The organism is Paenactinomyces guangxiensis (genome assembly GCF_016055185.1).
Classification (GTDB): Bacteria; Bacillota; Bacilli; order Thermoactinomycetales; family Thermoactinomycetaceae; genus Paenactinomyces; species Paenactinomyces guangxiensis.
The window spans coordinates 57,672-115,342 of record NZ_JAECVR010000008.1; the positions used below are offsets into that span (position 1 = coordinate 57,672).

At 46.6% G+C, this 57,671-nt stretch carries 46 protein-coding genes (1 of these 46 only partly in view); 9 read left to right on the forward strand and 37 right to left on the reverse strand.

Annotation, left to right across the window (positions count from 1 at the left end; all coding sequences use genetic code 11):
- Positions 1 to 124, reverse strand: partial view of an MFS transporter gene (locus I8U27_RS09435; RefSeq protein WP_309506127.1) — the beginning only. Its footprint begins 1,103 nt before the window's first position; only the first 124 of its 1,227 coding nucleotides appear in the window; the start codon lies at positions 122 to 124; the stop codon falls past the left edge of the window.
- Positions 125 to 374: 250 nt separating this feature from the next.
- On the opposite strand from I8U27_RS09435, the gene I8U27_RS09440 reads away from it, so the two are divergent.
- Entirely contained in the window at positions 375 to 608 is a 234-nt protein-coding gene (locus tag I8U27_RS09440) for a hypothetical protein (protein ID WP_181751830.1), read from the forward strand.
- Positions 609 to 648: 40 nt separating this feature from the next.
- Here I8U27_RS09440 and eat read toward each other — a convergent pair whose 3' ends face one another.
- The 19 genes from eat to I8U27_RS09535 form a co-directional block, all read right to left on the reverse strand.
- Positions 649 to 2,013, reverse strand: a complete 1,365-nt coding sequence (gene eat, locus I8U27_RS09445; protein WP_181751829.1) for an ethanolamine permease — start codon at positions 2,011 to 2,013, stop codon at positions 649 to 651.
- 57 nt (positions 2,014 to 2,070) lie between these two features.
- Positions 2,071 to 2,838: an SDR family NAD(P)-dependent oxidoreductase gene (locus tag I8U27_RS09450; RefSeq protein WP_181751828.1), complete on the reverse strand. Its 768-nt coding sequence runs from the start codon at positions 2,836 to 2,838 to the stop codon at positions 2,071 to 2,073.
- 18 nt (positions 2,839 to 2,856) lie between these two features.
- Entirely contained in the window at positions 2,857 to 4,245 is a 1,389-nt protein-coding gene (locus I8U27_RS09455; RefSeq protein WP_181751827.1) for a glutamine synthetase family protein, read from the reverse strand.
- A gap of 27 nt (positions 4,246 to 4,272) precedes the next feature.
- Complete coding sequence (locus I8U27_RS09460) at positions 4,273 to 5,727, reverse strand: NAD-dependent succinate-semialdehyde dehydrogenase (RefSeq protein WP_181751826.1); 1,455 nt, start codon at positions 5,725 to 5,727, stop codon at positions 4,273 to 4,275.
- Positions 5,724 to 6,488, reverse strand: a complete 765-nt coding sequence (locus I8U27_RS09465) for a gamma-glutamyl-gamma-aminobutyrate hydrolase family protein (protein WP_181751825.1) — start codon at positions 6,486 to 6,488, stop codon at positions 5,724 to 5,726. Before I8U27_RS09465 ends, I8U27_RS09460 begins: the two co-directional genes overlap by 4 nt.
- Before the next feature lie 106 nt (positions 6,489 to 6,594).
- Positions 6,595 to 7,173 (reverse strand): ANTAR domain-containing response regulator, encoded by a 579-nt coding sequence (locus tag I8U27_RS09470; RefSeq protein ID WP_181751824.1) that lies wholly within the window; start codon positions 7,171 to 7,173, stop codon positions 6,595 to 6,597.
- Positions 7,174 to 8,592, reverse strand: coding sequence for a sensor histidine kinase (locus tag I8U27_RS09475; RefSeq protein WP_220185935.1), 1,419 nt, complete (start codon positions 8,590 to 8,592; stop codon positions 7,174 to 7,176). It abuts the gene before it with no gap.
- Between the two features lie 196 nt (positions 8,593 to 8,788).
- A complete protein-coding gene (locus I8U27_RS09480; RefSeq protein WP_181751823.1) occupies positions 8,789 to 10,282 on the reverse strand; it encodes a UxaA family hydrolase in 1,494 nt (497 codons plus the stop codon).
- A gap of 185 nt (positions 10,283 to 10,467) precedes the next feature.
- Positions 10,468 to 11,961 carry a tagaturonate reductase gene (locus I8U27_RS09485; RefSeq protein ID WP_181751822.1) on the reverse strand — a complete coding sequence of 498 codons (1,494 nt, stop codon included), beginning with the start codon at positions 11,959 to 11,961 and terminating at the stop codon, positions 10,468 to 10,470.
- A 24-nt stretch (positions 11,962 to 11,985) separates the two neighbouring features.
- Positions 11,986 to 12,729, reverse strand: a complete 744-nt coding sequence (locus I8U27_RS09490) for a response regulator transcription factor (RefSeq protein WP_181751821.1) — start codon at positions 12,727 to 12,729, stop codon at positions 11,986 to 11,988.
- Entirely contained in the window at positions 12,704 to 14,563 is a 1,860-nt protein-coding gene (locus tag I8U27_RS09495) for a sensor histidine kinase (protein WP_181751820.1), read from the reverse strand. The genes I8U27_RS09490 and I8U27_RS09495 overlap by 26 nt, the downstream gene beginning before the upstream one ends.
- A gap of 134 nt (positions 14,564 to 14,697) precedes the next feature.
- Positions 14,698 to 15,720: a TRAP transporter substrate-binding protein gene (locus I8U27_RS09500; protein WP_181751819.1), complete on the reverse strand. Its 1,023-nt coding sequence runs from the start codon at positions 15,718 to 15,720 to the stop codon at positions 14,698 to 14,700.
- A gap of 42 nt (positions 15,721 to 15,762) precedes the next feature.
- Complete coding sequence (locus I8U27_RS09505; RefSeq protein WP_181751818.1) at positions 15,763 to 17,058, reverse strand: TRAP transporter large permease; 1,296 nt, start codon at positions 17,056 to 17,058, stop codon at positions 15,763 to 15,765.
- Position 17,059: 1 nt separating this feature from the next.
- Positions 17,060 to 17,557: a TRAP transporter small permease gene (locus tag I8U27_RS09510; RefSeq protein WP_181751817.1), complete on the reverse strand. Its 498-nt coding sequence runs from the start codon at positions 17,555 to 17,557 to the stop codon at positions 17,060 to 17,062.
- Between the two features lie 268 nt (positions 17,558 to 17,825).
- Positions 17,826 to 21,170 carry a phosphodiester glycosidase family protein gene (locus I8U27_RS09515; RefSeq protein WP_181751816.1) on the reverse strand — a complete coding sequence of 1,115 codons (3,345 nt, stop codon included), beginning with the start codon at positions 21,168 to 21,170 and terminating at the stop codon, positions 17,826 to 17,828.
- A 149-nt stretch (positions 21,171 to 21,319) separates the two neighbouring features.
- Complete coding sequence (locus I8U27_RS09520; protein ID WP_181751815.1) at positions 21,320 to 22,417, reverse strand: CaiB/BaiF CoA transferase family protein; 1,098 nt, start codon at positions 22,415 to 22,417, stop codon at positions 21,320 to 21,322.
- A gap of 20 nt (positions 22,418 to 22,437) precedes the next feature.
- The gene (locus I8U27_RS09525) at positions 22,438 to 23,586 is read right to left on the reverse strand and encodes a thiolase family protein (RefSeq protein WP_181751814.1); all 1,149 of its coding nucleotides are present in this window, start codon (positions 23,584 to 23,586) and stop codon (positions 22,438 to 22,440) included.
- A gap of 172 nt (positions 23,587 to 23,758) precedes the next feature.
- Complete coding sequence (locus I8U27_RS09530) at positions 23,759 to 24,904, reverse strand: acyl-CoA dehydrogenase family protein (protein WP_181751813.1); 1,146 nt, start codon at positions 24,902 to 24,904, stop codon at positions 23,759 to 23,761.
- Positions 24,905 to 25,113: 209 nt separating this feature from the next.
- Positions 25,114 to 26,064 carry an aromatic acid exporter family protein gene (locus I8U27_RS09535; RefSeq protein ID WP_181751812.1) on the reverse strand — a complete coding sequence of 317 codons (951 nt, stop codon included), beginning with the start codon at positions 26,062 to 26,064 and terminating at the stop codon, positions 25,114 to 25,116.
- A 259-nt stretch (positions 26,065 to 26,323) separates the two neighbouring features.
- On the opposite strand from I8U27_RS09535, the gene I8U27_RS09540 reads away from it, so the two are divergent.
- The gene (locus I8U27_RS09540; protein ID WP_181751811.1) at positions 26,324 to 26,905 is read left to right on the forward strand and encodes a class I SAM-dependent methyltransferase; all 582 of its coding nucleotides are present in this window, start codon (positions 26,324 to 26,326) and stop codon (positions 26,903 to 26,905) included.
- Between the two features lie 434 nt (positions 26,906 to 27,339).
- On the opposite strand, the gene I8U27_RS09545 is transcribed toward I8U27_RS09540, so the two are convergent.
- On the reverse strand, positions 27,340 to 27,783 hold the full coding sequence (locus I8U27_RS09545; protein WP_258567770.1) for a histidine phosphatase family protein: 444 nt from the start codon (positions 27,781 to 27,783) through the stop codon (positions 27,340 to 27,342).
- 229 nt (positions 27,784 to 28,012) lie between these two features.
- Between I8U27_RS09545 and I8U27_RS09550 the strand changes: the two genes are divergently transcribed.
- Positions 28,013 to 29,206 carry a MalY/PatB family protein gene (locus tag I8U27_RS09550; protein WP_181751809.1) on the forward strand — a complete coding sequence of 398 codons (1,194 nt, stop codon included), beginning with the start codon at positions 28,013 to 28,015 and terminating at the stop codon, positions 29,204 to 29,206.
- Between the two features lie 49 nt (positions 29,207 to 29,255).
- Here I8U27_RS09550 and I8U27_RS09555 read toward each other — a convergent pair whose 3' ends face one another.
- The gene (locus I8U27_RS09555; protein ID WP_181751808.1) at positions 29,256 to 30,173 is read right to left on the reverse strand and encodes an ROK family protein; all 918 of its coding nucleotides are present in this window, start codon (positions 30,171 to 30,173) and stop codon (positions 29,256 to 29,258) included.
- Between the two features lie 157 nt (positions 30,174 to 30,330).
- Between I8U27_RS09555 and I8U27_RS09560 the strand changes: the two genes are divergently transcribed.
- Complete coding sequence (locus I8U27_RS09560; protein WP_181751807.1) at positions 30,331 to 31,488, forward strand: glycerate kinase; 1,158 nt, start codon at positions 30,331 to 30,333, stop codon at positions 31,486 to 31,488.
- Between the two features lie 220 nt (positions 31,489 to 31,708).
- On the opposite strand, the gene argH is transcribed toward I8U27_RS09560, so the two are convergent.
- The 4 genes from argH to I8U27_RS09580 are packed head-to-tail and all read right to left on the reverse strand — an operon-like array spanning position 31,709 to position 37,149.
- On the reverse strand, positions 31,709 to 33,223 hold the full coding sequence (gene argH / locus I8U27_RS09565) for an argininosuccinate lyase (protein WP_181751806.1): 1,515 nt from the start codon (positions 33,221 to 33,223) through the stop codon (positions 31,709 to 31,711).
- 24 nt (positions 33,224 to 33,247) lie between these two features.
- Complete coding sequence (locus tag I8U27_RS09570; RefSeq protein WP_232345344.1) at positions 33,248 to 34,954, reverse strand: ABC transporter permease; 1,707 nt, start codon at positions 34,952 to 34,954, stop codon at positions 33,248 to 33,250.
- A complete protein-coding gene (locus tag I8U27_RS09575; protein ID WP_181751805.1) occupies positions 34,954 to 36,051 on the reverse strand; it encodes an ABC transporter ATP-binding protein in 1,098 nt (365 codons plus the stop codon). Before I8U27_RS09575 ends, I8U27_RS09570 begins: the two co-directional genes overlap by 1 nt.
- A gap of 24 nt (positions 36,052 to 36,075) precedes the next feature.
- Entirely contained in the window at positions 36,076 to 37,149 is a 1,074-nt protein-coding gene (locus I8U27_RS09580; protein WP_181751804.1) for an extracellular solute-binding protein, read from the reverse strand.
- Between the two features lie 210 nt (positions 37,150 to 37,359).
- Between I8U27_RS09580 and I8U27_RS09585 the strand changes: the two genes are divergently transcribed.
- The 3 genes from I8U27_RS09585 to I8U27_RS09595 all read left to right on the forward strand — a co-directional run bounded on the left by I8U27_RS09585 (position 37,360) and on the right by I8U27_RS09595 (position 42,045).
- Positions 37,360 to 39,882 (forward strand): PIG-L family deacetylase, encoded by a 2,523-nt coding sequence (locus tag I8U27_RS09585; protein ID WP_181751803.1) that lies wholly within the window; start codon positions 37,360 to 37,362, stop codon positions 39,880 to 39,882.
- 134 nt (positions 39,883 to 40,016) lie between these two features.
- On the forward strand, positions 40,017 to 40,211 hold the full coding sequence (locus I8U27_RS09590; RefSeq protein WP_181751802.1) for a hypothetical protein: 195 nt from the start codon (positions 40,017 to 40,019) through the stop codon (positions 40,209 to 40,211).
- 709 nt (positions 40,212 to 40,920) lie between these two features.
- A complete protein-coding gene (locus I8U27_RS09595; RefSeq protein ID WP_374057923.1) occupies positions 40,921 to 42,045 on the forward strand; it encodes a S8 family peptidase in 1,125 nt (374 codons plus the stop codon).
- Positions 42,046 to 42,382: 337 nt separating this feature from the next.
- On the opposite strand, the gene I8U27_RS21335 is transcribed toward I8U27_RS09595, so the two are convergent.
- Both I8U27_RS21335 and I8U27_RS09605 read right to left on the reverse strand, forming a co-directional pair.
- Positions 42,383 to 42,556, reverse strand: coding sequence for a zinc ribbon domain-containing protein (locus tag I8U27_RS21335; protein ID WP_181751800.1), 174 nt, complete (start codon positions 42,554 to 42,556; stop codon positions 42,383 to 42,385).
- 250 nt (positions 42,557 to 42,806) lie between these two features.
- The gene (locus I8U27_RS09605) at positions 42,807 to 45,167 is read right to left on the reverse strand and encodes an endonuclease MutS2 (RefSeq protein ID WP_181751799.1); all 2,361 of its coding nucleotides are present in this window, start codon (positions 45,165 to 45,167) and stop codon (positions 42,807 to 42,809) included.
- 130 nt (positions 45,168 to 45,297) lie between these two features.
- On the opposite strand from I8U27_RS09605, the gene I8U27_RS09610 reads away from it, so the two are divergent.
- Positions 45,298 to 45,633, forward strand: a complete 336-nt coding sequence (locus tag I8U27_RS09610; RefSeq protein ID WP_181751798.1) for a phage holin family protein — start codon at positions 45,298 to 45,300, stop codon at positions 45,631 to 45,633.
- A gap of 48 nt (positions 45,634 to 45,681) precedes the next feature.
- On the opposite strand, the gene sleB is transcribed toward I8U27_RS09610, so the two are convergent.
- From sleB to I8U27_RS09625, 3 genes are all read right to left on the reverse strand, one after another.
- On the reverse strand, positions 45,682 to 46,680 hold the full coding sequence (sleB, locus tag I8U27_RS21340) for a spore cortex-lytic enzyme (protein ID WP_198065863.1): 999 nt from the start codon (positions 46,678 to 46,680) through the stop codon (positions 45,682 to 45,684).
- A gap of 86 nt (positions 46,681 to 46,766) precedes the next feature.
- A complete protein-coding gene (polX, locus tag I8U27_RS09620) occupies positions 46,767 to 48,494 on the reverse strand; it encodes a DNA polymerase/3'-5' exonuclease PolX (protein ID WP_181751797.1) in 1,728 nt (575 codons plus the stop codon).
- Positions 48,495 to 48,593: 99 nt separating this feature from the next.
- Entirely contained in the window at positions 48,594 to 48,827 is a 234-nt protein-coding gene (locus I8U27_RS09625; protein WP_181751796.1) for a hypothetical protein, read from the reverse strand.
- A gap of 463 nt (positions 48,828 to 49,290) precedes the next feature.
- On the opposite strand from I8U27_RS09625, the gene I8U27_RS20990 reads away from it, so the two are divergent.
- Positions 49,291 to 49,416 carry a hypothetical protein gene (locus tag I8U27_RS20990; RefSeq protein WP_258567769.1) on the forward strand — a complete coding sequence of 42 codons (126 nt, stop codon included), beginning with the start codon at positions 49,291 to 49,293 and terminating at the stop codon, positions 49,414 to 49,416.
- A gap of 155 nt (positions 49,417 to 49,571) precedes the next feature.
- On the opposite strand, the gene I8U27_RS09630 is transcribed toward I8U27_RS20990, so the two are convergent.
- From I8U27_RS09630 to I8U27_RS09655, 6 genes are all read right to left on the reverse strand, one after another.
- Positions 49,572 to 51,719, reverse strand: a complete 2,148-nt coding sequence (locus I8U27_RS09630; protein WP_181751795.1) for a glycoside hydrolase family 52 protein — start codon at positions 51,717 to 51,719, stop codon at positions 49,572 to 49,574.
- 84 nt (positions 51,720 to 51,803) lie between these two features.
- A complete protein-coding gene (locus I8U27_RS09635) occupies positions 51,804 to 52,703 on the reverse strand; it encodes a carbohydrate ABC transporter permease (RefSeq protein WP_181751794.1) in 900 nt (299 codons plus the stop codon).
- A gap of 14 nt (positions 52,704 to 52,717) precedes the next feature.
- Positions 52,718 to 53,596, reverse strand: coding sequence for a carbohydrate ABC transporter permease (locus tag I8U27_RS09640; protein WP_181751793.1), 879 nt, complete (start codon positions 53,594 to 53,596; stop codon positions 52,718 to 52,720).
- 93 nt (positions 53,597 to 53,689) lie between these two features.
- Positions 53,690 to 54,997 carry an extracellular solute-binding protein gene (locus tag I8U27_RS09645; RefSeq protein ID WP_181751792.1) on the reverse strand — a complete coding sequence of 436 codons (1,308 nt, stop codon included), beginning with the start codon at positions 54,995 to 54,997 and terminating at the stop codon, positions 53,690 to 53,692.
- A 96-nt stretch (positions 54,998 to 55,093) separates the two neighbouring features.
- Positions 55,094 to 55,885 carry a response regulator transcription factor gene (locus tag I8U27_RS09650; protein WP_181751880.1) on the reverse strand — a complete coding sequence of 264 codons (792 nt, stop codon included), beginning with the start codon at positions 55,883 to 55,885 and terminating at the stop codon, positions 55,094 to 55,096.
- Between the two features lie 2 nt (positions 55,886 to 55,887).
- Positions 55,888 to 57,510 carry a sensor histidine kinase gene (locus I8U27_RS09655; protein WP_232345345.1) on the reverse strand — a complete coding sequence of 541 codons (1,623 nt, stop codon included), beginning with the start codon at positions 57,508 to 57,510 and terminating at the stop codon, positions 55,888 to 55,890.
- Between the last annotated feature and the right edge of the window lie 161 nt (positions 57,511 to 57,671).

Genomic DNA, 57,671 nt, shown 5'->3' on the forward strand with positions numbered 1-57,671 from the left:
CCATAAACAGCGGCAATGAAGATAATAAAATAAAAAAGCTGGCAAACAAAAAAAAGTTTGCCAATGAGAGCATGATAAAATCTTTTGTCCAAATCTTTGTCGACATCCGCCATCCCTCTTCTATCTAAAACTACTTTTCTATTATATTTCGACTCGCGAAAGAGTTTCAATACAAATTGATATGTAATGATCTTCACAAAAAACAGACTCACCCGAAGCGTTTCAGGGCTAGTCTGTGAGTTTGTTTATCTCTCATTCTTTATATTTATTCTAAACACTCACTCAAACTGTTTTTTCGCTATTGGCAAGCAAAAAACATAGAACAGGCTATTCTGTTCATATACTTTTACTAACTTAAGCAAAGGGGGGATCCCATGAGCAATCATTCGGATGATAAAAAGCCAGCCTGGCCGAAATATTTACCCTATACACCGATTGCCATGGGGATGATTCAGCCGGAATGGATGTATATGAGCCACTTTTTTGAAGAGGATGACGAAGAAGAAGGGGACCCGGCAATAGCCTCCGTTCCACAAGTACGGCCGGCATCTGCCAGGGTCCAGCATGAAATTCAGATTAATTTTCGCCCCAGAAGTTCACCAAAATAATAAAAAATCCGATCTTTTGCTCAATAGATTGTTTCTTCATTTAGTCCAACATTCTCATCGCTGAAAACTCTTCCTCAATCGGGCGGATTTTCTTGCTTCCCCGCACAAAATAATAAAGAACCGCCAGTCCGTAGATACCGAGGATCACAGCAATTAAAGGAATTTTCCACCCCAACAGCGGCAAGGAGGCTGTCAGTACACTGTATTTTACAACACTGAACAACGAGAGCAGGCCGAGCAAAAAAGCAATTCCCGGTACCACAGGATAATATACTTTAAACGGCCGTTCCAGATCGGGCTCTTTCTTGCGCAACAGAAAAAGTGAGACCATGCTGAGACAATACATGAGCACCGCCCCGAAGACGGAGAGGATGATTAAGGCACTGGCAAACTCGGCAGAAGCGGCACAGACAACCCCAATGCTTCCCGGAACGATCAAGCCCCAGTGAGGAATTTTGCGGCGATTGAGGCGGGATAGAAACTGCGGCAGATAACCGGCCCGCGATAAAGCAAATGTCTGGCGGGAATATCCGATAATAATTCCGTGCAAACTGGCAATTAACCCAGCCAGACCAATAACCGCAACGATTGAGGGGATCAGAGCCCCTTCCCCATACACATTTTCCAGGGCTTGAGGGAGAGGGTAATCAGCCGGTTTTCCGGTTCCGCCGCCTAAACCGGCCGTGATGAAAAGGGTCCCAACTGTACAGAGAGCCAGTGTTAAAATCCCGGAAATAAATCCTTTGGGAATATCTCTTTTCGGATTTTCAACTTCTTCGGCAGCCATCGCTCCCCCCTCTACAGCCAGGTAAAACCAGATGGCAAAAGGAATTGCTGCAAAAACTCCCGACCAGCCGCTTACAAAGGATTGTTGCTGCACAATATTTTCCCATTCCACATGGGGAGCCCCCGCCCCCACATAGATCGCCAAACCGATCAAGGCCAATAGGGTGGCGATCATTTCAACCAGGGCTGCTCCTTTAATACCGATCAAATTCACAAATATAAACAGAATGAAGACCGTCACAGTCGCATAAATAGCAGGAACTGCGGGAATCAGAAAATGAATATATGCACCTGTGGCCACTGCAATGGCCGGGGGCGCAAAAACAAATTCAAACAGGACGGCAATCCCCGTCAGATATCCCATGAACGGTCCCATCGCCCGCCTCGCATACGCAGATGGTCCCCCTGCATGGGGGATGGAGGTGGAGAGTTCCGAGTAACTGAAAATAAATGTGGTGTAAAACACAGTGATGAGCAAAGCGGCAATGGCTAACCCGATCGTTCCTCCCTGTTCAAAACCGTAGTTCCAGCCAAAATACTGACCTGATATCACCATTCCCACTGTAATCGCCCAAAGGTGAATCGGCTTTAATGCTTTTTTCAGATCTTTGTCAGTCACAGGTTTTCACCTCTTGATGAAATGGTTGCGACACAGCCTCTTCAGTTTGAAATCATTTTAAAAATAATTGCAGGTAATCCCTCCGTCCACATGAATAATAGAACCATTTGTCCAGTCAGACTCATCAGAAGCCAGATAGATGGCACAATGGACGATATCTTCCGGTTTTCCAAACCGGCCGCTGGGTTGCCGGCTGAGCCGAACATGACGGGCTTCTTCATCTTTGACCAGCCATTCCGTCAGTAATGGAGTTTCAATAGGTCCGGGGCAAATCGCGTTGCTGCGGATTCCCCTGGGGCGAAACTGTATCGCCAGAGACTTTGTCAGAGAGACAACTGCTCCTTTGGACGCGGTATAAGCATCTTGAGGAACACTGCATCCCATGAAAGCAACAAAAGAAGCAATATTGATAATAGAACCTTTCTGGCGTTTCATCATCTCAGGAATCACATATTTACACATCAGGAAAATCCCTTTCACATTCACATCCCATACACGGTCCCATACCTCAACAGATGTATTGATGACTGAAACATCATCGGGAGGCATAATTCCGGCATTGTTATAAAGGACATCGATTTTCCCGAACGTTTGCACTGTTTTTTCGATTGCACTTTTTACACTTTTCTCATCAGCCACATTACAGCGAATAAATTCGGCACTTCCCCCTGCTTTCCGTATTTGCAGGGCTGTTTCCCGTCCGGCTTCTTCGTTTAGCTCCAGAACCGCCACTTTCCCCCCTTCCCGGGCAAACATCTCTGCCGCCACTTGCCCCATACCGCTTCCGGCACCTGTAATCACGCAAACTTTATTTTGTAATCGCATGTGTATCCCCCGTTTCTTTTATCCCTGTTCAAAATAGCGGGCCCGTTCCCAGGAGGTAACCACTCGGTCATATGCTTGCTGCTCCACTCTTGCCGTATGTTCATAGTGGTTGGCAACAGCCTCTCCCAATAGCTTTTTTACTGTTTCACTATTTGACCACCAATCAATCGCTTCATACATATACCGCGGGATTTGTGTGACTTTTTTGGCCCCGTAGGCGTTGCCCTTAAACTCCGCAGGAGGTTCAATTTGTTGTTCAATTCCCTCCAAACCGGCCGCGATCATCGCCGCATATGCAAGATAAGGATTTATATCTGCCCCGGTAATCCGATTTTCAAACCGTAAATTTTGTTTGTCTCCGACAATCCGAAATCCGGCGGAACGGTTGTCGCGGCTCCATACAATGGAAATAGGCGCCCAGCTGTCCGGAGCAAAACGTTTATATGAATTGACATTGGGAGCAAAAAAGAGGGTGAAATCAGGGGTAAACTTCATGACACCTCCCAGGAAATGGCGCATTTTTTCCGACATGTGGTACAGTTCAGACTGTGCATCGTAAAACAGATTTTGTTGCTGTTCAAGATCCCATAAGCTGACATGGATATGCCCGCTGGAACCGGTCCAGCGATGGTCCGGTTTGGCCATAAAAGTAACCGAGTAACCGTCTTGGATGCTGATCTCCTTAATTCCATGTTTAAACATCACATGCCTGTCAGCTGAGGTTAACGCATCTGCATACCTGATGTTTACTTCATGCTGCCCGATCCAGGCTTCCCCTTTTGAAGCTTCAATCGGAATTCCGGATTGGGTCATGTAGTTGCGGAATTTAGAATAGACGGGCTCATTTCTCGTCGCTTGCAGAAGGTTGTAGTCCTCATTATAATGACCGGCAGGGCGCATAGCTTCATAGCCCTTCTCATGAATCTCTTCATATGTGTCTTTAAATAAATAAAATTCCAGTTCACTGGCCATGCACAAACGGTAGCCCATATCCTCCGCACGTTGAATTTGCTTTTTCAAAATGCTGCGTGGAGCGATCTCAATGAGCTCTCCAGTTTTTTCATCTACCACATCTGCAAGTACCATTGCTGTTTTTTCCAGCCACGGAATCACCCGCAGTGTTGACCAATCAGGCCGGGCAGTCCAATCTCCATATCCGTTCGCCCAGTTCATATGCAGGTATCCGGCCGGGGTGTTCATCTCCATATCGGTACCTAACAAATAGTTGCAAAAATGAGTCCCATGCTCTAGCCCGTTCTGTAAAAAGTACTCCGCGGTCAGCCGTTTCCCCATCAGGCGCCCCTGCATATCACAAATGGCGATGATGACAGTGGTGATTTTTCCGTCGCGAATCGCCTCTGCCAATTCGTTTTTGCACAATATACCGGTTTCAGCTTGTCCGCCCATGAATAAGTCCCTCCCATAGATGTGTTTTTAATTAAGCACCATGGAAATATATTTAAGTTCCAAAAACTCTTCCAATCCATGGTGTCCGCCCTCTCTTCCGATTCCGCTCTCTTTCATGCCGCCAAAGGGAGCCTGGGGAACACTGAGGGAAGTCCCGTTCACTCCAATCATCCCAAACTCTAAAGCTTCACTGACCCGATGGACCCTGCCCAAATCTCTGGTAAACAGGTAAGCCGCCAATCCGTAACGGGTTTGATTGCAACGTTTCACAACCTCATCTTCATTGGCAAAACTGAGGATGGGCGCAACCGGGCCGAATACTTCTTCTTTCGTCAGATTCATTCCGTCATCCACTCCGGTTAATACTGTAGGTGCGTAAAACGTTCCATGCTGATACACCCCGTCCGTCAGAGCGTGCCCCCCGAGTAAAACTTGTGCCCCTTTCGCAATGGCATCCTGAACCAGTGAATCCACTTTTTTTCGTGCACTTTCATTGATTAACGGCCCTACCTGTGTACCCTGTTCACTTCCGTCTCCCACTTTTAACTGCCGTGCCCGTTCCACTATTTTTTCACTCAAAGATTGGGCAATCTCTTGATGGGCATATATCAGGTTGATTCCGTTACACATTTGACCGCAATTCTCAAATTTGTTGTCTACAATGGCCGCAGCAGCTTGATCCGGATCAGCATCCGCAAACACGATAGCCGGAGCGTTTCCGCCAAGTTCCAATGAGACTCGTTTCACATGGTAAGCCGCCCTGCGCATTAACTTTTTCCCTACTTCAGTGGAACCGGTAAAGGAAATTTTCCGCACTCTTTCATCCGCCATCCATGCATTTCCAATCTTTGATGCTTCCCCGGTTACAAGGTTGGCTGCTCCGCCCGGGAGTCCGGTTTCCATCAGAAGATCAAACAGCGCAATGGCAATGAGAGGTGTTTCTTTGGCCGGCTTTAATACTACAGTGCATCCGGCCGCCAGTGCCGGTGCTGCCTTGCGCGTCACCATCGCCGCCGGATAATTCCAGGGGGTGATCAAAGCTGCTACACCCACAGGCTGCCGCAAAACACTGATGCGCTGATTGGGTCGGGAAGCAGGTATGATTTCCCCGTAAACACGTTTCGCTTCTTCGGCATACCATGCCACAAACTCTGCGGCACCTTCAATTTCTCCCCTGGCTTCGGCAATCGGCTTTCCCTGTTCGACAGATAAGAGAGCGGCTAGTTCCGTCCGATGGTTCAGTATTTTATCTGCCCATGCCTGCAAATAAACGGATCTTTCTTTGGCCGGACGGCCCGCCCAATCCGGAAATGCCTTCCAGGCCGCTTCCACTGCATGATGTGCCAGTTCTTCCCCGCCACAGGGAACTTTGCCGATGACCTGCCCCGTTGCCGGGTTTATCACCTCTATCGTTTGATTTAAAGTGCCTTTTTCTCCGTTAATCCAATATCTGTTAAAATTGCCCCATTTTTTCACACTCACGAAATGTTCCCTCCTTTTTGGCAGATTTGTTTCATTAACCAGCGAAAGGGAAGCAATCCCTCCTTAAATTGCACCGCCATTGTTTCCGGGTGCCACTGAATAGCCAGTACATTCGGATAATCCGGATGAAAAATTCCCTCTATGATTCCGTCTTCAGCCACCGCTGTTATTTCCACCCCCTTTCCAAGTTCTTTGATCCCTTGGTGATGATAACTGTTGGTTTCTATTTCCTGTGCCCCAAAAATTTCCTTGAGACCGGGATGAATCAGCCGGACACGATGCGCCAGATACCAGCGGGGAGCCCGGTTAAACTGATGGGACAGCGTCTTTTCCCCCGCATCGGACAAATCCTTGTACAAGGTTCCTCCAAACAATACATTAAACAATTGCAAACCGCGACAAATCGCCAGAACAGGTTTCCTTACCTGCAATGCCTCCTTAAGCAGCTCCAGTTCAAACCGGTCACGCTCCGGTGCCAGAGTCCAACAGTTCATATCCGGCCTTTCCCCATAGAGAGATGGATCAATATCCTCTCCTCCGCTTAAAATCAGGCCATCCAGCTTTTCCACAATCGTACGGCAGGACGAAGGTTTACCTACCGGAATGCCGAGAGCAATCCCGCCCACTTTTTCAACAGCATGGATATAATCATGGCCAACCACGCTGAAGCCCTGTCCGGGCAAACCGCGAAAAGTACCGCCAACCCCTTCTTCCCCTCTCACGTGGTACCCGGTAACTCCAATGATCGGAGACGATTTCAACGTTTTCACCTCCTTTGTGAAGTAACAAAAAAGCACCCCAAATACCCCTGAGCAGGTATTTATGAGGCGCCTTTGCCCGATTTTTATTCACTTTTTCAACATACTTCTAAACCTGTTGTTCCTCTGCCAAGATCCTTCTGGCCAATTCATCCATGGAAATGCGCCGGTTCATGCTGTTTTTTCTTAGCGTTTGGTAAGCCTGTTCTTCTGACCACCGGTGTTTATTCATGAGCACTCCCTTGGCTCTTTCCACCAGCTTCCGGCTTTCTATTTGATGTTGTAGCTTAGAGATATTTTGCTCTAAAGCGGCCACTTTTCTCGCCTGAGCAAGAGATATTTCCACCGCCGGGATCAGGTCGGACTCCCGGACCGGTTTTACCAAATATCCGGTGACATGGGCCTGTTTGGCTTCCGCAACCAAATCTTGCTGACTGTATGCCGTCAACAGAAGAATCGGCACATTTACAGATCGGGTGATAATTCTGCCGGCCTTCAGCCCGTTCATTTTCGGCATCTTAATATCCATAATGATCAAATCCGGCTTCAGAGAGTGGGCCAATTCAACTGCTTTTTCACCATCACCGGCTTCTCCGACCACTTCATATCCTGCTTCGGTCAGCATTTCTTTTAAATCCATTCTCCATATTGATTCATCTTCTGCCAGCAAGATTTTTGCCTTAGCCAACTATATTCCCTCCCCTACTGAAAATCGTACGACAGCTTCTGTTCCCGATTCTGTAGGAACAATGGAAAAAAATCCTGCCAGATCATGTTCTGTTAACATTTTGACAATTTGCAACCCCAGTGATGATTCATGATTTGCCGATGAAGGTAAACAACCGACTCCATTATCTTTAATATGTACCTGAACCTCCTGATCAACCTTCACCATATTAACACGAATGATACCCTGAACTTGGCCGACAAAGGCGTGCTCCACACTGTTTTGGATTAACTCGTTTACAATCAGAGCCAGAGAAACCGCTTTGTCCGAAGGCAAGCGGATCCGGTCACCTGTAAATGAAATTTCAATGTTTTTTTCCGGTCTTGCATTATTGACCAGCAGTTGACCAATCTTCTTAACCATATCCGGCAGTTCTACTTCATCCAGCCCTGTATTGGAGAGAATTTCATGGACCGAGGCAATGCTTTGAATCCGGTTTAAACTCTCCTGGAATAAAGCTTTGGCTTCCTCCGGAACCCCTCTCCTCATCTGCAGTCGCAGGAGGCTGGCAATCATTTGCAAATTGTTTTTGACCCGATGGTGAATTTCTTTTATTACTGTTGATTTCACCATGAGCTGCCGTTCTTTTTCCCTCAATTCGGTTAAATCGCGAATCAGCAGGAGCGTCCCCATCCGTTGGTTATCTCGCTGCAAAATGATACTTTTAACGGTGAATGTCTTTTTTCCGGAACTGACTTCCTGAAAAAATACCTTTTGCCCCGACAGGTCGATGGAGGTTAAAAAGCTCAATTTCTCATAAATGCTGGTACCGACAAATTCTCCCGAATGCCCCATTTCTGCAACCAGATTAATCGCATGCGAGTTGGCGTAAACCACCATCCCCTGATGATCAATCAAAAACAGGGCCTCCTGGATCAGATCAAAGACAAATGATTCCTGCTTCGTCATCTGGATTAATGTTTGACCCAAATGTTCTCTTGTCTTTGACAAAGCCTGCCATTGGTATTCAGGTAACAATTGCCAGTTGATTGCTTGCTCCATGATGAGGGAGCCGATGGTTGCTCCTTGATCATTTTTAATCGGAACCACGCTTTGTTTGACTAATTTTCCTTCCTGAGTGATGGCCCGGTTGCGGATGGTCGGTTTCCCTGTCCGGTGTGTAAGGGCAACAGCCGGTTCATAAGATTCATAAGCCAGCTGTCCGATCACCGATTTCGTATAGAGCGTCAAAGTTGTACGGGGATTCGCTTGAGCGACAACAACAGCATGTTTCCCCTCTCTTGCCGGACAATCGATAAAAACATTTGCCTGAGCCAGGTCGGCAATGAGTTGTAACTGAGCTGCGACCCCGCAAATTTTCTCAATATCAGGATCTCGCAAGTTTGTATGTTTTCTGCAAATCAGCTTCGTCTGATACAAATTTATTCCGGCTCCTTTACGAAAAAGGACCCCGTTTCCATCATGGAAAAGAGGTTTTCCGTTTTTCAATGGTATGATATCAATATTGTAGCAAAAATTAAAAAAACGGTAAATTACATATATATAAAAACCCCCTGCCGACAGCAAGGGGAAGAGCAATGGAGTGATGAACTCCCCCGACCAGTGACGGAGAGGTTCACAAGATCACCCCGTCTTTAAATATGGCAATTTCCCGGAAACCGTTTTTCTCATTGTTGGTGAGGATCTCTCCAGAAGCAACCCTTACAATGTACTCGAAAAATTCCTCTTTAAGCTGATCCATCTCTTTTTCTTCCAGGAGTTGGCCCGCATTAAAATCAATCCAATTCCTCTTTTTCTCATATAACGGCGTATTGGTGGAGATTTTCACAGTTGGGACAGGGCCGCCAAATGGCGTACCGCGTCCGGTGGTAAACAACACGATATGGGCTCCCGCCGCCGCCAAAGCGCTCACGGAGACGAGATCGTTGCCGGGTGCCTGAACCAGATTCAGCCCTGCCGATGATACCCGGTGTCCATATGGCAATACATCCACGACCGGGCTGGTTCCGCCCTTTTGTGTACAACCCAGGGATTTTTCCTCCAGGGTGGTGATCCCGCCCTGTTTATTTCCCGGAGATGGGTTCTCATATACTTCCTGTCCGTGCCGGATGAAATATTCCTTAAAGTCGTTAATCAAACGAACCGTTTTCCGGAACACTTCCTCATTAATCCCGCGATTCATCAGGATGGTTTCCGCACCAAACATTTCAGGTACTTCCGTAAGAATCGTAGTGCCCCCGAAACTGATCAACATATCGGAAAATGCACCGACCAGAGGATTGGCCGTAATACCCGAGAAACCGTCCGATCCACCGCACTTCAACCCGATCTTAAGTTTGGAGAGAGGGACCGGCTCTCTTTCAAAGGTTTCCGCGTATGCAACCAATTCTTCCAGCAAACGCATTCCTTCTGCCAGTTCATCTTCCTCTTCCTGGGAGACCATAAATTTCACTCTGTTCGGATCAAAGTCTCCCAACACCTTTTTAAACTCCGGGACATTATTGTTTTCGCAGCCCAGGCCGACAATCAACACTCCCGCCGCATTGGGATGATTGGCCAGACTGGAAAGCAGCAACTGGGTATTGACCAGATCGTCTCCCAGTTGGGAACAGCCGAACGGATGGGCAAAATGATAGACACCGTCAAAATTTCTGCCCTTAAATTGTTGATTGGCGAGGCGGGCAAGGGTCTCGCACGTTTTGTTGATGCATCCCACCGTATTAAGGATCCAGATTTCGTTGCGCACACCTGCTTCACCATTTTTGCGGACATATCCTTGAAACGTTCGTTCTTCCGTGGCCGCCGCGAGTTCAACCGGATTTGGTTCATATTGATACTCCAGCAGGCCTTTGAGACCGCTTGTCAGGTTGTGGGTGTGGACCCACTCGCCCGGCCTGATGGGTTTAACAGCCTTTCCGATCGAGTAGGCAAATTTAATCACATCCGCTCCCGCCGGGAGTTCTTTGATGGCAATTTTATGTCCCCTGGGAACAGTTTCCCGAACGGTTATCTTGGTATTTTCCAACGATATGATGTCACCGTCGTGAAATTCCTGCAAAGCAACAATCACGTTATCCTGAGGATGTATTTGAAGATATGGCTGAGTCATCCGTTTCTCCCCATTTGTATAAGTCCTTCAATGAAAGGCCTTTTTTATGTGTTCTCTTTATTTCAAGATACAGCAGATCGAATTTCATGTAAACGCCTGATAAACCGCACGAAACGTGGCTTCTCCCCAAAAATGGCCCAAAACTGCCTTAGGTTTGCCTCTGTCAGGATTCACCGTCTGTATGCCTATGAAGTACCGGTAAGTCTGGCACCACTTTGCAGGATATCAGAAACGTGCTCGGATACCTGATCTGTTAGTCCGGCAAACTGGTTTAAATTTTCGCCCCAGAGAGTTCCATTGGCCAGAATCATTTTTACCGCGCCTGAAACATCCCCGGATTGTTGCCATGCCCGTTGCATGAACCGCAATGTTTCTTCATGATCACGGATGGGGTATTCCTCTCCGCCAGCCTTTCCGATCAGGTGGTCTGCCTCCATGCGATCCGGCTTGTAAAAGACAAACAGGGAAGCGAGTGAGTATGCAATCGCAAACGGAACCGACCCGAACGAAGCCATAAACCTTGAAAGAGTCGGCATCACTCTGGCCTTGAACTTGGAAACAGAATTTAACGAAATATCAAGCAAATAATGCCTGTTAAATGGATTTTGGAAACGTTCCAGTACTGACTGGGCAAAGGATTTTTTCACTTCATCCTCCAGATCAATACATGGAAGAATTTCTTCATTGATTGCCTTTTTGATGAAGGCAGCCAGTTCGGGAGTTTCCATCACTTCAAGTACCGTTTTCTTGCCGTGCAGGTGCCCCACCACCGCCATCATGGTATGAGCTCCGTTCAGGATACGCACCTTAAGTTCCCGAAAAGGGGTAACGTCTGACCAGTACACTTGCAAACCGGCCTTATGGAACGGGACGATTTCCTGTACCGCAGGGTCTGCCTCGATAGCAAACAAATGGTACGGCTCTCCTACGGTAATCAAATCATCCCTGTATCCCAGCTCACTCCAGAATTGATCGGGATTGTCTTTGGGAAAGCCTGTCACAATCCGGTCAACCAGGGTATTGCAAAATCGATTGGAGTGTTTGACCCAGTCCGTAAATTCCCCCGGCAAATGCCAGTCGCCGGCAATTTGCAATACCCTCTCTTGAAGAACCTCCCCGTTATTGTCCACCAATTCGCAGGGAATGATCGACCAGCCGGCCTCAGGCGCACCTTGAAAAGTTTTGAAACGGTGGTACAGGCACGCTGTAAGTTTTCCCGGGAAGGAACGCGGCGATGTGGCGGGGTCATATTCTTCGTATTGGTACTCCAGTCCCGCCTCGGTCGTATTGGAAAACACCAGTTGAATGTCGGGATTTGCCGCAGCCCTGAGCACTTTTTCCCATTCTGTATAGGGATTTATCCCTCTTGAGATACAGCTGATCACTTCCCGGCTGTCTACAACGTTTCCCTTGTCAATTCCCCTTAATACGACAGTATACAATCCGTCCTGGGCATTTAACACCGGAACCACTTTTCCACGTGGAGTCGGCTGCACTGCGACGACACTGCCGTGAAACAGTCCTTGCATATTCATGCGATGAATCATCCAGTCAACAAACCCGCGCAAAAAATTGCCTTCTCCAAATTGCAGAACTTTTTCCGGCAACAAACCACCCTTCATCTGGTTGAGCGTACCCGCTTGTCTGATCACATCCAGATTAAGCTGTTGCCTTTCCATCAACTTATCCCTCCTTCTAAGTTTCTATAAAGATCTGCTTGATTTACGGTAATTTGACGGAGAACTGCCTGTCATGCGTTTAAAAATATTGCTGAAATAAGCCAAATCAGAATATCCCAGGCGCTCGGCAATCTCCGACATCCTGAGAGAAGTCGCCGTAAGCAGTCTTTTTGCCTCTTCTATTCGCTGTTCCGTGACATAATCAACAAAGTTTTTGTTTAGATGTTGTTTAAACAGTTGACTGAGATAACTGGGGTTCACATGCAACTGTTTGGCTGTTTCCGCCAGTGTGATTTCCCTTAGCGGCGTCTCCTTGATATACTGAAGAACCCTTTCAATCGTTGAAGGCGGAAATGATTCATTATCTATTTTGGAATTTTCCTCCTTTTCCGCCCGGCTTCGTTTTTTCTTCCATTGTTCAAGGCATTGTTTCAAATCGGAGTCCTGCACAGGCTTCAACAGGTAATCGGTTACACCCAAACGCAGCGCCTCCTGTACAAACGGAAAATCATCATAGCCGCTGATAATAATGATATCATTTTGTTCATTTTCTTCACGCAACTGCTTAATAAACACAAGGCCATCCATCAGCGGCATGCGGATATCTGTCAGTATGAGATCCGCCTGATTTTGTTTCATCCAATCCAATGCTTCCAGACCGTTCTCACATTCATGGGCGATTTGAAACGAGGGAAATAATTTCTTGATGGAATATCGGAGAGCCGTGCGAACCCATCTTTCATCATCCACCAACAAGATGCTGTTCATAGTCCTCCTCCTTCGATTTTGCCATCGGCATCTTGATCATTATTTCCGTTCCCGTTCCCGGCTTACTTTGAATCCCCACACCAAACTTTGAACCGAATAAATGGATAATTCTTCTGTGTACATTTGCGATTCCGATATTGGGGCCTCCACCGGCCGTTTCTGTTCGATTCAGATTCCGGCGAACCGATTGCAATGTTTCCGCTGACATGCCGGTCCCCGTATCCTTAATTAGTATCACAAATGAAGAATCTGAACTTCGGGCCACCGAAATGGTAATCTTCACTTTTTCAGCGGCAGAACCAATTCCGTGTTTGAAACAATTCTCAACAAAGGGTTGCAATGAAAATTTCAACACTTGCATCTCTGTTGCCCAGTCAGGAATATCAAACCGGTATTCAAAGCGATCCCCAAAACGATATTTTTGTATTTGCAGATACATTTCACAGAACCTGAGCTCTTCCCGCAAGGCTACCGTAGGCGAATCATGTTTGAGATTATACCGGAGCAGTTGCCCCAGGGAAGAAGCCATCATGGAAAGATCCTCCATGTCCCTCTCCAGAGCCATCCCCCTCATTGTTTCCAAAGAGTTATAAAGAAAGTGAGGATTGATTTGCGATTGTAAAACCTTTAATTCCATCTCCTTTTGCCGCAAACACATTTCCGTTTCCCGCAATCTGGCAAAATAAACTTCCTCCAGCAATCTTGACAGCTTTTCCACCATTTTGTTAAATCCGGCCGACAGCTGCCCGATTTCATCTTTTGTTTCCACCTTCACCCGGCGGGACAGGTTCCCAATCTCAACATTTTTCATAAATGCCTGCAGACGTTTAATCGGCCGCACAAGACTCGTCGCAAACCCGTAACCCAGCACATAAGCAAGCACAAGAGAAATGGCTACCGTCCAGGTAAGCGTCTTGCCAATCTGCATGATGCCCGTGGTCATATCGCTGTACGGAGTTGAGGTAAAAAATCTCCACCCCAGATCTGGGGAAAAGGTATAAGTAAAAAACTCCTCTTTTTCATTTTTTAACAAGAAGGTTCCGCTTTCTTTGGCATCCGTTGGCATCAGGTGTGTAAATTCCGCTTTTTCGCCTAATTTTTCAGGGTCCGGATGATAGACATAATGGCCGTTTGAATCCAGAATGAAGAAGTATCCGTTCCTGCTGACTGATACTTTATCAGACATTTCTTCAATGCGTTTAAAGTTAATATCGATAACCAATATCCCAACCGGCTGTAACGTATCCGGACTATACAGGCGCCTTACCATGGAAATCACGGGCTCTTCTTTATTTTTCAGCTTGATCGTCCGGCTTACCAGCATCGGCAGACCGTTTTTCGGAACGGAAGGGTACCAGTACTCGTCCCGCAATTTTTCAGCCGGATAATAGTTTCTTGCACCCAGCGTATCCACTACCTGATTGTTGTCCAGCAAAACAGTGATGTTGGAAATATCGGCCCGCGAAAATTTCACATTTTTCAGCATGGACAAGACAGATTTTCGCATTGCATCAGCTTCGGTGGTATGGAAATTTTTGATCTTGAGAAAAGCGATCATTTCCGGAGAGTTAGTAATCTTTAAGTTTGTGATCTCAAAATCCCGCAAATAGTATTCGATATGAGTTTCAACCTGTTGGATCACCTGCAGGCTGAATCGCTTCGTTTCTTCCTCCAGTTCCACAGAAGACTGATAGTATGCGATGACGGCAACAACCAAAATCGGAAAAATAACCAGGAAGGTGGAAAAAACAAATAGCTTTACCATTAAGGGCCGGTTTCGTACCAGGATTAATATGTGAATATACTCTGTTAACTTTTCCCAAAGAGCTTTCATGGTTGTGCCCGCCTCAACTGAAATTAGATATGGATATCGCTATACTATTTCTTTAGGCTGTGGGGGACCCCTCCAAGAAAAAGATTCCAAAAGGCAATCCCGGAGAAGCGCTGACTGCTTCTCCAGGAATGATCTCACTGTTTTCGCGCTTTTTCGACATCTTCCATAATGTCCTTAAATTCAGCGCTGTATTTTTGAACTACTGGCTTTACCGCTTCTTGCCATGGTTTAAAATCTGTCACTTCAGTAATGGTTACTCCCGCTCCTCTTAATTTTTGTTCAGACTCTTTTTCCCATTTATCCCATGCTTCCCGTTGGGTTTTTACGGAGTCAAGAGCCGCCTGTTTAATGATTTTTTGATCTTCCGGGGAAAGCTTATCCCAGGTCACCTTGCTGATCAAAAGAACCTCGGGAGTGCGTTGATGTTTGTCCAACAGAATGTGCTTGGCTGCCTGGTAATGATTGGAGGAGTAATAGCTGGGGAAGTTATTTTCCGCACCGTCAATCACACCGGTTTGAAGGCCGCTGAATACTTCACCGTACGGCATAGGAGTCGCACTTGCGCCAAGGGCGGTAACCAGGTCGATATTTAATTTGCTTTGCTGAACGCGAATTTTCATCCCCTTCAAATCGGCCATGCTCTTTAAGGGTTTACGGGAGTAAAAGCTGCGGGCTCCGGAACTGTAGTATGCGAGCCCTTTCATTCTCGACTTTTCCAAACTGTTCAGCATCTTCTCTCCCGAATCACTTTCCAGGAACCTCCACAGATGCTCGTCATTTTCAAAAATATACGGCAGTCCCAGGACAGAAAACTGGTTGTTAAATTCTGCAAGAGGATTGGCATTGGTCCGGGCAAAGTCAATCGCTCCCAGTTGGATCTGTTCAAGCACAGCCTTTTCTTCCCCCAGTTGTCCGGACGGGAACACTTCAATCTTAATGCGTCCATTCGTGCGTTCATTTACTAGCTCCGCGAACTTTTTATCGCCAATCACAGTCGGATAGTCAGGGGGATGATTGTCTGCCAAACGGAATGTATACGTCGCTCCTCCCGACTTTGCACCACCACCGGAGCCTGTATCCTTTCCGCAGCCGGCCAATACAGTCCCGGCCAGAAACAGCGCGGCAATCGCTCCCACAAGAAATCTCTTCTTTTTCATCTTGAACACCTCACATTAATTTGATTTCGTTGTACTCAAGCTTTATCCGGCCACCAGCTTCGGCAGCCACATCACCACCTCGGGGAAATAAGTAATGATCAGCAACACGACCAGCATGGCGTAAAAAAACGGCAGCATTGCCTTTGTTCCTTGCTGGATTGAGACTTTTCCAATTGCACATCCGACAAATAATACGGTACCTACCGGTGGTGTGAGCAAACCAATCCCAGCATTCAAAATTAAGATGATGCCAAAATGGACAGGGTCCATCCCAAATTTGGTGACAACCGGAAGGAGGATGGGGGTCATGATCAGGATCATGGGCGCCATATCCATCGGTGCACCCAGCAGCAACAGCAACACGTTGATGATGAGCAAAACAATCAGCGGATTATCTGATATATTCAGGAAGAGATCTGTTACCATCCCGGGAATTTGCAGATAAGCCAATACCCAGCCGAACGCAGCGGAAGCGGAAATCAAGAAGAAAACCATCGCAACGGTTCGTAACGTCCTTTTTAAAATGGGCCACATTCTTGAAATGGGTGCTTCCCGGTAGAAAACAAACGCCAGAATAAAGGAGTATAAACAAGCCAGCGCTCCTGATTCTGTTGCGGTAAACCAACCCGAGATAATCCCTCCAAGGATGATAACCGCCGGTGTGAGCGACAAAAATCCATGCAGGAGAATCCCCAGTACTTCACTGCGGGGCACGGGGTCCCCTTTCGCATAACCCCGTTTTCTGGCGATCATGTATCCTGTCACAAGCAAGGAAGCCAGCAGAATCAGTGCGGGTACGATCCCGGCCATGAACAGGCTGGCTATAGAAACTCCTCCCGCAGCCAGTGAGTACAGCACCAGGTTATGGCTGGGGGGCATGACTACGCCCTGAATCGCTGATGAAATGGTTACACCCACTGAAAAATCGGCATCATACCCTTTCTTTTTCATCATCGGTATCATCACGGAACCGACAGAAGAAGCATCCGCTACTGCCGAACCGGATATATTGCCGAAGAACATACAGGCGACACTGTTTACCATCGCAAGACCGCCGCGAATTCTGCCCACAAACAGATTGGCCAGATTAACCAGTCGAAGGGCCAAGCCTCCCTCACTCATGATTTGTCCTGTCAGTATAAAAAAAGGAATAGCCAGGAGTGAAAATGAGTTCATTCCCTGAACCATTTGCTGCCCGATGACTGACAGAGGGATCTCCAGGTAGAGGATGGTGAAAATGGATGATGCCGCTAATGCCAATGCAATAGGAAACCTCAGCAGAACGAATAGTACGAAACTGACAACCAGAATGATGATGGCAATCGTGTTGTTGTCCAAATCATTTTCCCTCCTCCAGATTCTGATGTCGGGTTGTATTGACTCCAAAAATATGCAAGGCTGCGTAGCTGCAGATCATAACACCAGTAACCGGCATGACCAGATATCCGACACTGCTCGGCAATTTGGTTGCAGGCAATGTAGATTCCGCCATCAGCATAGTGAAGTCCCACCCTTGAACGACCAGGTAAAGACCAAAGGCAAAAATGCTGATACTGATCACCTTGTCAAGCACCTTGTTTACCGGCCGGGGAAGACGGCTTGTGATAGAGTCGATCCCCATATGAATGTTCTCGCGAAAGCCGATGGCAATTCCCATAAATGCAAACCATCCCAGCAATAGCAGCGTCACTTCTTCTGACCAGAAAAATACAAAATTGAACAGCTTTCTCGTGAATACTTGGGTCGTTACGATTAAAACCAGCAAAAGAAGGGACAATAATGCAATGCTTTCAAATATTGAATCAATAAATAGAGCCGTTTTTTTCAAATATTTCACTGCACTCCCTCCTTAGGAGTAAGCGTTTTCATCTAACATTTTACGAATATTTCACCTCTGTTTGCAGTAGAGTGATTTTAGGGATATTTGTGATTTTTTTAGGTTTAAGCAGTATTCTTTATAAAATAGCATTGAATAACAAACAGATATGGCCGTTCGCTCTTCCGTAAAAGAAAAGATGACTGGAGTTCCCTCTGACGGGATCTCAGTCATCTTTCAATTTCCCCGGTCAATAGCGTGAAAAAGGGTTACAGCCCTCTTTTACAGCTTATTTTCCTTCCAGTATAAACGTTTTCCTGAAGTCGCTGCTCTGAACGGTTAATTCCACCCGACCCGGCCGGATAAATTGAATTGTCTGTTTCCGGGGATTAAAAAGGGCGATCGCTCTTTGGGACTGACCACGATTCACATCAGTTTCACTGATCACAAGTCCTTGAGAGCCACTGTAAAGAACAGTTGCCGGGTAGTCAAGCGGAAAGGTCCATCCGGCCGCCTGAACTCCGGTAAGTGGAACCTTTTCTTCTTTCCCGACCGAATAGGTCTCTTTTTCAAGCGTGATGTCTGACAATATGGGGCGAATATCAGCCACCATCTGTGGGCGTCTGCGATTGGGCCCTGATTGGACTCCGAAGACGGCATAGCTGTAAAAACCACCTTCATCTTTTGCTCCATACAATTGTTTGCCCACGGGTCCGATGACGGCATATGGGATGCCATCTAATTGATCCCAATGATTAACATGGGCATGGGCCCCGATCATGGATGCGGGTTTACCGCTTTCCTCACTGAATTGTGTTAACCACTTTTGCAGCAGTTCACCCTCTTTGCTGTCACTGAACTGTGAGTTTTTGGCCGGATTGGGATCCTGTACGGGATGGTGTCCCAGCAGAACAAGCTGCTGAACCTGGTCATCCGTTTTGCTCTGTTCCAGCAATTGCTTTAATTTGAACCATTGCTCCGTGTCGCTGACCCGAAGCCCTCCTAAGGAGGTGTTCACTAAAATAAAATGGGTTCCTTTGTGTACAAAACTATGGAAAGCAGCATTGGATCCAAAAGCTTTGATGAAGTTGTCGATATTCCCTGAACCATACGTTTCATGGTTGCCGGGTGTGACATAGTAGGGGACTTTGAGATGTTTTTCAATAATTTCTTTGACAAAAGCATAATTCTCTGGTGTGTCCATATCGACGAGATCACCGTTAAAAATAACAAAGTCTACTTTCTCATCAGAAATTTCCTGAAGTGCCTGAACCAGATTTTTTACATCTTTGCTTTCCGGATTGGTACTGACGACATGCATATCATTGAAAACTGCATATTTCCACATGGACCCCGGAATCGCCCGGTTCTGCAAAACCATGGGATGACGGACAGGCTTTTGTTTTTTCGGCAGATCCAGCTTTTCCGTGACATGGATCTTTACATCATCAAACAAAATATAACCGGTATCCTGACGTTTAGCGTCCGGTTCAACCAGGTAGATCTGGTTGAGTTGAATCGGATACTGGACCCCTGACGGAACCGTTGCCTCAACGTATTTCCAACCTTTCCAATCCACTTTAGCCGCGAGGTCGAGCGTATGGTATACTCCTGCCGCATCTTTAATGCGGGTCCGCAGCCAGTGACCGTTTCCGTGATCTCCATAGACGTGAACCCCGATTTTTTTCACATCCCCCGGCAAAACCATCAGTCCTCCCGGTGGAAGAGCGTAAACAGCACGTGTCCGTGTTGAACGGGTAAAATCATAATCGAGCCGGATCACTTTTCCGTTGCGTTCGGGCGAATCAACATAAGAGAGTTTTCCAACCGTTTCTGCGGGAGCTTTGGAGAAAGTCCAGGGGTTCGTAGTATTCTCAAAGGTTTCTATCACTTTTTCTTCAAGCCCGACCGTAACTCCCGCCTGCACTGTTAAGTCACCTACTCTGGCCGTCAGCAGAGTGGCTCCTTTGTCCACTTTAGGGATTACACTCAGAGAACCGTCTTCATTTTCTTTTAGTTCAATCACCTGTTGATCGTAGGTAAATTGAATATCTCGGGGTTCAATAAAGGTTCGGTATCCGTTTTTATCTTTGCCTGTGACAAGAAAGCGGCTTGTTTTCCCCTTTTCCAAGCCAATCTGTTTTGGTTCGATAAATAGTGAGACTGGCTTGCCCAGCACATGGATGGGTGTGTTCGATTTAATCGCCAGCACCCCGGCTTCTACCTTTCCTTTACCAGGATGTTTCGCTTTTAAAACAGATCCGTCAAAATAGCCCAGGCTGGCTGGCCGTGCTTTCCAATGAATTTTTTTCGGGTCCAGCTTCAGTGGCGCATAAGCTGTATCGTAGGCATTTGCCCGGAAAGTACGGGACAGGCCGGAAAAAACACGGTGAGAGTAGCTTTCCAGTTTCATCCCTTTTAAAACCCCTGTTTTCTTATCATTCCATATGCCGACTCCGTTCGGGACAGGCCGTTCCGCTCCATCTGAAGGCGTGTTGATCACTTGCAACCCCTCAACTCCTTGCCGGCGGGCAATCATCGTGCTTGAACCTCCGCCATCCAGATTAAGGGCTGTCCAAGCTCCTTGTTCCTTCATCCAATGTGCCAGCTCCAGCAAAGTCATCCCGCGGCTGTCCTTGGAACGCCCGTCAACAGTGGCCAAAATCATTTTCTTTCCGTCTTTGCTAAATCCAACCGCCGTTCGCGGATGGAGGGGACCATTGTCGCTCGTCACCACTTTCCCCTCTTTCACCAGCAAAGCTCCTCCGCCGACGGCAAAACTAAGTTTCTGGTAATCCGGGTTTGTTTTTATTTCTACTTTGACTTCCAATCCCGGCTGAAGCTGTTTCAAAAATAAACCCGCTTTTCCTTTTCCGCTGAGCAAAGTCTGGCTTTCCGTCAGCGGCCGGCTATAGACACTGCTCTCAAAAGTTTGGCTTACCTTGCCATTCTCGAGAAGGACCTCAACAAAGTCATTTCCTGTGCCGATCAGATGTTGGCGGGATGCTTCCCCCCATTCGGCAGTATATACCCCCAGTTGGTCCCCGCCCAGAGAAGGAGAGTTGAGCAAGTTAAAGGAATGGGATTTGTCACCCGCAGTTATTGTTCCTTGCAGCAGCAGCTGGCTGATTTGTCCCAGCCGGTCTTTGGTCACGGATGCGGTCAAGCTATTTCCGCTCTTTCGCACCTTCCCTGATTGTACTTCTGCTCCCAGCGCCGCTTGCGTATTTCCAATATCGAAAAAATCCCCGTTTACACCGGCGATTGCTCCGGCATCTTGCATTTGTCTGCTCAACGGAGCCGAATTAGCAACTTTTCCAGCTGTGAGCAAATCGGTATGTACCGTTGGCTCCGAAAGGCTGACAGTCAAAGAAGCTCCTTCAATCCAGCCACGAGTATCAAAACGCTTAAATTGTGTCAGTGAAATCCCTGTTCCAATCTGCTCTTCTTCACTCTCCTCGTGGATCACTTCAGCAGTTTGCTGAACGCCGGCCTTTAGCGACCCCTCTTCTTTTTGCAGGCTGAGGAGTTCGCCCGATTCATGAATTGGCGGTTCCTGTGCCCAGGTGAAGCCCGGTGTAAGAATCATAAGCAGAGTTAACCAGAATAGCAGACCTTTTTTTAAGCTGTTCATTGTGTAGCCCCCCTCACTTAGTTCTACATCATTAAAAGCAAAAAATATTAATTTCACATAATACTATTATAAAATATTTTTAAATAATTAAAAATATCTGGTTAAGATCTTCCTGATTGGAGAGGGACGATTTATAATCTTCCCACATTTTATAGAATAATGCGGTTTTCTATCCATTTATCAATTTGTTCTTCATCTGCTCGCAGCCATTCTTGTAAAATTTCTCTTGTATGTTGTCCAACTTTTACCGGAGAGGGAGAGTCTTCGTCCCGGATCTTCTGTTTTCTCTCAAGAAAATGCGGATGCCATTCCCACTCTCCCGCTTCGATGACAGGTGTTAAACAACAGTCTGCTTTCAAGCCAAATTCAAGCCACTCTTCCCACGTCCTGCTTTGGAAAAGTTGGCAGAGCTCTAAATACACGGGATTTGAGTCTGTCTGCGGGGTCATCTGAGCCGGAATCCATTGCGACCGGTCTACTGCATGGCAGAAATGAGTCCAGAACTTGGGTTCCAATGCCGCAAGAGCCACAGTACGTTCATCCTTTGTTCCATAGAGTCCGTAGGAAATCATTCCTCCAGCCAATAACACGGGGCCATGTTTGTTTCCGGTTTCATTATAAATAGCAGCATGAGTCCCCATCAGCCGAACCATTTCCTCCAGGATGGAAATGTCCAGATATCCCCCCCTCTTCTTGATTCCTCTTTGCACTAATGCAGCCAAAATCGTTTCAGAAGCGGAGATCCCTCCAACCATATCGGCAAGGAGAATGGTGGGATGAATAAGACTCCCTTTTTGGTCCCTCAACTGTGCGAGTGCTCCACTCAGAGCCATGAAGTTGAGATCATGGCTGGCTTGCCGGCTCATCAGGCCGTTTTGCCCATACCCGCTTAAGGAAGCATAGATGACAATCGGATTGACCCTGGATACCTCTTGATAGCTTAACCCCAACCGTTCCATCACTCCGGGGCGGAAGCTTTCAATCAGGACATCGCAATGCCTGGCCAAGTTTAGGGCGATCTGTTTTCCTTCTTCCGTTTTCAAATTGAGTGCAATGCTTTTTTTGTTGCGATTATTCGCCAGATAAAGAAGTCCGACCCCGTCCTTCATCTCGCCCATATACCGGGCAGGTTCACCCTTCAAGGGCTCTATCTTGATCACTTCAGCTCCCCGGTCCGCCAGCCTCATACTGGCAAAAGGACCGGGAAGAGTTTGTGTAAAATCGATGATGCGAACCCCTTCAAGCATCGCTCTCCCCCTCCCGGTGATTACAATCGCTCAATAATCGCAGCTGTAGACATCCCATATCCAATACAAATCGTAAGCAGACCATAACGGCCTTGAATGCGCTCCAGTTCATGGAGCAGCGTGGTCATCAGCTTTGCTCCTGTGGCACCCAGAGGATGTCCGAGAGCAATCGCCCCGCCGTTGACATTTACCTTGCTCAAATCGGCATCCAACTCTTTCTGCCATGCCAGTACAACCGGGGCAAACGCTTCATTAATCTCCACCCGATCCATCTCCTCCAGGGACAAACCAGCTTTTTGCAGAACTTTTTTTGTGGCCGGGATCACTCCGTCCAGCATCAAAGTAGGATCAGATCCTACCACCACTTGCTGTAAAATGCGTGCGCGGGGGCGAATTCCCAACGCTTCAGCCTTTTTCCTTTCCATCAGCAAAACCGCTGCCGCTCCGTCGCTCATCTGGCTTGAATTGCCCGCAGTGATCCGTCCGTTTTCCTTAAATACAGGTGGCAGAGCAGCCAGTTTGTCCAGGGAAGTATCAGATCTCGGACCTTCATCCCGGGTCACCAACATTTCGTTCCCGTCGCCATCGTGTCCGGTAAAGGGCATAACCTCCTGATCAAATCGTTGCTCTTGCAGCGCTAGCATTGCCCTGCGATGGCTTTCCAGCGAGTAGGCATCCATCTCCTCCCTTGTGATCCCGTACTTTTCAGCAATCCGTTCGGCAGAAATTCCCTGATGCACAAATTCAAATTGTTGTTCCAATGCGGGCGGAATAGTGGAATCATCCCCATCACTGCCAATAGGAACCTGTGTCATACTTTCCACACCCGCACCAATCGCTATATCCATATCACCGGAGCGGATTTCCTGGCTGGCGAAATGGATTGCTTGCTGCCCCGAGCCACACATGCGGTTGATCTGCACGGCCGGAACCTCTACCGGAAATCCGGCACGAAGAGCGGACAACCGTCCGATGTTATATCCTTGTTCCCTGATGGGAGTCACACATCCCATCACAATATCCTCTACTTCCTTTTTCTCAATGCCGGCCCGTCGCACCACTTCATCCAGAACTGCACTTGCCATCTCCACTGGATGAATCCGGCGGAAAACCCCTTTTCTCTTACCAACCGCCGTCCGCACTGCACCTACAATCACTGCCTCACGCATTCGATTTCCCCCTCCTCAATCATCGCCTGCCCTCATCATAAAAACCTTTGCCTTTTTTCTCCCAAATGTCCGCTTCAACAAATTTATGCAATGCTTGCGGGGTTTGTATGATGAATAATTATCATTTGAGCTTCCTTTTTCTTGAGTGAACATTCATTCATAACTTGTGCGTTCATGCCATCAGGTGTTTGGCGATAATCCCTTTCATCACTTCGGTCGTTCCTGCATAGATACTTGTTACCATGATATCCCGAAAACGCCGGGCAATCGGATACTCTTCGATATAGCCGTACCCGCCGTGAAGTTGCTGACACTTCGCTGCAGTCCGTTTGGCCATCTCTGTGATCCACCATTTGGCCATGGAAACCTTCTTCTCAATCGCTTTCCCTGCTATATGTTCTTCAATGGCAGAATCGACAAACGTTCTTCCCAATTGGATCTCAGTTGCCATTTCTGCCAATTGAAATTGTGTGTGTTGGAAACGGCTGAGCGGTTGGCCGAATGCTTGGCGCGTCTGCACGTACTCCAGTGTCATGCGAAACATCTCCTCAGCTGCCACCTGTGCAGAGATCGCGACCACCAGTCTCTCTTGCTGCAGCTTTTGCATCAGATAAGTAAACCCTTTTCCTTCCTCCCCTAACAAGTTGCTTTTAGGAACACGGCAATCCTCAAAGAACAGCTCCGCCGTATCCTGGCAGTGCAAGCCGATTTTATCCAGTTTTTTCCCACGGGAAAAACCGGGGGCATTCTCTTCGACAACGAGCAAACTCACCCCTTTGTGTACAGGATTTGCATATGGATCTGTTTTGCAAGCCACTATCACCAGATCAGCATGAATCCCGTTGCTGATAAACGTTTTTTGCCCATTTAGAATGTAGTCATCCCCGTCAAGGACAGCGGTTGTTTGAATCGCCGCCAAATCGGACCCTGCACCCGGTTCTGTCATCGCGACGGCAGTAATGAGATCCCCGGTGATACATTTCGGGAGCCAGCGTTTTTTCTGCTCTTCCGTTCCATAACTTTGGATATAAGGGACGACAATATCATTATGCAAACCAACTCCTAACAGCCCGGAAGCCACCCGTTCCAGCTCTTCGATCATCACCACCGAATAAACAAAATCAGCACTGAGGCCGCCATAACGCACATGAACTCCGGGACAAAGATATCCGTTAGCCCCCAGTTTTCTCCAGAAGGCACGGGGAATCAAACGGTCTTTTTCCCACTGGTCGATAAACGGAGCCGCTTCTTTTTGCAGAAAGCGGCGAAACGATTGGCGAAAAATATGATGTTCCGGCTTTAAGTAACGGCTGCTCACAAAAGTTCCCTCTCCCATCATAGCGGTTAGAATGAGTAGGTAAGGCAAGTTATTTAAAATCTACATATTCCGAATTATTTTATTAAAACTTGTTTTACTTATTCACCAATACACCCCTATTTCCCTGCTGACTTCACCTCTTTCGTATAGAATGACTATTCCGATAAAATAAGAAACCCGCCATTCAATGGCGAGAGTTTCAAGAGCAATTAACTGACGTTTTTGTTCAAGTCCCTTTTAAGAATTAAATATCTTTTCATCTCGTTCACAAAGTAAAACAGAGCTGCCCGGGTTTCAAATTCCTGCCGATTAGCCGGAAGAGGAGATTCCCGAAACTTTTTTCTCATTTCCTCCAGTTCTTCCAAATAAATATTGGCAGTGTTTCCAGGATGTATGGCCTGAGCAACCTGATCCAAAAAATCAGCGATCACCTGTCCCTGGCGGCAACGAACGTCCAACGACGATGCAATCGGCATAATTCGCTCCAGGATTTCAAACTGCCGTTCCCTCATCTCAAAATAATCAAGGTAGTTTGTCCCTCTATCATGGGGGTGATTTTCAATATCCCTCAAAGCAAGATCTTTTGCTTGTTTTAGCAATTCAGCCGTTTCAATGATTTCACTTCCATCCCAGTCACTTTCACCCGCGCGAAGGTAAATGGCTATTTCAGATATGATTTTTTTAAAGTTTTGTTCAATCTTCTGCCGGTACTCTTTCAATTCTTTTTCAACATTGGGCATGTAGAGATTAACTAGGAGAGCAAAACCGATCCCGATAAACATCAGAGCTAATTCATTCAAAATAAGAGAGAGATTGACTTGTTTGACTGAATAGAAGTGAAACAGGAAGACCGTACTTGTAATAATCCCCTCTGTTACCTTTAAATAGACATCCAGGGGAATGAGAAACAGTAAAATGATTGCCATCGTCCACGGATGGTATCCTAACAATTGAAAAAAAACCGCCCCGAGTAATATAGCAACGATACAGGCCAAAAGCCTTTCCCACGCACTTTGATAAGAACGTTTCTTCGTTGTCTTGATACACAAAATCGTGATAATTCCTGCTGAAGCATAGAACTGCAAACCCAGCCACTGGGCGACAGCAATAGACAACCCGGTTCCCACCGCCGTTTTAATGGTTCGATACCCGATCCTCATTTTTTTCCCTACTTTAAAATGCTTTATTTTTAAAATGGTTATATTAGATCATTTCTATGCTAACACACCATTAATCATTGATAAATTTGCTTTCGTCATACAGATCCAGACACATCTGCTCGGACCGGAATTTTTTTCATCCAGCCACTGATATTCTGGGAAAATATGGACCGGATTAAAGTAATGCAAGCAGAAAAACTAAAAGCAAATGCAATTTTATCGTTGAAATAGATTGATTCTGTGAAAGCGAGAGTAAATTATGGAATTATCCCCCGGATTATATCACGGCTTTGTCCGTCCCCGATGGTTAACCAAAATATATATTCATGACATGATCCAGCGCCATTTCGATCTTACTGGCAAAGCAGTACTTGATTTTGGATCGGGAACCGGATCATGCAGCTGCATCTGCACGCCAAAACATTATTTGGGAATCGATCCTGATCCCAAGAGAGTGGCATATGCCAGACGGTTGTATCCTGATTACAATTTTGCTGTTTTAGAGGGGTCCAGCTTGCCCGCTTCAGATAAATCGTTCGATTATATTTTAATCGTTGCCGTTTTGCATCATATCCCGCCCGACACATTACCGGCTTATTTACAAGAATTTCATCGGGTACTGAAGCCAACCGGAAAAATCCTGGTCATGGAGCCGTGCTTTCTGAAAAATTCACTGTTTAACAACCGGTTTATGGCTTTTTTTGACAGAGGGAAATATATCCGGTACGAGTCCGGTTACAGAAGCATATTCACTAAACATCATTATCGAATTGAAAAACTGAAAGAATTTAAGAAGATGTTATTTTATAACGAACTCTTTTTTATGGCCATTCCTGAGTAAATCATACATTAGGGGTGGTTTCACTTTTGTTGTGTCCTATCAGTCAGCCGCTTGCAATCATTGCCAACAAAGAAGCCGTATATATGCGATTTCGAGAAGTATGCGGAGATTTCACCATGTGAATGGTCTACATTGCATATTTAAGGAAGGGTTAAACAATTGGAATATCTTTCCAATGAAGCCATTCAGAGATTCACATTAAATGTTCTTTCCCCTAACGCGGGACGTTTACTGTAATCTCCATAAGCATCCCTGTCAATTAACTCCTTCCTTCCGAAAACTTGAAAGCCATGTTTTTTATTTTTTGAAGTGAGTCGTATCTCCATACAACTTGATCACAGGTTTACCGTTTCTCATTTCAATCAAACTTAAACTGGCTCCGTGAATAAATGGTTGATCCCATAAGTTTTTCATGGGCCTGCCTTCAAAATCGGTCAAAAGCAGTTTAGCACAACCGCATGGGAAACAATTAAAATATTCTGGTCCGGGTGTGTATCAACAATGCGGGAGAAAAAGGAAAGGGCCCGCTTTTTAACATCATAAAAGTTTTCTCCTTGCTTTGGTCTATACCGTTCGGGGTTTGCCCAAAATGTTTTAAATTGAACCGGATCAGATTTTTCAATGTCCGACTGAGAATGGCCTTCCCAGGAACCAAGATCTATTTCATACAAGTTTTCGCTCTTGAATAGGGGTATTTCACGATCTCCCCTGATGATTTCCGCAGTTTTAACAGCTCTTGGGCTGGGACTGGTGTAAATAGCGTTCAGATTTTCTTTCCTCAGCAAGATTGAAAGGGACTCCGCTTGTGCAAGACCTAAAGAGGTTAACGGTGAGTCCATCCTTCCCTGCATTTTTTTCAAACGGTTCCGTTTCCCCATGCCTGGTGAGAAATATTTTTGTCATTTCCATGGTTCCTCCTTGGTGAGCCATTCTCTGCCAACGGTTACTTGAATCTCTTCCAGCTTATGTTCTCTTTTGAATAAAAACATAATTGATATTATATTTCAATTAATTTAATCTAGTATAAAGTTATAGATACAGAAAACAACAGGGTGATTGAACCGGTAACGGCTCTGTCTTTTGAAAATTTTACATGGAGGATATCTGATGAGATACGAATTTGACCGGATGATTGATCGTTACCAAACGGCTTCAGAAAAATGGGATGGAGCGGAAAAGATATTTGGTGAACAGAACCTCCTGCCGATGTGGGTGGCAGATATGGATTTCAGGTCGCCCGAGCCCGTAATTGAAGCGATGAAGCAGCGGGTTGAACATGGGGTTTTTGGCTATAATCTAAGGCCGGACTCTTATTATGAGGCGATTAAGGACTGGATGGCGGTAAGGCATAATTGGACGATTCAGCAAGACTGGATCTGTTACAGCCCCGGAGTGATGCCGGCCATCAGCTTGATTATTTCCTATTTTTCCGAACCCGGCGATTCAGTATTGATTGAGCCTCCGGTGTATCCCCCTTTTTCGCAGGTTGTCACCAGACACGGGCGCAAGCTGGTTACCAATCCGCTGCAATATGACAATGGGCGGTATCAGATCAATTTTGCCGACCTGAAAAGAAAGTTGGACAATGGTGTAAAAATCATGCTTCTTTGCAGTCCGCACAATCCGGTAGGGCGTGTCTGGACTAGGCAGGAGCTTACACAGTTGGGAGAGATGTGCCTGGAGAGAAATGTACTCGTCGTTGCTGACGAAATTCACGCCGACCTTGTTTATCAAGGGTCTTCGCATACGCCTTTTTCCTCCATATCAGAAGACTTCGCACAACAATCCATCGTGTGTACAGCCCCCACCAAAACGTTCAATTTGGCCGGGATACAAACGGCAAACATCATCATTCCCAATCCAAAATTACGGGAGAAGTTCAAGTTTGCGATTGAAAATTATTTTTTGCAGTTTAGTAACACGTATGGAATGATCGCAACGGAGAGGGCATATAGAGACGGTGCTGAATGGCTGGATCAATGCCTGAAATATGTGGAGCAAAACCTCCGTTTCCTGACCGCTTATGTAGAAAAACAGATTCCCGAAATAAAAGTGGTACATCCGGAAGGAACTTATCTGGCTTGGCTGGATTGCCGTGAGCTGGGTATGGATGCGAAGACCCTGGAACAGTTCATGCTGAAACAAGCCAACGTGGCATTAGTTGCCGGAGATACGTTTGGACATGAGGGGAAAGGGTTTATGCGGATGAATCTCGCTACCCCGCGTGTTTTGTTGGACGAGGGGCTTCAGAGAATAGGGAGGGCAATTAAAAGCTATAGAGAAAGTAAGGAGTCATTTTAACCTTCTAATAAGGGAACAAAGCGGACCCACTTTGTTCCCTGTCATCCATTTAATTTTCTTTCAATTTTGATCCTCTGACATCAGCCAAAAAGAGGGCGGATGCTCCAATCAGTCCTGTATCCTGCTGCAAACCGGCGGGTACAATCTCTGTCTCCCTGCCAAACTGGCTGCTGGCATGCTGGCGCACCACATGGCGAACCGCGTTAAACAGAGGCTCGCCTACCTGGGAAACACCACCGCCGATCACGATTTTCTCCGGTTCGCAAAAATGAATAAGATTGGTACAGAATCTTCCCAGATACTGAAACGTTTCTTCAATCAACGGTACGATGACGGAATCGCCCAGGGCGTAAAGCTGAAACACTTCTTGCGTGGTCAGCTGTTTATTCATTAAGGCGGATGCTCTTTTGGCAATGGCTGTTCCTGAAGCCAACTCTTCAATCGTCTGCCCGTCGGGAGTCATGGTTGTAAAGCCGACTTCTCCCGCGTTTCCACGTTTTCCCCAGACCACATCTCCGTTGAAAAAGAGTCCCCCTCCAACTCCGGTACTAATCGTCAGATAAATAAAATTCTCATTTTCCTGAGCCGCTCCTACCCATTTTTCAGCCAGAGTTGCCACATTGGCATCGTTTTCAAATAAAACAGGAATTTGAACACGTTCTGCAAAAAACTTTCTGATCGGAAAGCCGTTCCATTTCGGCAAGTTGGGAGGACAAACGATGGTTCCGTTCACCCGGTCAATCGGCCCCGGAGCGCCTATACCTAATCCGGCGATCTCCCCTGCAGAGACCCCTGACTGTTGAATGATCTCCGCTGCCACCTGATAAATTTGTTCACATACCTGATAGGGAGATTTGTCTATATTTGTTTGTAATACTTGTTTTTCCTTTACCTGCCCTTGCTTGTCTACCATCCCGATCGCGATTTTTGTACCGCCGATATCTACTCCGATTGCATAGGATCCCATCTCTGCTCACACCTTATTTTTGTCTGAATGTTACTCTTTAATCATAAAACCTCTGCCTGGGAAGTTTGTCAACCATTGCGCTTATGCCGAATGCACAAATATAATATCCTGGCAATGAATGATTAATTCTCTTAAAAAGAAAAAAGGGGTTGAAAAAATGAGAGTTGTCATCGCTCCCGATTCGTTTAAAGGCTCCATTATGAGTAACCGTGCTGTCCAAATCATAGCCGATGCCATCCGTACTGTTTTTCCTGATGCCGAGACCATTCCTTTCCCAATCGCCGACGGGGGTGAAGGCACTGTCGAAGGACTGATGACAATTTTTCAGGGTAAACGAATCCCGATTATCGCCGATGATCCGCTCAGAAGGCCCATAGAAACATTTTACGGCTGGGTCCAACAGGAACAGCTTGCTATCATTGAAACAGCGGCCGCCTCAGGGCTTCCTCTCCTAACTGAAAAGGAAAGAAACCCGTCTCTCGCTTCAAGCTACGGAACAGGGCAGCTGATTTGTGATGCCTTAGAACGGGGAGCGAAAAAAATTGTCCTCGGCCTTGGGGGAAGTGCCACCGTCGATGCAGGAACCGGAATTTTACAGGCACTGGGAGTACAGTTTATCGATCAAGAAGGCAAAGAGTTACAGACCGGCGAAGACATCCTTGGAAAAGTGGCAGATATCCGTTTATCCGGCTTACATCCACGTCTGCGGGAAGTGGAGTTCATTCTCGCCTCTGATGTGCAAAATCCTCTGCTTGGCCCCGAAGGAGCTGTTTATGTCTTCGGCCCTCAAAAAGGGGTGGGGAAAGATGAACTACAATCTTTTGAAGCAAATATGGCCCATTATGCACGGGTTCTCTGTAACACTGTCAAGCGCGATGAACGGGATACTCCGGGGAGCGGGGCAGCCGGGGGAATTGGCTTTTCCCTTCTTTCCGTCCTTGACGCGCACATCGAGAGCGGATTTGAGCTCATCTCAAGATGGGGAAATTTAGAAGAAAAAATCTCCACTGCTGATCTGGTGATCACCGGGGAAGGAAAATTTGATTTCCAATCTTTATATGGCAAGGTTCCTGTCGGGGTTGCGGAACTGGCGAAAAAATATCAGGTACCTGTTGTTGTTTTTACTGGTAAAGCAGAGGGAGGCCTTATAGACCTCCCTGAACAAGGGATTCATTTAATCTGTCCCATCGTTGATCAGAATATGTCCCTGTCTGAAGCAATGGCGCAGGGAGAAGCATTACTGGAACGGGCCGTAATCCGCTTCTGCAAGTCGCTTCAGATGGCAAGGGAGTTATATATGCCGTCACCCGAATAAACGAATAGCACGATTCCCTTCTGCTTTTGTCATTTCTAGTCTCTCCTTTTTTAAATGGGTATAGATAAAGTAACGTCATTGTATAACGTTTGAAAAACCCTTGCGCGAAAAGGGCGGGGGTTTAAATATTTTCATTTAAAAATAGAACAAGTGCTAATCCCGGGAACGCCCTTAGAAATGTTCTCCAAACAATAATTGTCATCATATCGTGATTGTTTGGCTATCTGCCTTCTATCAATTCTTGTACTCTCCGGTTCAGGTCGGTTCGGGCGGCCTCCAATTTCCTCTGAATATCTTGCCAGTCTTGCCTGTTTTCCCGTATTCGTTTTTCCCGCTCATCCAACATCCTTCTTGCTTCCACAGGACTTGGCCCCCCGGGGCATTTGCGAATCTCAATAAAGGTAAAGGGATCGCAGACTCTTTTTAGTTCCTCCGCTGTAAAGGCAAGATCGTATCCGATAACATCCCTGGCCACCCGGTCAATCATACCGGGAGAAATGTCATCAAGTTCCTTTCCTTCCTGAATGGCCGTTTTCGCTACTCTGCTTGCAATCTGGTGAGCGGTGCGAAAAGAGATCCCTTTTTCGCGGACCATCGCATCCGCCAATTCCGTAATGGTGATATATCCTTCTCTTGCCCTTTGCAACAAATGGTTCCGGTTGACTTCAATCGTTGAGATCACGGCGGACATCAGGTTTAAAACCCTGACGCATTTGTCGATGGACTGGTAAAGATGAGGTTGCAGATCATCTTCGGTATCCACAATGTCACCAAACGGCGTATTGTGAATCATCGTGCAAACCGCCTGGGCATCGGCGATCGCACTGCTGGCGAGCGAGCGTGAGTGCTCCACGGAGACAGGATTTCTCTTTTGCGGCATAATGCTGCTGATTTGCACATAAGGGTCAGCAATGCGAACGGCCGCAAATTCACGGGTACAGAATAACAGAAAATCTTGAATCCACCGTCCCAGATTGGTCATCAGCACAATGATTACCGTTGCCGTCTCCAGCAGATAATCCGCTCCGGCAATTGCATCATACGAATTTTCTACCATTGATGTAAATCCGAGAGATTCCTTTACTTGATCCCGGCAAATATCAAATCCAGTCGTGGTGATTGCCGCGGCCCCCAGAGGACTTTGATTTACATTTTGAAAGGCGGACAACAGCCGCCGGGAATCCCGTTCAAGCACATCGTGCACAGCCATCAGATAATGTCCCAGCGTCGTCGGCTGGGCCGGTTGTGTATGGGTGTAGGCAGGCATCACCGTCTCAAGGTGTTCACTGCTCACTTTCAGCAATATTTCGCGTAAGGTTAACACTTTATCGATAAGATCGAGCAACCGATCGCGAAGAACGATCCGGTACATGGCAACCCCCATATCATTACGGCTGCGGGCAATATGCATATTTCCGGCCAATTCTTTGCCGATCTCTTCCGTCAGTCTCGCCTCCATCATAAAGAACAGGTCTTCATAGCGGGGGTCATATTCTAATTGCTGATAATCACAACAAGCAATCGTTTCCACTGCCTGCAAGATTTTTTTTGCGTCTTCGGCGGGCAAAATTTCTTTTTCACAGAGCATGAGCACATGAGCCCGATGAACCTGAAACATTGCGTGAAACAAATAGTCCCGCTGATCGTTAAATACAGGCTTTAATAGACATTCTACATAGGTCTTGCCCGGAAACGAACTTCCGTCTTTTTTTAACCACTCCTCGCGGATGGTCATCCCAGTACCTCCTTTAAGCAGAACTTATAGCGAATCCTGTGCCTTCACCCCGAAGAAACGGTTAGAAATGTATAAAACTCCTGCGATGAGCAGGATTTGATATACAGCGTATGCAGACGCCTGCCCCAGATTGAACATGCGCAGCTGGTTCATAATTTCAATAGAAATCGGGCGGTTATCAATCGTATATAACAATACAGAGGAAACAAATTCTCCGACAGCGGTCACAAAAGCGAGCAATGTACCGGCCAGAATCCCCGGCATAATCATTGGCAAAATGACGCGCCGGAACGTAGTAAACCAGCGGGCGCCCAGGTTTCGCGCCGCTTCCTCCAGTGAGTCGTCCAGTTGCTCTAAAGCAGCATTGGTTGACCTTACAACAAGCGGGATATGTCGAATAAAATAAGCGAGCGGCAGAATCCAATAGGTCCCTACCAATATCTGGCCGAAGGTAAATGGCGTCGGCACATTAAAGGCAAAGATCAGGTTGATGGCGACAACGGTGGCCGGTAACGACCAGGGAAGCATCACCAGGATATCCAGAACATTTTTGCCTTTAAACTTACGCTTCACCAGCACATAGGAAGTTAAGATTCCGAATAGAAAGTTGCCGGCAGTCGCCAGGGTTGCCATCAACAAACTGTTGCGCACCGGTTCCCATATATGGGGATCCTGCATCAGCAAAATATAGTTTTCCAGGCTAAACTGTGTCGGATAAGTCTGGTAGGTCCATGTTCCTTCCGGCACCAGAGAAAGGATGATCAATGTCATGTGGGGCAACAGCAAAACGATCACCCCAATCATCCCCAGCGTAACCAGAGGCCATTTAATCCAGGGGTTCCGGATCTCCCGCCGGTGGGCACTTACGCCTTTCTCAGAAATCTGGTAATCTCTTCTTCCCTGATACCAGCGCATCCACAGCAGAAACGAGATTGAGATGATCGACAGGATCACAGATTGGGTGGCTGCCATCGCCATGTCTCCATTTACTTTGGAAAAATAGATTTGCAGGCTCAACACGCGAAACCCGCCCGCCAGCATAAACGGAGCCGAAAAAGAAGCCATTGAAGTCATAAAGACGAGCAAAGAAGCCGCAACTAAAGCGGGGGTGAGCAGCGGTAATGTCACACGGCGAAACACGGTCCACTGGCTGGCTCCCAGATTGGTGGCCGCTTCTTCCAGAGATGGATTCATGCCCCGAATAGCTGAAGAGACTGTCATATAAAAATAAACGTACATCGTATAGGCGTGTACCAATAAAATCCCTGAAACTCCCCCCAATTGAAACGGTGCTTCCTTTAGTCCGAAGAGATCCTGGATCGACCGGGTAACCAGACCGGACTCTCCGTATAGAAACATAAACGACATGACTCCCACCAGAGAGGGGAGTACAATTGGCATCATCGCCGCAGTGGCAAAGAAGTTCCGCCCCGGAAATTCAAAGCGGTTAAAAATAAACGCCAGCGGGACTCCGATCAACGCACTGAATATGACACTTAAGACAGAGATATATACACTGTTCCACAATGCTTCCAGATTCGCCAGGCTTTCGGGGCTAAAAAACTGCTTATAATTTTCTAAAGTTAAATCCCCGTTGATCCAAAAGCTTTCCATCAATGTACGGAAGGTTGGATACAACACGTAGGAGAAGAGTACCAGGATCACCGGAATGATCAGCAGCCATGTTAAGGTTTTATCTGCTTGCATCCGAAGACGAAGTGTTTTAAACATCAAGCCGTCCCCCCGGTATGAGCTGGTATCAACCTTAACTGATTTTCCGGCAAGTGAAACCACAACGTTTCTCCTGCACGCAAACTTCCCGCCAGATTTGGCCGATTAACCAGCAGGGCTTGCAGCGTCTGCTGATCGTCCAACCGGGACGTACACTGAAAGGAAATTCCGGTAAACTGGGCCAGTTGCAATTGTACCCGGACCGTGTTGGGACCGGATTCGGAAGCCAGTTGAACCCCTTCAGGGCGAATGGAGAGATACCAGTGGTTTTCTCCTTCCCGCACCGGAAATTTTTCACTTTCCTGGCGAACCCGGAGCGTATAATCCCCGTATTTTACGGTAATATATTCTTCCGTCACCTCCTGGATGGTCACAGGGATCAAGTTGGTCTCTCCGACAAATGAAGCCACAAATGTATTACAAGGCCGGTTATATACCTCGTCCGGCGTTCCCACCTGCTGGCAAACCCCCTGGTTAAAAACGGCAATGCGGTTACTCATCGACAGAGCTTCTACCTGGTCATGCGTGACATAAATGGTGGTAATGCCAAGGGAACGCTGAATCGATAAAATTTCCGCCCGCATTTCATCCCGCAGCCGGGCATCAAGGTTGGAGAGCGGTTCATCCAGCAACAGAATGCGCGGCCGGATGACCAGGGCCCGAGCCAAAGCCACCCGCTGCTGTTGACCTCCGCTCAATTGGGAGATACGCCGTTCCCCATATCCGTCCAGGCGCACCTGCCGGAGCGCATCCCCGACCCGATCACGAATCTCCTTGCGCGGTATTTTACGAACCTCTAATCCGAAAGCAACATTCTCAAAAACAGTCATATGGGGAAAGAGGGCATAGTTTTGGAAAACCATTCCCGTATTGCGCCGGTGCGGCGGGACAAGCGTAACCTCCTGATCATCAAACAAAATTTTGCCTTTCGTGGGATAATAAAAACCGGCGATCATCCGCAAGGTGGTTGTTTTCCCGCAGCCGCTGGGTCCGAGCAAAGTGAAAAACTCCCCTTCTTGAATCTCCAAATCCAATTGTTTGACAGCGACCACTCCATCAAATGTTTTGTTCACTTGTAACAGTTGAACCCGACTCAATCCAATCACTCCATCAGAAGATTCCTATTTTTCAACCTGCTTCTGTTTGTTTTTAATGTTCTGATCCCAATACTCCATCCATTCTTTCTCTTTCTCCTGCATCACTTTCCAATCAATTTCCATCGGGGTAATTTTCGTCTCTGTAATCCAGGCCGGCAGGTTTTTAAGATCGGCACGGGTGGGAATACGATAATGGTTTTTCGCCAGATGGAGTGCGGCTTTCTCCGAGTTGACGAACTCATAAAACTCTTTTGCCGCTTCCGAATGTTTCGCCCCTTTTACCAGAGCAATTCCTTCAGTTAAAACAGGGGTACCGCTCCTGGGGATTACAAAGTCAAACGGATAGTTTTTCTTCTCCTTCAACATAACGGCATCAGGCATATTCCAAACAGTAATGGAGCCCTCTCCTCTGGCTATTTTGTTGTACATGATTTCCGGATTGGGTGAATACTCCTTGGTGTTGGCATCCAATTTGCCCAGCCATTCGTACCCCTGTTTCGGATCTTTGCTATCTTTGTAGGTTCGGTAAATCATCGCCGAGAAAATGGTTCTCATCGTTCCCGATGCCAGAGGGTACCGAATCAATATTTGATCTTTCCATTTCGGATCCAGTAAATCATCCCAATCTTGCGGAGCCTCCTGTTTGGAAACTTTATCGGTATTAAACATAATTACTTCCGGTGTTTGACTTGTTCCGGTCCAGCTGAAATCATCCGCTCTAAATTCTTTCGGCAGCGCATCAGCATAAGTGGGCTTGTATGGTTCCAGCAAGCCTTCATTTCTCGCTTGCTCAAACATCACCGAAGGCGCTCCCCACCAGACATCTGCCTGCGGATTTTGCTTTTCGGAGCGAACCCGGTCCAGTACCTCTTGTGACCCCATATCCAGCCACTGAACATCCGTATCGGGGTGTTCTTTTTCAAACATCTTCTCAAAATCTTGCAAAATATCTTTTCCATGCGGAGAGTAAATAACCACTTTCTCTTCTAATCCATGACTTGTTTTGTCCCCTGATGAATCCGGAGCCAGACAACCTGTTGCAACCAGGGTAATCAGGCTCGTCACCAACAATCCTTTCCAGACTGAATGTGAACGCATAGAAAACCCCCCTTGAAATGATAATAAAAAGAATCCGTTGAAAATCTGTGCAAGCGAACTGACCATTCATACTTCGTATATCCAAATAAATTTTATCACAATTAATACACTATTCATCCTTCTTTTTAGGAAATAGATCCTAAAAGAAATAGGACTATAGACAATTCTAACTATTTTTGCTATTCTTCCATTTGAAAGGGAGGGAAATGGATGGATAAAACCTGGCTTAAAAAACTGGCAGTTGTGTTTCTTACTGCCGCCTTATTTATTGGAACGCTGCTACCCGGTTCCCTGGTATACGGAGAACCTGAAGCAGACCCGGAGCTATGGAAGGTATTACAGCCCCTGGGTACAACTGTAAGCTTTATGAACACGGGAGCTCATCCGGATGATGAGCAAAGCGCCCTGCTCGCCTACCTTTCTCTGGGTAAAGGAGTAAGAACGGCAAGCGTTCTGGCCAACCGGGGTGAAGGCGGTCAAAACGAGATCGGTACAGAATTAGGGAACGGCCTGGGAATCATTCGCTCACGGGAGCTACAGGAAGCCGCCAACTTGCTGAACGTGAATCTCTTCCTGCTCAGTGAAAAGATTAATGATCCCATTTACGACTTCGGTTTCTCTAAGTCCCCGGAAGAAACCCTGGACAAGTGGGGGGAACAAATTGTCTATGAACGGTTGATCCGCCGGATTCGAACAGAGCGTCCGGATCTTGTGATGCCTTCATTCCGGGATGACCCTTCCCAACACGGACACCATCGTGCCATCAGTCAATTGACTCTCCGCGCCTTCAAAGATGCAGCTGATCCCCGTGTATTCCCGGAACATCTCCGCCAGGGTATCAAACCGTGGCAGGTGAAAAAGGTTTACTTGCCTGCCGCGAAGGATAAAGAAACATTGCGCTTCAATATCGGCACCGTCGATCCGGTTTACGGCCTTACCTATCCACAGTTGGGAGAAGAATCTCGAAAGCTCCACAAAAGCCAGGGGATGGGCCGCGATCTGCCCGTGGAGGATTATTGGGTGTCTCTGGAGCTTGTCCACTCTTCAGTCGGCAAAGTGAAACAGGAATCTACCATCTTTGAAGATATCCCCTATAACTTTCGTGATCAAAGCAAACAAATCTCTCACCCCGCTGTCAAACAAAGGCTCATCACCTTACAAGAACACCTTGAACAAGCGCAAAAAGCATATCCGGACCGGAAAAAAGCAGCCTTTCTCATCCAACGCTCCCTAAAGGAAACGAGTGAAATGGAAAGACTTGTTGCATCTGTACTTCCTAAAGAACAGCAACAGGATCTCTTATTTCTCCTGCAAAAAAAAGAGGAGCAGCTTGAAAAAGCCAGTGCCGTCACCGGTGGAGTGGAAGTTCAAATGTCTGCCGATCAGGCGATTCTGACCCGGGGGGCAACGAGCCGTTTTACCATTCAAATGAATCACAACGGTCATGCTCCGATCACACAGATAAAAGTAAAACCAGTTGTTCCGAAAAACTGGCAAGCGAAAATGGAGCGCTATCCGCCAACGCTCCTGCCGGGCAAAAAGGGAACCATCACCATACAGGTCCGGACACCTGCGGATGCATCCTTCTTCGATCCCTATGCTCCTTCTAGGGTCAGAGCAGAGTTACAATACCGGCTTCACGGAGTCACAGTGAAACGTATTGTCACATTAGACCCGAAGCGGCAAACGATGGCCTTGCTTCCGGATTGGGGCCTTCTATTAAACCCGGAAGCAACCATCATCAACACCGAAAAATCGGACAAAACAAGAAAGATCAGCGTTCAGGTGACCAATTATGTCCGGGGGGAAAGCTCAGGTGTTGTCACCCCGTCCCTGCCCGCCAGCTGGAAGGCAGTTCCTTCCTCGATCCCCGTCTCATTCGCCAGACAAGGCGAGAGCAAACAACTGCAATTTACGATCACTGCACCTGACTCCCTGCAGGCCAGGGCATATGAGATCGGATTTCAGGCTGTTGTGAACGGGCAGTCGTTTTCCGCCCAGGTTCAAAAAATACACTACAATCATATTGGTACCAGTTACCTGATCACTGATGCAAAAACCACGATTCAGGCCTTTCCCTTAAAATTGGCAAACAACCTGAATATAGCGTATGTCGACAGCGGCTTTGATCAAGTAGCCGATTACTTGCGCCAGGCGGGTTTAAATGTGACTGAATTAAATGAGCAGATGCTTTCATCGGGAGATCTGAGCCAGTACAACACCATCGTGGTAGGGATTCGCGCCTATCTCTCCCGCTCCGATCTTCTCAAGCACAATGACCGTCTGCTGGAATATGTGCGAAATGGCGGAAATGTGGTCATGCAATATCATAAACCCGGGGACCGTTGGAGTCCGGAGCTTGCTCCTTATCCGCTTACACCGGGTGATCCGTCCATTCAGTGGCGCGTCACCGATGAACATGCACCTGTCACTTTCTTGCAGCCGGACCATCCTTTGCTTCAAGCACCCAATCAAATATCGGCAGAGGATTTCTCGGGATGGGTGCAGGAGCGGGGACTCTACTTTCCTTCCAGTTGGGACCCTGCCTACACCCCGCTTCTTTCGATGGCCGACCCGGGCGAAAAGCCCTTTACCGGCGGCCTGCTAGTCGCCGATTATGGAAAAGGAACCTACATTTACAGCAGTCTGGTCTGGTACCGGCAGATTCAAAGTCAAGTTCCCGGCGGGTATCGAATGTTCGTCAATTTAATCAGTTATCCGAAAACAAAATAAGTGAAATGAAAAAACCAGAGAGTACCTGCCTGGTTTTTTCATTTTCAATAAATAGGTCCATTTTCGCTTTCCCTTTCATTACCAAGTTTGCTATTATATAAATTGTGGGAAATTTTTTGCAAGGAGAGGTATGTATGACCACAGTTGTATCTTCTGCTCCGATCGCGAAGGAGTACTATTACCATTTGCTTGAGGCAAGTTATCAACGTGCCAAACGGATCCTGGAAGAGATGGAACAGGCTCCGGAAAAATATTCTCCGGAAAAAATGAGAGAAACCATCGCCTATGTCTCTCATTTAAAAAAAGAGATGGAAGAGTATAAAATATAGCCTTCAGGGAGAGGAACAACCTCTCTTTTTTCATTTAAGAGTGTGCGAGACTTTGCGGGCTATTACCACTCAGAACATGAAGCAGAATTTTTTCTGCACAATCCTTTCAGGAAAAAATATAATAAAAAATATGTAGGCAAAGATGAAATTGGTTTTATATTCCTTAAATAAGAACCATCTCTTATTTACATATATTTCATTAATTGATATTTTATAATTTAAATCAATCGCCTTACTTGCCGGCTTTTTTATCCAATGTGCGGAACCCTTCTGATACCAGCATTTTCTCTTATAAATAGGCTTTTCAAATAACGGATTTCGCAATGGCACAAATACCCAAAAAACAAAAATAATAAAAATCATATTATTTTTTTATTTTAAGAAAGGATTCGACAATTATGCTGTCGAATAAGGAAATTAACCTAAAAAGAAAGGAGATGAACACACCCCCTTCCTGAAACCTTACCTCGCGCACCGGCTATTTTTACGCTCTATTCGGATCAGCGGGAACGGATTCTGGAAGGATGATTCAGGGGTGCGAAATAAATATTACACTGGAACAGGCAAGCGGGCGAAATTATCTGTCAAGTGGGAAAGTGATGATTATTCCGCAAGCCGGCAAGTGATTGATTCAAACATTCATTTCGATTGATAAATTAAAGGAGGATCCTATATGAAACGTTTCTTAAGCATCTTCACTGCCATTTTAATGATTGCACTGCTTGTTATCCCTTCTTCCATTTTTGCGGAATCTTCTTCCCCGGTAAGTCCCAAATATGTTCCGGGCCAGGTAATTGTTAAATTCAAAGCCGGAACTTCACAGAAATCGATGCAAGCCGCTCACTCCGAAGAGGGTACACAGGTTGTCAGCAAAAGCTCAAAGCTCGGTTTTGAAGTAGTTAAATTTAAAAATAAATCGGTCGAAGAGATGATCAAACAATACAAACAAAATCCCAATGTAGAATACGTGGAACCCAACTATTATTTCCACGCCACCTGGACTCCCAATGATCTCACCAGCAGTCAATGGGGACCGCAAAAAATCCAGGCCCCACAAGCTTGGGATGTGACCAGAAGCAGCAGCAACGTAAAAATTGCCATTGTTGACACAGGAGTACAATCCAACCATCCTGATCTCAGCGGAAAAGTGATTAACGGAAGAGACTTTGTTGATGATGACAATGTTTCCAATGATGCCAACGGCCACGGCACACACTGTGCAGGAATTGCCGCCGCTGTCACCAACAACGGTACCGGGATTGCGGGTATGGCCCCCAACGCCAGAATTTTAGCTGTTCGTGTACTGGATGCAAACGGAAGCGGCACGCTTGATGATGTGGCAAACGGGATTATCCACGCCGCTGACCAGGGCGCACAAGTGATCAGCCTCAGCCTGGGAGGTTCCTCTGGCACCAGCTCACTGCAAAACGCAGTCAATTATGCTGTGAACAAAGGCTCTGTTGTCGTCGCTGCTGCCGGCAATTCCGGCTCCTCCGCCCCCAGCTACCCGGCTTATTACAGCAATGCGATCGCTGTTGCATCCACAGATTCCGCTGACAGAAAATCTTCTTTCTCCAACTACGGCAGCTGGGTGGATGTAGCGGCTCCCGGATCTAGCATTTACTCCACTTACATCGGCAGTTCCTATCGTTCATTGAGCGGCACGTCAATGGCTACCCCTCACGTGGCCGGCTTAGCAGGACTGCTGGCTGCCCAGGGGAAAAACAACTCACAAATCCGCGCCGCGATTGAGAACACAGCGGATCAAATCAGCGGTACCGGAACATACTGGAGCTATGGTCGGGTTAATGCTGCCAAAGCTGTCAACTATTAAGAGGCAATGACAACCGAGGAGCAACCCGGCATCAGGCTTAGGTAGAAAAAATATGGCTCTTACTTTGTTGTCACAGACACAAAGTAAGAGCCATATTTTAATATGAGCACATCAGGGAACCCGGCATCTCATTTAGCGTACGATTGCCGGGTTGTTTTTTGGTTTACCGTTGCTTTCAGATACTGTTGAATTGACCTCCGGCATGTCATATTCAGAAAGGTAATTTGACGGTGAACCTCTCGCCATCGAAATGGCAAGCTTTTTGTTTTATCCGGCGTGGCAACCCACTGCCATCCACGAAGGCACGTTCCATGCCCTAAGCAAGGTTTAATTCCAGTTAACCGGATCTTTCCGGAACGTACCCCTTTGCTTTTTTTAGGATATTCCGTGCTGCTTTTACATCCCGGTCTGCGATATATCCACAAGAGCAACGCTGGATGCGTTCCCCTGTTTTTTTCACGATCTGCCCACACTCCGAACAAGCCTGTGATGTGTTGCAGGGGCCCGCCATTTCCTGTCAGGCTGGAAAGACTCGCCAACCATTGAACATGTACCGTAGGAACTACGGGAAGTTACGCTCGTGAAAAGGATCGCTTCAGACTCGTTGAAACGAGAAGCTCTGCCACATCAGTGGAGAGTAGTTCACTTTAGTCCTAAGCATTTAACATAAACCAGATGACTCCGACAATAAAAAAGAGAAGAGCAATGCTCCCTAGGATTCTTGGCAGATATTTCATCCGTTTCCCCCACCATACTATAATTCAACGCAATTCAACAACGGTTACTCCTGCTCCCCCTTCACCATGAGAACCGAGTCTGAACTGCTTAACACTGCGGTGTTTCCGCAAAAACTCCTGTACACCCGAACGCAGGGCACCTGTCCCTTTTCCGTGGATCAGTGAAACCTGTTTATATCCCGCCAGGACCGAGTCATCCAAATATTTATCAATCTCTATGATCGCTTCTTCAACCATTTTCCCCCGCAAATCAAGTTCGGGTCGTACATGATCTGTTGACCGTTTGATGGAAGAGCTTGGGGTTGGTGCAGAGTTTTTAGTCCCGGAAACCCGTTTTTCTATTTCCCGACGATGAACTTTCAGCTTTAGGATCCCTACCCGGACTTGAAACTCATCCTCACCCAAATCCTCCACAATCACTCCTTTTTGGTTGACTGAATGAACGAAAACCTCATCTCCGGGCTCAATCGTTTGCGCTTTAGCCGTATGACTTTTCACCTTATTGGGAAGTTTCATTTCCGGCACAGCTTGATCCAGGCGCTTTTTCGCTTCAATCAGCTGATGTTCTTTCATCTCCTGCGGTCGCGCTCTTGCCCATTCCCGCAATTGCCTGATCACTTCCTCCGCTTCCCGCTGGGCCGACGCAATGATCCGCCGGGCTTCTTGCCTAGCTTTTTCCCTGATTTGCGCTTTTTCTTCTTCCCACACATCAATTTGTTTCTTGAGATCTTCGACCAGCTGCTCGGCTTCTTCCCGCAGTTCCTCGGCTTTCTCCCGTTCTGCTGCTGCTTCTTTATGGTCATCCGTCAACGCGGTAATCATCTCTTCAAGACGATTTTCTTCACTGGTCAGATGTTTTTTCGCCTCGTTGATAATCTCCGCCGGCAGTCCTAAGCGGCTGGAAATCGCAAACGCATTGCTCCGTCCGGGAACCCCGATTAAGAGCCGGTAGGTTGGACGCAACGTTTCAACATCAAATTCCACACTGGCATTGACCGCCAGCGGATGAGAGTGGGCAAACAATTTTAGTTCACTGTAATGGGTGGTCGCCACGACCAGACAACCCTGATCCATCACATGTTCCAAAATGGCAATCGCCAATGCCGCCCCTTCCGCCGGGTCCGTTCCCGCCCCTAACTCATCAAATAAAACAAGGCTGTGGTTATCAATCACCTGTAAAATGCGAATAATGCTGGTCAGGTGGCTGGAAAAGGTGCTTAAGCTTTGTTCAATACTCTGTTCATCCCCAATATCGGCGTAGATGCCGCTAAAGACAGGCATGATGCTTTCTTCTTCCGCCGGAATGGGAAACCCGCTTTGAACCATCAGTGCAAATAAACCGATGGTTTTCAGTGTAACCGTCTTGCCTCCGGTATTGGGTCCGGTGATAATAATGGCTTGTTGCTCTTCATTCATCTGAACATCAATGGGAACAACCTCTTCCCGCGGAATCAGAGGGTGTCTGGCTTTTTTTAAGCGCATGGTCCGGTCCTCGGAGATGGCGGGACAAACCGCTTTCATGTCATAGGCAAAGCGGGCTTTGGCGAGAATGAAGTCAACTTCAGCCAGAATTGACAGATTCCGCTCCAGAGAAACTGCTTCCTCAGCCACTTCTGAAGTCAGTTGCCTTAAAATGCGTTCTATTTCTTTTTCTTCCGCCAGTTCCTGTTCACGCAGCTTGTTGTTCAACTGGACGACCGATTCAGGCTCAATAAATAAAGTCGCACCGGAAGCAGACTGATCGTGGACGATCCCCCCGAAAGCAGTCCGGTACTCCTGTTTAACCGGAATCACATACCGATCATAGCGTTGTGTAATGATTGGCTCTTGCATCATCTTCAAATAATGCGAGCTGCGGAGCATCTGGTTCAAAGTCTGATGAACCTGTTGACGAATTTGCCCGATCGTATGACGGATTTTGCCCAGCACCGGACTTGCCTGATCCGTCACCACTCCCTGATCGTCAATGCATGCCTCAATCCTTTTTTCCAGATGATCCAGGCTCTCAATCTGTTCAGTAAGTCCTCGCAAAATGGGCAGCGGGGCTGTATCTTCCTCCACCTGGCGAATCAGGGATTTACTTTTTCGACCGGCGGTGATCGTACTTGCCACATCAAGTAAATCCGCTTCACTGAGCAAACCGCCAATTTTAGCCCGTCGAATCGAAGAGCGGATATCACGCACTCCTCCTAAATGAACATCACCTTTCAGACGGAGAAGATCCATGCCTTCACTTGTTGCCTGCAAACGAATTTTCACTTCCTCAACCGAGGGTGAGGGTGTTACTTCTGCTACTTTTTCTTTCCCTAGCTGAGAAGATGCCCGATTTTTGACCATCTCTCTCACTTGATTGAATTCCAATGGATTCAGCGTCCAATGCTCCACGCCGGCAACACCTCTGTCTAAAAAATCCTCCTCTATTATAACATGACCTTCGTGCACTTTCTGTTTAACTAACACCAATTTGAAGCAAAATAACGGTGCCCTTTTAACCTCTGATGGAAGGAGGAACCCGATGCGTCATTTTATCCGCTTTTTGAGTTGTTTATCAGTGTTACTTCTTGTGAACATGATGGTACCGGGATTTTCATCCAACGGGCTGATTTATACATGTTTAGCTGCTCTAGTTATCACAGTCACCAGCTGGTTCATCGAAACATTGCTTGGACGTGATATTTCTCCCTTTGCCAGAGGAGTGATCGGGATGGGGACCACTGCACTCATCCTTTTGCTGGCTCCTCCTGTTATTCCCGCTTTTCAAACCCGTCTCCTCGGTATCATTCTAAGCGCGTTACTTGTCGGCTTTATCGATATTTTTGTCCCTGTGGGTGCCAGATTTACTACGAAATAAAAATCGAGCCATACGTGATGCATGGCCCGATTTTTTGTGTGTCTGTGTTTATCGGGTGAAAATGTGCTTCCCGATCCTTTTAATCTGTGGCCGGTTCCAGATCCAATTTGATGTCGCCCGCGCAGGGTTGAAATAGTAGAGGGCACCACCGGACGGATCCCAGCCGTTCAGGGCATCCATGACTGCTTTTTTCGCGGATTCACTGGGTTCCAACCAGATTTGCCCGTCTGCCACAGCCTCAAACGCTAAGGGTTGAAAGACGACACCGGAAATGGTATTGGGAAATTTCTCGCTTTCAATCCGGTTAAGGATCACTGCAGCAACTGCCACTTGACCGATATAAGGCTCTCCCCTCGACTCGGAATGAACAGCCTGGGCGAAAAGCCTTAAGTCGTTCTGGCTGAAGCCATGTGAAGACTTCGGAACCCGAGCCGGAGCCCGGCGGGCCTGTGGTTGCGGCGGACGGTATTTCTTCGTGGCCGCCCGTAACTTGGTTAAGGTCTCCGGTCCGGCTATTCCGTCAATCTTCAAACCAAATTCATACTGGAAAAGCCGTACCGCACGGTAAGTTCGATTCCCAAAAACCCCATCTGTTTTTCCCGTATAGAATCCGATAAACTTCAAGCGGCCCTGAAGATCGGCAACATCTCCCCCTCGTGCCCCTTTCTTCAGTGTCAATCCTTTCGGCCTCACACCCGGACGCCAATTCTTTGTGGCTTTCCATAGTTTTAATTTTGTTTTGGGGCCAACCAGTCCGTCCACTTTCATCCCGAAGCGGTATTGAAAGAGGCGTACCGCATTATTGGTTCGGGTGGAGAAGATACCGTCCACTTTTCCCGTATAAAAACCGAGAAATTTGAGCCGTCCCTGCAGCTCATAAACATCTCCTCCCCGCGCCCCAATTTTTAAGATACCAGGGCCAAAAGCATGGTAATGAGAAGTGCCTTTTAACTGAAACGCGGCCAACTCTTGTCCGGCGCTAACGGTAAATATTCCTGCAACCAGAATACAGGTGAGAATAAGATAAACAGTTTTTCGGATGCGCATAGCAAAACCACAACCCTTTCAAGGTTGAAATTCTGCTGTTATTATTCCGATATTTTGTTTCTCTATACACACAAAGAAAACGGGGACTACTTTCCTTTTTTCAACCTTTTTCTGAGATCCTTCAGCGGCATCGTATTAATCACATCCTGTTTCTCCAGCCATCCCCGGCGGGCCGTCGCGATCCCGAAAAAAATATTGGCCAGCCCTTCGGCAGAATGCGCATCTGTATTAATCGTAAACGTGAGTCCATATTCTTCTTTTGCTTTTTTCAACAGCTCATCATTTAAATCAAGGCGATGGGGATTGGCATTCAATTCCAAAATCGTACCCGTATCCGCCGCTGTTTGAAAGAGATCATCAATATCCACTTGATACGGATCCCTGCGCTGAATTAGACGCCCCGTAGGATGGGCGATAATGTCTACATGGGGGTTTTCCATCGCTTCCACGATTCTGCGGGTCATTGTTTTCTCATCCTGGCGGAAACTGCTGTGGATCGAAGCAATGACGATATCCATCTGTTCCAGTAATTCATCCGGAAAATCCAGCCGTCCGTCAGGCAGGATATCCATCTCAGTCCCCCTCAAAATTGTAAAGTTCTCCAGCTCTTCATTTACCTTTTGAATCTCTTCCCACTGCTCAAAGATCTCATCCATGGTCAGCCCGCTGGCCACTTTTAAAGACTGCGAGTGATCTGTTATGGCAATATACTCATATCCCCGTTCCTGTGCCGCCTTTGCCATCTTGTAGATACTGTCGGCCCCGTCACTGTAAAGGCTGTGCATATGTAAATCTCCTCGGTAATCTTCGATCCGGATAAGTTCGGGAAGCTCCCCCTGCTCCGCCTTTTCCATTTCCCCGCGATCTTCCCGCAGTTCAGGAGGGATATACGGCAGCTCCAGATGGGAAAAAAAATCCGCTTCATCAGCAAATGTTTTTGTTTCCTCTGTCTCCGGGTTAAAAATCCCGTATTCACTCACTTTCCAGCCATACTGTTTGGCGCGTTGACGTATGCGTACATTATGCTCTTTAGAGCCCGTAAAATGATGCCAGGCACTGGCAAATTGATCCGGTGTGACCAGACGGACATCGACGGACATCTCAATCCCTTCCGCCTCGACGATAACGCTTACTTTGGTTTCCCCCTGGTTGACAACTTCAACTACTTCCGGCAGGGACACAATCCACTCGCTCACTTCTCCGGGCTCCCGGGTGGCCACCACAAAATCAATATCCTTGATCGTTTCCCTCAGCCGGCGGATACTGCCGGCCATCTCCACCCGTATAATCTTCTCGCCCTTTGCCAATTGTTCTTTGAACCGATGCGCGACCCGTAACGCTTCATGAAGCAGGCGCCTTTCCGGCCGCTTTCCAAACCGGGCTATCTCCTCCAGTATTTTTTGCTCTTTTTTGGGGCCGAATCCAGGCAGTTCGCGAATCTGCTGCTGTTCGGCCGCTGTTTGCAGTGCTTGAAGATTAGTGATATCCAATTCACGATATAACGTGTAGATCGACTTCGGACCGAGCCCCGGTATATGAAGCAAATCGGGCAACTCAGGCGGAAGCTGTTGCCGCAGCTCTTCCAGTTGGCCAGACCTTCCTGTCGCAATAATCTCTTCAATCACCCCCGCCGTCCCTTTGCCCACTCCCGGTAATTCTTCCAGGTGATCTCTCAACTCTGCCACAGCATGACGGCTGTTTTCCACCGACCGTGCCGCTCTCCGATAAGCATTTACCTTAAAAGGATTTTCCCCGCTCAATTCCATAAAATCAGCGAGCTCGTTTAAAATCGCTGCGATTTGTGCGTTTGTCATCAAACTCCACCTCCTGGCGTTATTTTTCCCCGGCCACCCGATTGGTAGCCTCCCTGATCCATGGAGATCCGAAGGACCAGAAAAAAGACTGCCGGCTAGTTATTCATCTTCGTCAAGATCAACTTCACGGATAATTAATTTTTTGATTTCATCCGGAAAGCTCTCTTGTTCAGCAAATAAATGGATAAATTCAACCGGATACTCTTTACACATGCTAGAGCGCAGCATTGCCGTCACCCAGGCGGTGATCTTTTGCAACTCCTTGACTTCCCAGACAGACCAGTATGGAAAAGACTCGATCTTTTCTTGCAAGTCTTTGATGCCTGAATCCAACGTTTCCAAGCAAAGGACAAAGGTATGCGGGACTTCAATAATAGCCAGATAACCAGCCCTGTCATCAGAAAACTTTGGTCCAGGATATCTATGTGTTGCTGTATTGTTGATTCATACAGTCTCTTTACATTTATGAAATGCCACTCCAACTCATCACATACTCTTTTCTGTTCGTTTCGATTCGCGCCAACTTCTAAACCAACGATCACACTAAGTCGAAGAATACCTGAAAACAATTTTAAAAATAATTTATATATAATTAAATAAAATAATTCTATGTTAGCTTGATATTCTTACGAAATGTTTTTAACAATGGATAATATATCCAATTAATGCTTTATAATGGAATTAAGAATGATTTTAAAGATTTTTCGCACCGGAAACCGAACACATGTGTAATTCTTTCACTTAATTTTCTTTCACTTTTATGTCTGTTTAGTATAAAAGAATACGAGGTGAGGAAATGAGCAAAAAAATAGAAACCCAGCGAATGGATATACGGGTTCCAGTTCAGTTGCTGAAAGAAATAGAGAAATACCAGGAACAACAAGGAATCCATCTCCAACTGCAAAATAAATGTCACCAGTGATCAACTGCAATGCTGGAGCCAGTTCGTAAAGGATTGTCAGACTTGCGGGAGGGGAAATGATCCCCTCCCGCAAGTCTGACGTACTGATTCATCTCACGCTTATAGAAGCGGGAGTCTTCTCGGTGCATTATGATAAATAATGTGACAAATATATCTCACAACGGGCTATTAAAAAACGATGTCTTATCATTTTCTTCCAACCACAAAATGCTTGTCACACCGCGGGGATAATATTTGCTGCCGGCAATTTTGCCGGAAATGATCTGGTCACTCCAGCTCCAGACAGACAGTGCCGGGTGGGTCAGCCATTTCACATGGGCCGAATCTGCGCGGGCTCCTTTTTCATCCCATTTCCAGCCAAGAATTTTTCTCGCAACGAACTGGCAAAGGTAAATTTTACTCAACCAGGAGTTGTTGCTCGTAGAGGAAATTTTCCAGCCGCCATCTTCAAACAGGCAGATTCCTTCTGTGAGCACTGTCCTAAGATGGGTCTTTAAGGCCCGGATATAGGCCCCAAAACGTCCGTCTTCCTTAAGAGCTTCAGCACAGTTTGTAAAATACGGAAACAGCAGTCCCTCAATCGCGGGGATGATTTTGGAATCATTTCCCTCGCCAATCACCGCCGGAATGTACCCACCCGGAGTGACGTGGCTGACGATGGTGCCGGCGCATTTTTCCGCCTGGGCACCTGCTTCTTTAGCCAGATCAGGCTTGCCGTTTTCCGCAAACAGTTTTTCAAGAGCAATATAGGAGGCCCAGATCTTCCCTGCAAGGTAAATATTGTTCCTTGCCTGTCCAAGTGAAACATCCAGGCTGTCATAAGTGGTAATTTCCGCTCCTCCCATAACCCGGGACGAATCAAGCCCCATCAGTCCGTTGCGTTTTTCAGGCTCCGGATGGTCACGGTTCAGCATGCTTTCAAAACATCTGACAAACAGGTCGAAATGGCCTTTCAGCCACTCCTTGTCCCCGGTCTGCTCTACATAGACGGCAGCAGTCAAAATCCAGTTCACCAGCTGCTCATGTGTCATATGGGAGAAGCAGCCATCCAGGCCGTACAACTCATAAGAAGAGTACCCCGGGCGTGATATGGTGTTGGCTACCCCCATATCATGAGTAAAGCTGATGCCGCCGGGATATTCGGTATCATCCCCGGGAAAGCGAACCGTATCTTCATAGCTGAAACGTTTGACAAACATATCAAGTTCATTTCTCACGGTCCACGGATTCATTCTCAGTTCAAAAAACAGCTGGTCAACCGTCAGATCAAATGTGTTCATCATGCGATATTCGCCTTCATTGACTACCCAGAACGGCTCTCCATCCGCGTCAAGCAACTGGGTGGAACCATAATAACTGCGGATTGAGTGGATAAGCATAAACTTTTGATCATCGGATAAGTGATCAGCCTGTTCCACCAACTCATTTGCCTCTTTGCATTGTTCCGCGATTTCGGAAAAATGGTCAAGCGCAAAGGCAGCGACCGACTCAATGTCAGGGAAATAGCGGGTATAGTAATAGGAAGTATCCATTCCGGCTGTGACGACCCCTCCACGGTAAAAACAAACAGCGAATTGGTATGTGCACCGTTCTCCGGGCGGTACATCGACAACGAGTGTCGCAAGTGAACCGAGTCCAAAGGTCCAGTTCTCTTCCTGCGGAGTTGTAAGGACATTTTCAATACTGAAATGCGTCGCAGACTTCACACCCGGATCTTTTGAAACAATCGCAGTAATCCGCCCTTGCCCAACTCCTGTCATTCCTTCACTTGTGTCATCCAGTCTGCGCATGGAGCTGTACGGATCACTGCCTTGGTAGCCGAAAAATGCACGGCGCGGCTTCCTTCCTTTGGTGTTGTCAACTGTCAGTTCGGCCAGGACAGCTGGCACGAGCGCCAGTTTCAGTTCCGTCTCCGTTGCTGCTGCCGGGTCAGGTACTGACCGGGCCTGTGAATAGATGGTAAAGCTCAAGTCCCCGGCCGTCCATGTGTCTGTACCCAGCTTGAAATCCCTCTTCACGCGATCCCTTGAAAAAGGAATAATGATCCTTGGCTTATCAGGATTGGGATCCATATTTTCAATATCATAGCGTTTACTGTCATCCTCATCCACTGATACAAAAAAGGGGAGAGCTTCATAAATCCCTTCCCGGTCCAAAGACTCAGCCCCAATATAAACATTCTGGCGCGGAGGCCGGCCAAGCTCAAGGTCAAGACCGCCGCCGTTCCCTGGAAAGCCGAGTGTAAAACTTGAAAATGCACCAATGGGTGAGTGGTGAGCATTGAAAAACATGTTCCGATTCATCAAATCCCCCACTTTCATTTTTTGAGAGACTGGTCCTCTCCAAAGAGACTGCTGTATTTATAAACAGGTTCTATCCGAAAAACTTCATCCTTTTACAGATCCGGCAGTAATCCCCTCGACAATACGATTGCTGAGGATAAAGAAAGCTATCAGAATCGGCAGGATGCTGATGACGAGTGTCGCACCGATAGCACCCCAATCCGTCGTATATTGGCCAATGAAGTTCTGGATACCAACGGTCAATGTTTTGTAGGTATCCGAGCTGATAAACGTGTTGACAAATACAAACTCGTTCCAGTTGTAAATCATGTTGATAATAGCCGCTGTTGCAATTACGGGCGAAGTCATCGGCAGGGTGATCCGGAAGAAAATATGGTGGATGGATGCCCCGTCTATGATAGCGGCTTCCTCAACTTCCCGCGGCAATGCCTCATAGAAGCCGAGCAGAATCATAATCGTGATCGGCAGGTTAAAGGCTGTATACGTAAGGATGACAGATAACGGGCTGTCAATCAGATTGATGTTTGTAAATGTATTGAATAATGGGATAAGAGTTGAATGGACAGGTATCATCAATCCAACCATGAACAAGCCTAAAACCAGCTTACTCGCTTTCCATTTCATCCGTGTAATCGCAAATGTTACCATACTGGCCAGCAGGACAGTCAACACAACCGCTGATACCGTATAAATGACACTATTAATGAAATATTGACCGATGTTCCCTTCTGTCCACACCTTGAGATAGTTCTCCCACTTCGGATTTGCCGGCAGGGAAAATGGTGACATATTAAATACTTCCTGGTTGTTTTTCAAGGAGAAAAGGAACAGCCAGATAATTGGGTATGTTTGGAATACGGCTACGATGGCAAGGAACAAGTACAAAATTCCATATGCAACCCTGGTCCCAATCTTCTTTGTCTTAAGAAACGGTTTCTTTTCTTTTACCCTGTTTCCAGTCGGAACCGTTTTTACAGTATCCATCAAATACCTCCTTTTTACAGGTTGGAATTTTGATCAGCTGCGGTTAGTTTTCGGATCAGGTAAGTGGTAACAAGACAGATAACGAGCAGGAAGAATCCAACCGCACTTCCGTAGCCAAAGTCAAATCCTTTAAACGCTTTATTGTACATATAGGAGGCCATAACCTCGCTGGCTCCGTTTGGCCCGCCGCCTGTCATAATATAAATCAGGTCAAAATATTTTAATGAACCGACGACCGCAAGCACAATGGTTACCTTGATGACATTCATGATCAATGGAAGCTTGATCTTTGTTGCAATCTGAAATGTAGTGGCGCCATCGATTTTTGCCGCTTCCAAAAGTTCATCCGGGATATTCTTCAGTGCTGCATAATAAATCAGAATATAAAAACCTGCATATTGCCAAACAATCGGGACAATGATCGCAAACAATGCCAGTTTGGGATCAGCCAGCCATGAAGGAGGGTCCTGGACACCAAGCTTCATCAGAATATGATTCAAAATTCCGTTGCCCGGATGGTAGATTTTTATCCAGAGTTGTGCAATTGCTACTGATGCCAGCAGCATGGGAATCAAATAAATTTTTCTGAGGAGATCAGCCCCCCTGATCCTTTCAGCAAGAATGATTGAAATACATAAATAGCCAATCAGGCTGAGAGCCGAGAAAAGGGCAAGCAAGAAGGAATGATAGGCACTTTTCCAAAACAGGTGGTCATGAATAAGGTGGCTGTAATTTTTTAAGCCCACGAATTTCATTTCCCCGATCCCATCCCATTCCATGAGCCCAAAATATCCGGTCTGAACAATCGGTACATATATTAAGGCAAGGATCAGGAAGAGAGAAGGTGCAATATAAAGGAAGATCACCCTTTTGTCGGACATGACATTGTTCAAGACGGTTCAACTCCTTCCTCTACTGGTAAAATAAGAAAGGACATATCGTACTTACAAGACATGTCCTTTTCTTAACATGTTTACTGCTTCAACTTACTTTGCTTCATTCTTTAATGCATCTTCATGCTGCTTTGCAAAATCCTGCGGCTGTACCTGGTTGCCAAACAAGGATTGAATCAGGTTCAAGTGTGTTTCGGCAACGGAAGGGCTCATCTGGACATCTGCAAACAGTGTGAGGTTGCTTGCTTTGTTCAATTCATTCAGGACATCAATATACAGTTGTGGCAGTTTAACTTTGGAAGTATCCACTTTCGTGGCAGGAATAACACCGGCTTTTGTTACTGATTGCTCTCCCCATTTTTCAATGAAGAACTTAACAAATTCTTTGGATTCCTCTTTTACCTCTGAATTCTCAGCGACAAACAATCCTACACCGGGCCCGCCAACCCAGCTGTCGATGTTGCCTTTCCCGCCTTTAACTGTCGGGAATTTGAAGAATCCGACATTTTCACGGAATTCTTGCGGAATTTCTTGATTTGTTGTGAAGTTTGGAAGTTCCCATGTTCCCATAAGGTACATAGCTGCTTTCCCGTTCAGGAATTCAGATTTTGCTTCATCATTGGAAAGACCGTTAAATCCTTTATTGAAAGCATTTGCTTTTACAAGTGTTTGAATTTCACCGGCTGCTGACACGAGAGCAGGATCTTCAAATGAACCGGAACGGTCAATTGCCTTGTTTAACACTTCGGGCCCGCCAATGCGGTCAGCCAGGTACATATACCAGAGGGAGCCTGTCCAGCGGTCTTTGTTGCCCAGAGCGATTGGGGTAATCCCCTTGCTTTCAAGTGTTTTCACAACATTCCGGAACTGTTCATAGGTTTCTGGTACTTCCAGATTGTTCTCCTTGAAAATTTTCTTATTGTAATAGACCGGAGCGATGTTCAACTCAAGCGGCAGTCCGTACGTCTTGCCATCAACGGTATAAGATTCAGTTGTACCTTTTACAAACTTTTCTTTTAACCCATCATTCAGAATATCATCAAGCGGGGTAAAAAGCTTTCCTCTGGCAAAAGGTTTTAAGTAACCGGCTGCCCAGGTAAACCCGACATCGGGCAGTTTATTTGACGAAGAAAGGATCTTAATTTTATTTTTGTACTGCTCATTCTCAAGCACTTCAACCTCAACGTTGATATCCGGGTGTTCTGCTTCAAATTGTTTGATGATATCCTCAACAATCATGTTTTGCTGCTTGGAGCTGCCAGCAGGCCAGAGATGCATAAACTTGATCGTTTTCCCGGAACCGCTTTCATTTTTGGCCTCTTTAGAAACTGAACAGCCTGTCACAACAACCGAGAGAATGAGAACAGATACAAGCATTAATAAATGAGCCTTCTTTATCATTTACGAACCCCCCTGTTGATTTACTGTTATAGATTAAGTGTAGCACCAAAAAAAGAAGCGGTAAGGTCACCGCGTTTGGGGAAAATACCATATTTTTTAGATGGAAGATTCTTCAATATCTACTGAATTCCGGTAGTTGCCCGGGGTGACTCCTTCATAATCTTTAAAAATCTTGATAAAATATTTGGCTGTTTGGTACCCTACCTTGCGGGAAATTTCTTGAATTGACAAGGAGGTTGACAGCAAAAGGCTTTTCGCCAGTTCCAGCCTTTTCCGTGTCAGATATTCACTAAAGGTGAGACCGGTTTGCTCCTTAAATAGGACACTGAAATAGCTTGCATTCAAATAGACCATATCGGCTACTTCTTTAAGAGTGATCTGGCTGTCGATATGATCATTGATGTATTGGATCGCTTCTTTAATTGGTGACTTTGTCAGACTCTCGTTTCTTTCGACCTGTAAGATTCTCTTGTCGGCTACTTTCTCAATATAACCCGCTCTCTCCTTGCTCTTCTGGGTCTCAAGTGCCTGTTCCACTGCTTCAATCAGTTGTTGCTTATTGATGGGCTTCAACAAGTAATTCACCACACCAAGGCGAATGGCTTCCTGGGCATAATCGAAATCGGGATACCCCGAAAGAATCAAGACGACTGGTTTTTTTTCATTTTCTCTCAATGTTTTCAACAATCGGAGTCCGTTCATTTCAGGCATGCAAATATCAGTGATCAAGAGATGCACTTTCCCAGAGTTAAAAATCTCCAGAGCCTTGTTGCCATCTTCTGCTGTCAGGATCTCATATCGCCCTGCAGACCATAGTTCCAATGTCTTCTTCAAGCCTTCTCTTGTCCTTTGCTCATCATCCACAATCAAAATCCGCTTGGCAATAATTCTTATGAACCTCCTTTTGCCGGTATTTCAATTGTCACACGTGTTCCCACGCCCGGTGTACTTTCTACCCGCAAATCGGGCAGATCAAATTTTTCATAATAAAGATGAAGCCTCTTGTTGACATTGGAAAGAGCGATTCCTTTTCCTTTAAACGATGACACTCCATCATGTTTAACCTCTTGATTAATTTGATCCAGTGTTTGCTGATCGATCCCCTTTCCGTTATCCGTAACCACAACTCTGATATAACCACTGGTTTCTGCTTCTATTGTTTTAATGGCTATCATACCCTGTTGCGTTTTGTTTTCAATCCCATGCACGATCGCATTTTCCACAAGAGGCTGAATGATCAGCTTCGGTATACGGCAGTCAAGATGCCGGGGGTCTACGGAAACTTCCCACATAAGCCGGTCTCCAAGCCTCATTTTCATCAGCTGCAAATACCGTTCAATATGTTCCAGTTCGTCACGGATCCTTACCCATTCGCCTTCCCTTGAGTTCCCGATTGTATAGCGGAACAGATTCGACATCACCACGACCAGTTCAGCAAGGTCTTCCACTCCCCTTTCCTCCAAAGACCAGTACAGGGCATTAAGTGTATTATAAAGAAAATGCGGATTAATCTGGGCTTGCAGCGCTTTTAGTTCTGTCCTGCTACGCAGCAATTCCTTCTCGTAGACTTCCTGGATGAGGTGGTTCATATTTTCAGCCATCTGGTTATAAGTATTATTTAGTTCAATGATCTCAACAGAAGAAAACATTTTCGGACTCTGCTTTAATTTATCCAGCTTGGCATTTTTCATTGTGCTGGTCAGCTTATGAATCGGTCTTGTAATGAAGTGGGACAGGAAAAGTGATGAAATCAGGAAGATGACCCATCCAATACCGCCAGACAATAGAATAGATGCCCTGACAGCCGAAACTCCTTCAAAAAGGCGGCTCATTGGCATCAGGATCACAAGCGTCCAGCCTGTCAGCTCTGAGCGTTCCTTTACAACCATATAATCTGTCCCATCGATCTTGACGCTCTGCTTTCCTGCTTCCAATACACCTTTAAGGCTGCCCTTATAGTTAGAAGTTATAGGTGTAAGACTCTGGTCAAGGAGCATCATAAATTCCCGATGCTCGTCTCCCTGGTCAATGTCATTCACCTGAAAATAGCTGTTATAGATGCGAGTTACCAAATATCCCCCTTTTGTATACCAACGGTCCATCAAACTCACTCTGCGGATCGCAAGTGAATAACTTCCGTTAAGGGGATCCTTGCCCGCCCATACAGCCTTCCCTTTATAACTATCTGCCTGCTCAATCCACTTGAGGTCTATCCTGTCCGACAGCTGAGTATCATCAAACGGGTAAATCCTGTTCCCATCGACCGAATATAGTTCGAACGACTGAATGCCATCCGAATACACCTGGTAGTTGCCGATAATTCGTGCAAGCGTTTGCTTTTCGGAAAAGTTCAAACTGTTCCCATTTACCATTGACAGCAGTTGCTGCTGAACGGTTTCATTGGTTACAAGCTGACTGGATAAGGTGTCAACTTGTTTATAAAGCGTTTCCATTCTTCCGTTTGCTTCAATGGCAGTCTGTTTGATTTGTTTCTCAGCATTGTTCTTCACCATCGCAGACACCTGGTTGTACACGGAGAAGGATACAATCGCCAGAACGAACAGCATGACCACGAGGTAAACTGATAGTATCTGATTGCGCAATGTATTGAGGTTTCTGAGCTTGTCCTTAATAATAACGATCACCCATTATTGCTATCTTTATTAAATTGTAG

Coding starts and splice junctions, on each gene's coding strand:
- I8U27_RS09440 (WP_181751830.1), top strand. CDS start 375: ATGAGCAATCATTCGGATGATAAAAAGCCAGCCTGGCCGAAATATTTA.
- I8U27_RS09450 (WP_181751828.1), bottom strand. CDS start 2,838: ATGCGATTACAAAATAAAGTTTGCGTGATTACAGGTGCCGGAAGCGGT.
- I8U27_RS09455 (WP_181751827.1), bottom strand. CDS start 4,245: ATGGGCGGACAAGCTGAAACCGGTATATTGTGCAAAAACGAATTGGCA.
- I8U27_RS09480 (WP_181751823.1), bottom strand. CDS start 10,282: ATGACTCAGCCATATCTTCAAATACATCCTCAGGATAACGTGATTGTT.
- I8U27_RS09485 (WP_181751822.1), bottom strand. CDS start 11,961: ATGGAAAGGCAACAGCTTAATCTGGATGTGATCAGACAAGCGGGTACG.
- I8U27_RS09490 (WP_181751821.1), bottom strand. CDS start 12,729: ATGAACAGCATCTTGTTGGTGGATGATGAAAGATGGGTTCGCACGGCT.
- I8U27_RS09495 (WP_181751820.1), bottom strand. CDS start 14,563: ATGAAAGCTCTTTGGGAAAAGTTAACAGAGTATATTCACATATTAATC.
- I8U27_RS09500 (WP_181751819.1), bottom strand. CDS start 15,720: ATGAAAAAGAAGAGATTTCTTGTGGGAGCGATTGCCGCGCTGTTTCTG.
- I8U27_RS09515 (WP_181751816.1), bottom strand. CDS start 21,170: ATGAACAGCTTAAAAAAAGGTCTGCTATTCTGGTTAACTCTGCTTATG.
- I8U27_RS09520 (WP_181751815.1), bottom strand. CDS start 22,417: ATGCTTGAAGGGGTTCGCATCATCGATTTTACACAAACTCTTCCCGGT.
- I8U27_RS09525 (WP_181751814.1), bottom strand. CDS start 23,586: ATGCGTGAGGCAGTGATTGTAGGTGCAGTGCGGACGGCGGTTGGTAAG.
- I8U27_RS09535 (WP_181751812.1), bottom strand. CDS start 26,064: ATGAGGATCGGGTATCGAACCATTAAAACGGCGGTGGGAACCGGGTTG.
- I8U27_RS09540 (WP_181751811.1), top strand. CDS start 26,324: ATGGAATTATCCCCCGGATTATATCACGGCTTTGTCCGTCCCCGATGG.
- I8U27_RS09545 (WP_258567770.1), bottom strand. CDS start 27,783: ATGGGGAAACGGAACCGTTTGAAAAAAATGCAGGGAAGGATGGACTCA.
- I8U27_RS09550 (WP_181751809.1), top strand. CDS start 28,013: ATGAGATACGAATTTGACCGGATGATTGATCGTTACCAAACGGCTTCA.
- I8U27_RS09555 (WP_181751808.1), bottom strand. CDS start 30,173: ATGGGATCCTATGCAATCGGAGTAGATATCGGCGGTACAAAAATCGCG.
- I8U27_RS09560 (WP_181751807.1), top strand. CDS start 30,331: ATGAGAGTTGTCATCGCTCCCGATTCGTTTAAAGGCTCCATTATGAGT.
- argH (WP_181751806.1), bottom strand. CDS start 33,223: ATGACCATCCGCGAGGAGTGGTTAAAAAAAGACGGAAGTTCGTTTCCG.
- I8U27_RS09570 (WP_232345344.1), bottom strand. CDS start 34,954: ATGTTTAAAACACTTCGTCTTCGGATGCAAGCAGATAAAACCTTAACA.
- I8U27_RS09580 (WP_181751804.1), bottom strand. CDS start 37,149: ATGCGTTCACATTCAGTCTGGAAAGGATTGTTGGTGACGAGCCTGATT.
- I8U27_RS09585 (WP_181751803.1), top strand. CDS start 37,360: ATGGATAAAACCTGGCTTAAAAAACTGGCAGTTGTGTTTCTTACTGCC.
- I8U27_RS09590 (WP_181751802.1), top strand. CDS start 40,017: ATGACCACAGTTGTATCTTCTGCTCCGATCGCGAAGGAGTACTATTAC.
- I8U27_RS09595 (WP_374057923.1), top strand. CDS start 40,921: ATGATTGCACTGCTTGTTATCCCTTCTTCCATTTTTGCGGAATCTTCT.
- I8U27_RS21335 (WP_181751800.1), bottom strand. CDS start 42,556: ATGGCGGGCCCCTGCAACACATCACAGGCTTGTTCGGAGTGTGGGCAG.
- I8U27_RS09610 (WP_181751798.1), top strand. CDS start 45,298: ATGCGTCATTTTATCCGCTTTTTGAGTTGTTTATCAGTGTTACTTCTT.
- sleB (WP_198065863.1), bottom strand. CDS start 46,680: ATGCGCATCCGAAAAACTGTTTATCTTATTCTCACCTGTATTCTGGTT.
- polX (WP_181751797.1), bottom strand. CDS start 48,494: ATGACAAACGCACAAATCGCAGCGATTTTAAACGAGCTCGCTGATTTT.
- I8U27_RS20990 (WP_258567769.1), top strand. CDS start 49,291: ATGAGCAAAAAAATAGAAACCCAGCGAATGGATATACGGGTTCCAGTT.
- I8U27_RS09630 (WP_181751795.1), bottom strand. CDS start 51,719: ATGAATCGGAACATGTTTTTCAATGCTCACCACTCACCCATTGGTGCA.
- I8U27_RS09635 (WP_181751794.1), bottom strand. CDS start 52,703: ATGGATACTGTAAAAACGGTTCCGACTGGAAACAGGGTAAAAGAAAAG.
- I8U27_RS09645 (WP_181751792.1), bottom strand. CDS start 54,997: ATGATAAAGAAGGCTCATTTATTAATGCTTGTATCTGTTCTCATTCTC.
- I8U27_RS09655 (WP_232345345.1), bottom strand. CDS start 57,510: ATGGTGAAGAACAATGCTGAGAAACAAATCAAACAGACTGCCATTGAA.